Genomic DNA, 48,089 nt, shown 5'->3' on the forward strand with positions numbered 1-48,089 from the left:
AAAGGCCGGTCGGCACTCGATCGTGTTCTGAAAGGCCTGTGACAAACGGGGAGAATCGGCCCACATGACGCCCGAATGGTCCTTCGCCGACGAGTGACTCGGGCAGTTCGTCGGGCAGGAGTTGCGTGAGGTCGCTCTGCTCGAATGGCGTCCAGCGGCAGTCGAGACCGAGTCACATATCGATGCTGCCGACGATTGCGCGGTGTGGTTGCCGTAGCGACCGGACTGCACGAGACCGGGCGCGTCTCGTTCGCGCCGCAACCCGCACGAAGTGGTGTCCCCTCGTTTGCGATGTCGATCCGAGGTACAGTCAACTTGTTCGTAAATTCGTAATTCCGGAATAAGAAAGAATGCTGATGCGGATTCGGTTGGTGCTGGCCACGATGATGTTGATTCCACTGGCCACGGGATGTTCAGGAACAGAGCCAGCGGCGCAGGCATGCGGGCCGCCGCCGGAACCCGGCGTCACCTCGGCCGACGGCTGGTTGGGGCGTATCGCCGCGGAACCGGAAACTATCTCCGTGTACATGGACGACGGGCGAGGGCAGGTCGTGCAGGGGCGGGCCGGTGAGCCGCAGCCAACGGCGTCGGCGAACAAGGTGGTGCCGCTGGCGGCTTATGCGCGCGCGGTCGCGAACGGGGAACTCGACCCGCAGGAACGGGTGCCGGTCGCCGAATGGGAACGGTGGTACCTACCGGGAACCGACGGGGGAGCCCACGAGCGGGCAAGGGCCCGGCTCGGCGGGGAAACCGTGACATTGGACCAGCTGGTCAGTGCGATGATCCAGGAAAGTGATAACGCCGTACCCGACTACCTACGCGAACGTCTCGGTGACCAGGCGTTGATCGACGCAGCGGCCGCGGGCGGATGGGAGGGATATCGGCCCTCCAGCAAGCTCGGCGAGATCATCCGGCTGCTCGAGCCCGGCGGCGACGAGTGGGACACCGCCCGCCGCCACGCCGGCGACCCCGCATACCGCGCAGATATTCAATCACGGCCGCTACCTGCACCGGAAGCGCAAACCCGATGGGCCGAAACCACGGCCACCGCTTCCGCCCGCCAGCTCGCGTCCATTCACCGAGCCATCGCCGACGGCAGTTTCGGCGCCGGCGCCGACGTCGCCCGGGCACAACTGGAATGGCAGCAACCGCCACCCGGGTACGAGGCGATCGGTTTCAAGGGCGGAAGCTACCCCGGTGTACTGGCCGACGCGATCTACTTACGTGCGGCCGACGGGACGGTGGCCACCGCGGTGTTGCTCGACCATCGCATGTCCATCGACGTGTGGGCGGAAGCGCTATCAACAATGAGCCAGCAGCAAGTGCTGGTCGGCGCCATGACGGACCCGGAGATGGCGCGCCGGTTAGCATGCGCGGTATGACCGATACCTTCGCCGGCCCCGCCGAATCCGCGGCGTGCCCGAGGACGGCGCCGTGACGGATGTCGACGCCAAACTCGCCGAGCTGGAGGCGCGGATCGCAGCCCTCGAGGGGCCGGCGCCCGACGACCGCGGCGAGCGGGGCTTCGTGGAATACGGCGGCAGCGTCGATTTCGGCGGCCCGGTGGACTGGACGATCCGCTACAGCGCCACCGCGATACGCACGCTGCCTGCGCACGACCGTGTCGAAGTCCTGGCCGCCCTGGGCCATCCGGTCCGGCAGGCATTGGTCGAGGCTCTGCTGGACGGTCCATGTACCGGTTCGGAACTCGCGGAGGCGGCGGGCCTCACCTCGCAAGGACAGTTGTATCACCATGTCCGTGCGCTGATATCGGCGAAAGTGATCGAACAACATGGCCGCGGCTCCTACCGTATACCGGCCCCGAAACTCGTCCCGACTCTGATCATCATGACCGCCGCCGCAGATATCGCCGAAGTCCTGCGCTGAGCCGACCGACGATATCGGGATGAACTGTGCACGAGTGCATATCGACAACGGCCTGGACCCCGGGATTTCCGGCCTCGAATGAGGTATCGCCGACCCAACCACGGCCGGCGGCGACGGTTAGGAGATGAGCTGCCGGCGAAACCACCGCGTCAGGATGTCGTCGACCGCTTTCGCGTCGGGTCGCTGTGGCGCCGGTTCGAGACCCGGTTCGTCGGCCAGCGGATGCGCGAGGTTCGGCACGGAGACCAGTTCGGCGTTGTCCGGCTGCGCATAGCGGTGCTTCACGGTGTCGACCAGTGCAGCCGCGTCGGCGCGAAGGTCCGGGTGATCCTCTTCCCCGCTGACGACCAGCAGCGGCGGCGCAACGGTGAGTTCGGCGGCACGGGCCACGAAGTCCAGTCTGTCTGCGATACGCTCGGCTTCGGCCGTCCATTCGTACGGATGACCAGTGATTCCCTCGGTCAGGGGGACGACCGAGCGGATACGGACCGCCGGGTTCACGAGCGCAACGTGCCGGATCGGGATCGACTCTGTGCAGAGCACCTGGAGAGCGACGGTGCCGCCGAGCGAGGCGCCGAGAATGCTGACCGGCCCCTCCTCGACCGGAAGCTGCTCGCGAAGTGCCGCCAGGGCTGCCGGGAACTCGTCGGCAGCCTGCTGCGCGAACGGTGCGAGGTTCGCGAGTAAAGGGTCCTGGCGGGCGAGTTCGAGCACGGCGTCGACACGGCCGTCGACCATCCGGGCGCCACACATCGGCATCCCCAAGTGGACCCGCCAGGCCGGCACCGCGGTCATCGGCAGGGCAGCGGCGAACGCTGCATCGGAGCGCGGCGCGTCCAGCATGTGCCAGGACACGATCAGTGGCGCCGGAGCGTCGCCCCTGCCGTCGGGTGGCAGCGCGGTGTAGGGGACGCCGGCAGCGGTTCCAGTGATCGTCTCCATCACGCTCCTTGTTTCCCGCAGCGATCAAGATGCACCCTGATCGGCAGGTATGGCCGGATTCTTCAGCAATCTGAACGCCCGCCGCCGGTCGCAGTCTGCGATCTCCGGCAGTTCTTGCCGTGACCCTACGCGGACTGATCCGACTTACGGAGGCATACGACGCTGTGCTCCGGGTCGGCCGGGCCCCGGCATCTGTCGCCCGGCTTCAGGTGCGCGCTGCATGGACTCCGTATGCGGACAGGAGTCCGTCGATTTCATTTTCGCCGACGGGACGGGTCGTGACCACCCGGGGTGGGTGTCGCAGACCGAGCATGGTGAAGTCGCGACGGTCGAGGCTCTCTTCGCGTATGTTTCCGCGCTGGGTGGAAAACTGGAACTGCCGGCGGACATCGGTGGACATCTGTTGAAATGCCGACCGATCCCGCCGCGTGAGCTGAAGGAGCGGTATGAACGGCGGATGCCTCTGTGGAAATATCCGGTTCTCCGCGACCGGCGAACCGGACTTCCCGCATCTGTGTTCGTGCGAGCACTGCCAGAAGCTTTCCGGCGCTCCGGTGATGTCGTGGGTGTCCTTCTCGGAAGAAGGCTTCGCGTGGAACGGTCCGGGCGGGGAGCCCACCTGGTACGAGACTTTCCCGCAAATCTGCCGCGGGTTCTGTCCGGTGTGCGGTTCCTCGGTCGCATCCAAGGGCGATGACGAAGGCTGGGTAGGGGTCACGATCACTGCTTTGGACGATCATGTCGCCTTGGCGCCGGTCAAGCAGAGCTTCGCCCACAACGCTGTCGCGTGGATGCCCCCTCTGGGATGAAGCGGTCAACGCATGCCCTGCGGCGCATATGCGGCCGCAGGGCATAGCCGGTGGGTCAGCGGGTGCGCGGATCCTTCAGCGACGCCATCGCTTCCATGAGTGAGGAATGAACGGCGGTCAATTCCGGGGTGGCGAACGACTCCCAGGACTGCTCGCCCCCTCCGTCCTCGGCGGAATCCGCCTGCCCCCAGTCGCCTTCGCCGGTTCCGTCCGCCGAACCTTCATCCCAGGACGCGTTACCCGGATTGTGCTTGTACACCCACCACAGGTGGCCGAACGGGTCGGCGAAGCGGGAGAGTACGTCGCCCCAGAAATCCGTCGGCTCGGTCACGATCCGCGCACCACGCGCGGCGGCACGTTTCAGCGTGGCGGCCGGATCGTCGACATAGACGCGGACGAAGGACGGCATATACGGCCAGTCCGGTTTGCGATCGGCAATCGTCAGCGTCGAATCGCCTATCCGCAGTTCGGAATGCAGAATCAGGCCGTCGGTATCGGCGGTCCGCGCCTCGGCGACCTCGATCGCCCCGAACACATCGCCGAGGAAGTCGAGCAGACCTGCCGCGTCGTCGGTCCAGATGAAGGGGTCGACCGTTGCGGATCCGGCGGGCGCCGGGGGGACGGCGGGAGTGGTGGACATACTGTCTCCTTTTCGGTTGATGCCCCCAGATTCACCGCAGTTGCGGACAGGATATGGCCACAAGTGCACCTAGCCTCGGGATGTGTCCACCAGCACCCGCACCCTTGCGCTTCTCGGTCTGCTGCAAAGCCGTCGCCACTGGTCCGGTGCCGATCTCGCCCGCCGACTCGATGTCAGCGAGCGGACCGTCCGGCGCGATGTACTCGGTCTCCAGGAGATCGGCTATCCGATCGTCACGACGCGCGGAACCGGCGGCGGCTACCAGCTCAGCGCGGGTGCCTGCCTGCCGCCACTGGTGCTGGGCGAGGAGGAGGCCGCCGCAACGGTGCTGGGGCTGAAGGAGATCGCCACCGGCGTCCATCCCGCCTCCGCGGAAGCTGCCATGAGCGCCATGGCCAAGATCGTCCAGGTCCTTCCGGTCCGGATCCGCCGCCGGATCGATAGCCTGCGAACTGTCGCGACTCCCGCCGGTGATGGATACAACCGAGCCGTGATCGGCGATGTCACCGCATTGACCACCCTGGCGCTCGCCTGCCGGGACGCCGATACCGTCTCGTTCTCCTACCGCGGCAGCGACGCGGCCACTTCGCAGCGCACCGCCCAACCGCATCAGATCGTCAATGTCGAAAGCCGCCTCTACCTGGTGGCCTGGGATCTCGATCGCACCGACTGGCGGACCTTCCGCATCGACCGGGTCGTGCAACCACGACGCACCGGCGCACGATTCGCACCGCGCAGCCTGCCCGGCGACGATCCGGTGGAATACGTCCGCGACCGGATCGGGTCGATGCCTTCCAAGTACCGGGTGCACGCCACCGTCCAGGCTTCCGCCGAACGGGTCAGAGCCGAGATTGTCCATTACGGCACTGTCACCGCCATCGACCCCGGCTCGTGCGAGGTCCATATCGCCGCCGAATCCCTGGACTGGGCGGCCTTCTGCCTCGTCTCGATCGGAGCACCGTTCATCGTGCACGGGCCGGCTGAAGCGACCGACCTCATGAAGGACTGGGGATCCAGGCTCCTCGCCGCCACGCGAGGGACCGGAAACGGACTCGCCTGCCACAGTTCGATCGACGCCGAGTCATGGTAACGCGGGTTCTGTCCGGTGTGCGGTTCCTCGGTCGCGTCCAAGGGCGATGAAGAAGGCTGGGTAGGAGGCACGATCACTGCCCCGGACGTCGGCGCCGGTCAACCAGAGCTTTGCCCACGACGCGGTCGCGTGGCTGCCCTGCTGGGGGTGAAGCGGTCAAAGCTTTCAGGCCATCCCGCTATCCCGCAAGCGAGTTGGGCGCGCTCTCCGGAATCATCGATCCTGTGTTGACCGGTGGTGTCCGCGGCAACTATCTGGACTTCCTGCGTAGTGCGTCGGTGGCGAAATCGACCAAGGGTCGCTGTTCCAGCAGCCGTGCCACCGACGAACCGAGCCGTCCAGTGCTGGTATGGGCCGGTTGTGCTGCTGCGAACTCGTCGAGAATGTCGATGAAGTGGGTGTCGTCGTAGTCCAGGTCCGGAAACCTCACCCACTGTCGTCGCCCATCGCGGATCAGCGGGCCTCCTTGGGTTATCGCGGTCGCCGTACCGGCACGCACCTCCGCGAGGTGCAGGCTCGTGCAGTTGTTCGTTCCGATCAGCAGCACTCGTGCATGGCGGTCGTACAAGCGCGCCAGTGGCGATCCCTCGCCGAGTGACATGTTCAGCTCGTGGCCGTTGAGGATTGCCGCCGCGTCGGCACCCCATGCGGCAAACGAGACGTGCGGATGGTGACTCCGCCGCACATCCGGCCAGGTGCGAAATGTTTCGGCGACCGCCCCCATCCACTCGCTAGGGGTTCGTTCGGGATCGAAGGCCGGCCAACTGGCCCGCACGTCCGGTACCCATTCCGGGGGTACGGGAGGGTTCTGCCATCTCGCGGGATCGGTCAGGCCCGAGGTATGCGTCGGGACGACGAGTGTGCCCGAGGGGGTGAGAGCGTCCTGTAGTGCCTGGATGACTGCGACGGCTCCACCGGACACCCACCCCAGCGATTTCAGGCTCGCGTGTACCAGGACGAGGTCGCCGCTACGCAGCCCCAGTGTTCTCATGTCCTGTGCAAGGGAGTCCCGGGTGTGGGGACGGGCTTGGTCGGCTGATGCTTGTGGTGGCCGCGATGCTGACTTGGAGGAATCGCTGTGGGCCATGGCCGGGAACCTATCAGGGCAGGCAGATCGCCGCCCCGATCACCAACAGCATGCCTTTCTGTGGAGATTCGATCTCCTGGGGTCGGCCGACATGGGGAGGAAGGAAAATCTGGGTCTACCTGCGCAGGAGGGGCAGGACGGATCATCGGCGAGCACGGTTTTCCGGCTTGCTCCGACCGAGATACCCGAGCACTACACCGGCCGATACGACATCATGGTCGCAGACCTGACTACTCAGGTCGCACAATTGTTCTCGACTGATCAGGGATCTGCGCGCATATGTTGAAGATATCGACCCGCACCGTGCTCGGCGGCGTCATTGCCGGGACGCTCATTGTCGGATCAGGGGGCGTCGCGGCGGCCGAGCCCGCCCCGGCGCCCGCACCGGTCGCGCCGGTGCAAGCCCCCGATGCTCCGGGGTCCGGGGCGGCGGCGCCTATCGCGGCGTGCATGGCGCCCGGCGACTCCATCGAACTCCGGGCCGGCCTGGGCGCCCTGCTCGGGACCGGGAGCGGCGCGGTCGCGGGTCTGCCCGTCTTCTTTGTCGGGGCCGTCCCGTTCGGGATCATCGGCGGCGTGATCGGCGCCATGGTCGGCTCGACCACCTACGCGCAGGACGCCTGGCGGGCTCCGCAGAACTGCTGATGGGACGGGGACGCGGGGTCACCCCTTGATCGGGTAGGTGGCGTCGAGCCATTCGGTGAACGAAGGTCCGCCGATTCGGGCGTGCGGCCGGCCACCAACCCCGCGGTCCTCCAGCAGCGCCCGATACACACCGACTACGGTCGCGGCGCCGATGATCTCGCCGCGGTCGATCATCCGCATCGCTCGTCGAGCGGCACCCACAGCGATGCTGCGAGGAATGACGACGGTAACCTTTTACGCGGAGGATCTGGAGGCGGCGAAGGACTGGTACGCCGAGTTCCTGGCGACACCACCGTATTTCGCCGTGCCCGGCTATTACGAGTTCCGGGTGGGCGACGACGAGCACGAGTTCGGCCTGATCGACCACGCGTACCGACCCGAGCGCGCCGAGCCGGGTCCGGGCGGAGCGATCGTGTACTGGCACGTCGACGATCTGCGCACAACTTACGACCGGCTGCTCGAACTCGGTGCCACTCGGCCAGGCTGGGCAACCAGGAACCTGGCGCCGGTGGAGGGTTGACCCCCGAGGCCATGTTCATACAGTCGTTGCCCTGTGCTTACAGCGAGGCGATCAGGGCAGGCAGGTCGATGGCCACAGGCACATGGCGCTCGAATGGGAACGAAATGGGAAATGGGAATCGAAAACGGCACCCAAATGGGAGACACACCGGATGAGCGCGGTAGCCCTCCGCAGCCATCGCAGATCCGCGGGGATCAGGGTGCCGTCGATATCCCAATGACGAGTCCCGAGCGCGCCGCAGTCATGCAGGCGTTCTGACAGACTCGACCCGACGACCCCACGAGGTGCCGGCGGCCGATTCGAGAGCCGGTGCGCGGGCAACGTGCCGCCAACCTAGATAGTTGGCTCGAGAAAGCTGAGCCCGGAGGCGATGCGCCGCTTTACGCTCGCCCTATCGTCCGCGCGGCGATCAGCGCAAGGACACCCAACCCCGGAAGTATCGACGATAAGACAGACGTGAACCGCCGCGAATTCGGTAAAGCAGCAGCGCTTACCGCCGCGACATTGCCGACGTCGAGCCACTCCCGGATCGGGATGGCCGACGTCGAACGTCTGAACGTATTCATGGCGGAACTGGAGGCGGCCGACCAGGCTGTCGGTGGAGCGGGTCTACTGTCCTCCGCCGTTGATGCGTTGGAACGTAGCCAGAGTTTGCTGCACAGCAGCGTGTTCGACGCTGCGACCAGGGCGGCAGAAGCTGGCGTAGGTGAGTTGTGTTAACTGCTGGCGTAACATACGGAGATCCGCCGGGGAGGGGCTTCTGATCTCGGGATCCGTGGGGGACGTGATGGCGTAACACGCAAGGTAACGCGCCCCGGGCCGCGGGACGCCAGCATGGCTGTCATGTCGACCATTGCTCCGCCTCAGCCCGTCACTGCGCGCAAGGGAATGGTGTGGATTCCCGGGGGAACCTACTGGATGGGATCCGACGATCATTACGCGGAGGAGCGGCCGGCTCATCAGGTGTCGGTGGACGGATTCTGGATGGACAGCCACCCGGTGACCGTCGCCCAGTTCCGCCGGTTCGTCAAAGCCACCGGCTATCGCACGACCGCCGAACTCGAACCCGATCCCGCCGAATTCCCGGATGCGGATCCCGACCTGCTGGCCCCGGGGTCGATGGTGTTCACGCCGCCGCCCGGTCCGGTCCCGCTGAACGACTACCGGCGGTGGTGGAGATATGTACCGGGCGCGGACTGGCGTCACCCCGAAGGCCCCGGCAGCAACGTGGGAGAACGCAACCTGCACCCGGTGACCCAGGTGTCGTATCTCGACGCCTGCGCCTACGCGGCCTGGGCGGGTAAATCGCTGCCGACGGAGGCCGAATGGGAATTCGCGGCGCGGGGCGGTCTGCACCGCGCCACCTATGTCTGGGGTGAGGAACGGGAACCGGGCGGTCGCCCCGGCGGCAACGTCTGGCAGGGGAAATTTCCCTGGGAGAACCTGGAATTGGATGGTTACGCGGGCACCTCGCCGGTCGGTAAATTCCGTGCCAACGGGTTCGGGCTGCATGATATGGCGGGCAATGTTTGGGAGTGGACCTTTGATCATCTCACCCCAAGCCACGCCGACAGCGACAAGAACGTAGCACCCGCCCGCAGTTGCTGTATTCCGCGAAACCCGGTCCAGGAGGTCGCGGTCGCCGCGGGGGCCGAACCGTACCCGCGCCGCGTGGTCAAGGGCGGCTCGCATCTGTGCTCGCCGAACTACTGCGACCGGTATCGGCCGGCCGCCCGTCAGGGACATACCGAGGACGCCTCGACCGGCCACATCGGGTTCCGCTGCATCGTGCGGATCGGAGACGAGCGGTGACGACGACGGGAGTGCCGTCGACCTATAACGCGAAGTCCATCACCGTCCTCGAAGGTCTCGACGTCGTCCGAAAACGACCGGGCATGTACATCGGCTCCACGAGCTCCCGCGGCCTGCACCACATGCTGTGGGAGGTTGTGGACAACGGGGTGGACGAGGCGATGGCCGGGCACGCCACCCGGGTCGACGTGCGGTTGCTCGCCGACGGCGGCGCCGAGGTACGCGACAACGGCCGCGGCATCCCGGTGGCCATGCACGCGTCGGGGATACCGACGGTCGACGTGGTGATGACGCAGCTGCACGCGGGCGGCAAGTTCGGGGCCGAAGACGGTGCATACACGGTGTCGGGAGGTCTGCACGGTGTCGGGGTGTCAGTGGTCAATGCGCTGTCGACCCGGCTGGAGGTAGAGATCGGGCGCGACGGATATCTGTGGTCGCAACAGTATCTGGAGTCGATTCCGCAGACCCTCACCCGCGGCGAACGCATCGCGGGCACGGGTACCACGGTCCGATTCTGGGCGGATCCCGAAGTGTTCGAAACCACCGAATACGACTTCGATACGGTGGCTCGCCGGCTGCAGGAGATGGCCTTTCTCAACAGTGGCCTGGAGATCACACTGACCGACGACCGGCGTACCGGTGAAGACGCGCCCAGTACCTATCGTTTCCCGGGCGGCCTTCGTGATTTCGTCGGCCACCTCAATCGTGCGAAACAACCGCTGCATCAGCACGTCATCGGTTTCTCCGCCCGCGGCAGCGGGGTCGAGGCCGAGGTGGCCCTGCAGTGGAACGCCGGATTCAGTGAATCGGTACGCACCTTCGCCAACACAATCAACACCCCCGAGGGCGGTGTGCACGAGGAGGGTTTCCGGGCGGCGTTGACCACCGTGGTCAACCGGTATGCCCGTTCGCTGAAAGTGCTGAAGACCGCGGATCCGAATTTGACCGGCGACGATATCCGGGAAGGCCTGGCGGCCGTGATCTCGGTGAAGGTCGCCGATCCACAATTCGAGGGGCAGACCAAGACCCGGTTGGGTAACAGCGCGATCAGATCGTTCGTGCAGAAGATCTGCCACGAGAAGCTGTCGGACTGGTTCGATGCGAATCCGGCCGAGGGCAAGCTGATCGTGAGCAAAGCGGCCTCCTCCGCACAGGCTCGGCTGGCCGCCCGCAAGGCCCGGGAACTCGTCCGCCGCAAAACCGTGAGCAGCCTGGGCGGATTGCCGGGCAAGCTGGCGGACTGCCGCAGCGCCGATCCGCACCGCAGCGAAATCTTCATCGTTGAGGGCGATTCGGCGGGCGGTAGCGCGAAGTCGGGCCGCGATTCGATGTATCAGGCGATCCTGCCGCTCCGCGGCAAGATCATCAATGTCGAGAAGAACCGGATCGACCGGGTGCTGAAGAACGCCGAGGTCCAGTCGATCATCACTGCGTTCGGCACCGGTATCCACGAGGAATTCGATATCGCGCGGCTGCGCTATCACAAAATCGTGCTGATGGCCGATGCCGATGTCGACGGAAAACATATCTCGACACTGCTGCTGACCCTGCTGTTCCGGTATATGCGCCCCTTGATCGAAAACGGTCACGTTTATTTGGCGCAGCCGCCGCTCTACAAGCTGAAATGGCAGCGAGCGACTCCCGAATATGCCTATTCGGATGCCCAGCGGGACCGGGTGCTCGCGGCCGGCCGTGCGGCGGGAAAACGGATAGACACGTCCACCGGAATTCAGCGCTACAAAGGTCTTGGCGAAATGGATCCGAACGAATTATGGGAAACCACCATGGATCCAGCTGTCCGCGTGCTGCGGCAGCTCACGATCGGTGACGCGGAGCTCGCCGACGAATTGTTTGCGATTCTGATGGGTGAGCACGTCGATGTGCGCCGCAGCTTCATCACCCACAATGCCTCCGATGAACGATTCCTGGATATCTGACGGCTTCGAGCCGACCCGCAGGCGGCCCCGGCGCGCGACATTGCGCACCGGGGCCGCCGCCGTGACGGGGGCACGGAAAGGCCGGCGGCACGCGCCGCGGATCGAGTGGCGTTATCGAGCAGTTTCGCCGTAAGAAACCCCCTGGCCAGCGGTTCGAGGGTGCAGATGGTGGCGTAACAGACGGAAAACTCCGGGGTAAAGGGACGGGAATGGCCAGGTGGGAAGTTATAACCATGACAGCGAGGCGACAGCACACACCGGCGGGGTTTCCCCGGCCACCGGTGCGCAGATACGCCGGCACCCGCGAGGACGCCGCGCGCTGGGTGCGCGATGTACTCCGCACCCAGATCCTCGACGGTGCCTTCGGCGGCCTCGCGGCCCCCCGCCCGCTGTTGCCGCCGGAAAGCGCCCTGGCCGCGGAGTGGGGTGTGAGCCGCAACGCGATCCGCGAGGCGCTCGACCTGCTGCGCGCCGAGGGGCTGATCACGCGGGTGCAGGGGGCGGGCACGTTCGTCACCGGCGCCAAGTTGCGGCAGCGCATCGACCGCCTCGAGGGTCTGGCCGAATCGCTGGCCGGGCATCGGTTGGTGGTCGAGAACAAGGTGCTGTCGGCCCGGGAAGCCACCGCGACGCCTTCGGTCGCGTCGAAACTGGAGATCCCCGAGGGGAGTCGGATCCTGTTCATCGAACGCCTCCGGTCGGTGGGGAACGTGCCGCTGTCGCTGGATACCACCTCGTTACGCCCGGAGGCGATCGATGCCCTCGTCGGCGCCGACCTGGGTCATGAGGACGTGTTCCGGCTGCTCGAGGACAAGCTCGGCGTCCGGCTCGGGGCGGCGGAGAACACGGTCGAGGCCGTCGCGGCCGACCGGGGCACTGCCCGCCACCTCGACGTCAAACCGGGCACACCGGTGCTGCTGCTGCATCGGCTGAGCTACCTCGAGGACGGCACACCGTTCGATCTCGAATCCGTCCGCTACCGCGGCGACCGGCTGGCTTTGGTGTCGGTCAACGCGCGCAGCCGGCCCGACACCGAGGACTGATTCGGAACACCTTTCCGAGTACAGACCCGGCAGAAATTTCCGAGGGCCGATCACGGCGTTCGGCCCGAATGTTTCCCCTAGAGAGAAGTGAGGATCCATCATGTCCACATCCCGTCCCAACATTGTCTATTTTCACGTCGACAATCTGGGTCTCGGCGAACTCGGATGCTATGGCGGTGGCATCCTACGTGGCGCGGATACCGCGAATATCGACAATTTCGCCGCCGAGAGCCTCAAACTGTCGCATTTCGTCGTCGAACCGCAGTGCACCCCGACCCGGTCGGCGCTGATGACGGGCCGGTACCCCATTCGCTCGGGTAATCACACCATCGCACTGGGCGGTAACCCGGGTGGCATCGTCACCTGGGAACGCACCATGGGCGATATCCTGTCCGAGGCCGGCTACGCCACCGCCTGCTACGGCAAATGGCATATCGGCGCCGAGGACGGCCGCTGGCCCACCGATCACGGTTTCGACGAATGGTATGGCCCCGCCCGCACCTACGACGAATGCCTGTGGCCCGACGATCCTTGGTACAAGGGTGAACGCGATGGCTGGTCGTACATGTACGACGGCACCAAAGAAGGCGGTGTCCGCACCACCGACGAACAGCTCACCGTGGAACTCAAGGGCCGGATGGACGCCGAATACGACCGGCGCGCCAAGGCTTTCATGGAGAGCAGCGTCGCCGAGGACAAGCCGTTCTTCCTCTACCACAACCATTCGCTGCTGCACTTCCCGATCGAGGTCCGCGAGGAATTCCGCGGCAAGAGCAGCAATGGCGACTGGGGTGACGCCCTGCTGATGTTGGACGCCGATTTCCAGAGCATCCTCGACAAGCTCGACGAGCTCGGCGTCGCCGAGAACACGATCGTGGTGTTCGCCGGTGACAACGGCCCGGAGGACCACCTGGCCGGTCGCGGTACCGCCGGGTTCTTCGACGGTTCCTACTTCAGCTCCGCCGAGGGTGGTATCCGCACTCCCGCGCTGATCCGCTGGCCGGGCCATGTCAAGCCACGGGAAAGCAACGAGATGGTGCATGTCACCGATATGTTCACCACGCTGCTGCGCTTCGTCGGCTGCGATATCCCCGACGACCGCCTGATCGACGGTATCGACCAGCGCGAATTCTTCGCCGGTGCCGAGGAATCGGCCCGTGAGGGGTGCATGGTGTGGTTGAACGACGAACTGCATGCGGTCAAGTGGTCGCAGTTCAAGATCAGCTTCGTGCGGCAGCAGCACTTCCACGATCCGGAGATCCCGCTCGGTTTCGCCCGCATCATCAACCTGCTGGAAGACCCGAAGGAACGCGAACCGGTCAACCAGACCTTCGTGCGGTGGTGGGTCATGCAGCACGCCCAGCGTTTCATCCGCGAATACGAGGAGAGCGTGAAGGTCGAGGAATTGATTCCGCCGGGCGCCCCGCTCGATTTCGTGCCGGAGCGCACCGCCGAAGCCGCGGTCTGATCTTCCGGACACCGGGGAGAGCGCACCCCCGCGTGCGTTCTCTCCCCGGGTGGTTCGGCCGACGTCCCCATCGACGATGTCGTTCGAAGAGGTTCTCATGAACACTGTCTCCGCACCCCCGAAGACCCTCCGGGAACAGGTGCCCGCCGCCCTGTCCGTTCCGTTCGAGCGCCTCCGCCGATCGTCGACCGGGAACGCGCTGACCGACTTCCGAAAATTCCGCACCGAGTTCTTCGCCGGTCTGGTCACCGCGCTGGCGTTGATCCCGGAGACTATCTCGTTCTCCATCGTCGCCGGCGTCAGCCCGGCGGTCGGCCTTGCCACATCCTTCATCTTCGCGATGGTGATCGCCGTGGTCGGCGGGCGGCCGGCTATGGTGTCGGCGGCGGCGGGGTCGGTGGCGCTCGTGATCGCACCGCTGGTCCGCGAGCACGGTGTGGACTATTTGTTCGCGACGGTGATCCTCGCGGGCGTGCTCCAGATCGTGCTGGCGCGCTGCGGTGTCGCGACCTTGATGCGGTTCGTGCCGCACAGCGTGCTCACCGGCTTCGTCAACGCGCTGGCCATACTCATCTTCACCGCGCAGCTTCCGCATCTGTTCGATGTCCCGTGGCCGGTGTATGTGATGGTCGCGGCCGGATTGCTGCTGATGGTGTTCCTGCCCAGGCTCACCGATGCGGTGCCGGCCCCGCTGGTCGCCACCGCGCTCCTGACGATCATCACCGTGGTGTTCGCGATCGGTGTCCCGCGGGTGGGTGATGAGGGCGATCCGTCCTCGGGTCTGCCGACGTTCGGCCTGCCCGACGTTCCCTTCACCACGGACACTCTGCGGTTCATCGCCCCGTACGCGATCGCCGTCGCCCTGGTAGGGCTGCTCGAATCACTCATCACGGCACGACTGGTCGACGAACTGACCGACACCTCATCGGACCATCGGCGGGAAAGCTGGGGTCAAGGGGTCGCGAACGTGGTCACCGGTTTCGCCGGCGGTATGGGTGGCTGCGCGATGATCGGGCAGACCATGATGAACGTCAAGACCTGCGGTGGCCGGACCCGCCTGTCGACCTTCGTCGCCGGTGCCGCGCTGCTGTGCATGGTCACGATGTTCGGGGCGGCGCTCGCGGCGATCCCGATGGCGGCGCTCGTCGCGGTCATGGTGATGGTCTCCGTCGCGACCATGGACTGGCATTCGATCATGCCGGCTACGCTGCGCCGGATGCCGATCGGCGAATCGTTCATCATGCTGGGCACCGTGGTGGTCACGGTGGCCACGGACAATCTGGCCTACGGCGTGATCGCCGGAGTGGCCTGCGCGATGATCCTGTTCATCCGCCGCCTGTCCGGGGGAGCGACCGTCGATTCGCCCGCACCGCTCCCGGACACCGGAACGGGCGAGAGCGAGGGCGAACGCACGTATCGCGTCGCCGGATACCTGTTCTTCGCGTCCAGCAATACGCTGGCCGATCACTTCGATTACACGGGCGACCCGAAGCGAGTGACCATCGACCTGTCGGCATCGCGTATCTGGGATGCCACCACGGTCGCCGCGCTCGACGAAATCGGTGAGAAATACCGGAGACTCGGCAAGACCGTCACCCTGGTGGGTCTCGACGAGGCCTCGGCCGCACTGCATTCCCGGCTCAGCGGTGCGTTCCGTCCGGCGGCCGACTGATTCCACCACCGCGGCGATTCCGTTCGCCCACCGGCACGATGAACCCGGGGCCGGCCTTCTGTCGAAGGCCGGCCCCGGGCGTGTCTCGAGCTACCTGAACGATCCCCAGGCCGCCGTGGTCAACAGCGCCAGGCACCCGACGGTGATCAGGCAGCCGGTCAGCACGATCGTGGTCCGCGCCGGCACCCGGGGCGGCCGGCGCGCCAGGAGTCGGGTGCGACGTTTGCCCACCAGATACACCCCGAGGGCCGCGAGGAGCGCGGCCCCGCCGGCGATAGCGGTGACCGGATGCCACCGGACGGGGTCGGTGAGCAGATCGCGACCGACCACCAGCAGCCCGTTGGCCGCGATGGCGAGGGAGGTCCGGGTCCAGGACAGGGCGGTGCGTTCCGGCTGCAATCCGGGATCGAATGCAGGAGGCGCGGCGATCATGGCTCAGTTCGCCATGGTGAGTGACGCTGCCACCGAAACGATGACGACGACCACGCCGACGGCCGCCAGTCCGGCGGCCAACGCGGTGGTCAGCCGGCCGGTCGGCAGGGGTCGGTCGTGCCGGATGGCGCGGTCGTTGCTGCGCCACCGCAGCAGACCGCCCGCCGCGGAGAGGACGGCGGCCGAGCCGAGCAGTCCACCAAGTGCGAACGCGACCGCATCGGGTGCGGCGCCGGGCAGCAGATGCAGGGCCGCCACCGCGGCGGCGAGCAGGCCGAGCGAGGTGCGCTGCCATGCCAGGAAAGTGCGCTCGTTTGCCAGCGTGAATCGGTAATCGGGCTCGGGCAACAGCGGGGCCGCAGGCCCCTGAGCTGCAGTATCGGACATAGCTCCACTCTTGTCGAACTGTGGTGCAGGCGCCAGTGAATGCTGGTGGCGGAGCAGAGTTCCGCGCGTCACTCTCGGCCGGAAGGCCGGGGTCGGTGCGGTTACCGCGCGCATCGGCGAATTGCCTGCGTACCACGGATTTCCACCGAAACCTCAGGAGATTCGCGGGGCGCGTTCCGCCAGCGAGAATTACCGAGCCGAGTAGCTTAACTGTTCCGAAAACCGCAGTTCCCGGGGCGTAACAGGAAACCCCGATGCTTGGGGCATGTTCAACAAGGTCAGATCGCGTGGCGTAGCACGGCCGACCGCCGCACGTGGAAGGAATCGCGGCCGGATCACGGTCGCCGCTGTCACCGCAGCGGCTGCCCTCACCACGGTACTGACAGGATGCGGTGCCCTGGATTCGGGGACAGTGGTGGTGAACATCGGATATCAGTCGAAAACCATCAACACCATCAACGCGGGCACACTGCTGCGCGACCGCGGTGACTTCGAAGCGGCGCTCGCGCAGCTCGGTGAGCAGAACGGCAAGAACTACAAGGTGGTCTGGCAGGACTTCTCTTCCGGTGCGCCGCTGACCGCCGCCATGATCGCCTCGCATGTCGATATCGGCTCCATGGGCGATTACCCGCTGCTCACCAACGGTTCGAAGACGAAGAAGTTCGACGACGCGGCCACCGAGTTCATCGCCACCACCGGGTACAACCTGCGCGGCTCCCTCAACCAGGTGGTGGTCCCGACCGATTCACCGGCCACCGAGCTGACCGACCTCGTCGGCAAACAGGTGTCGACCAGTCTCGGCTCCGCCGGCGACGGCATGCTGTCCACCGCGTTGCTGCGCGCCGGGCTCGGCACCGGCGAGGTGAACATCGCGAATCAGGACCCCTCCATCGGCGCCGCCGCCATCGAGGGCAAACAGGTCGACGCGCTGGCGCAGTTCGTGCCGTGGCCGCAGATGGTGATCTACCGCAAGCAGGGCCGCCTGCTCTATGACGGCGGGGACAACAATGTGCCGACCTTCCACGGCATCGTCGCCCGCAAGCAGTTCACGGCCCAGCAGCCGGAGGTGATCGATGCCTTCCTGCAGGCGATGCAGCAAACCAACGACTACCTCACCGCGAACCCGCTGGCCGCGGCCCAGCGGATCAGCGATATCACCGGAATCGAACCCGAAGTCGCCTACCTCTACAACGGACCCAACGGACTGGTGTCGTTCGACCCGACCATCAAGAAGGAGTTCGGGGACTCGCTGGCCCAGGTGAAGAACTTCCTCGTCGAACGTGGTTCGGTGGCCGAAGATTTCGATATCGCCGGCTTCCGGAACGACAGCTACCTGCGCAAGCTGCTCGGTGCGGACTTCGACCGGATCACCGCCGACACCACCAACCCCAGCAAGCTGAACGGCGTCGACGAGATCTGCCGGATTCCGGTGGACGATCCCGCGACCGCCTCGGAGGTCTGGTTCGAAGGACAGGACACCACCGCGGTCTCGGCGACCCCGAGCTGCCTGCTGCGGCGCATCGCAGGCGCCGACAACCCGATCCGGGCCGGCTACGTCCCCGCTGCCGACACCGCCACCAAGTTGTTCGCCGACCACGCCGTCTGGGTGATCGACCCCGCGGCGCCGCCCACCCGGCGGTATTTGCCCTTCGCGACCCAGGCCGCGGCCGGGGAATTCACGGCAGCACATCCGGGCAGCCAGATCGTCACCTACCCCGCGGCACTCGAACAGGCCGGCCGCACCCACTGACCTCCCGCATCGCCGGCAACGGCGACGAACCCGAAAGGAGATCGCGATGGCGATCACAGCACCGAGTCAGGATGTCGTAACCCGAGGACAGTCGTTCACCGGTCCCGGCCAGGACGAACAGCGCTCGCCGCTGAGCCCGGTGATCGAGAAGCTGCGTGACCGCGGCGCGTCGACCGCCGCGATGCGCCGGACCGCGGCGACCATCGGACTGCCGCTCATCCCGATCGTGGCCTTCATCCTGGTCTGGCACCTGCTGACCGTGAACGAAGTGGTCGCCTGGCTGCGGTTCAACCGGATGCCGACACCGGCCGCGGTTCTGGAGAGCTTCGTCGAACGGCTCGGCTCCGGCGCCTACTACGACGACTTGTTCGCCAGCCTGCAGCGGATCCTCCTGGGCTTCATCCTCGCCGCGATCATCGGCATCGGCCTCGGGACGCTCATCGGCCGATCGGAACCGGCGCGGAAAACGCTGCGGCCGTTCCTCGAGATCGTGCGCCCTATCCCGGCCATCGCCCTCGTGCCGCTCACGATCCTGCTGTTTCCGTCCAGCGAACAGGGGATCGTGTTCATCACCTTCTTCGCCGCCTTCTTCCCCGTGGTAGTCAGCACTATTCATGCCATGGAATCGCTGCCGAAGGTCTGGGAGGAAGCCGCGCAGACCATGGGCGCCAACCGCTGGGCGATCCTGCGCCACGTCGTGTTGCCGGGGGCCATGCCCGGAATCTTCTCCGGCCTGTCGGTGTCGATGGGTGTCGCCTGGATCTGCGTGGTCAGCGCGGAGATGATCTCGGGCCAGTTCGGCATCGGCTACTACACGTGGCAGGCCTACGGTTTGCTCGACTACGCCGGCGTTGTGGTCGGCATGCTCTCGATCGGTGCGCTCGGCCTGCTCACTGCATTCGTCGTCGAACTGGCCGGCCGCCGGGTCAACCACTGGCTACCCAGGGCACAGCGCTGAGGTGAGACCTCGGTCCGCCCCGCCGTTTCGCGCCCCCCGACTGCACCCTTCGCCAGCACCACGAGTAGGAACGTAATGACTATCACCGCCCCCGAACCGGCCACCGCCGCCGCGCCCGCCTCGACGGGAGCCGGCGCCGCGGTCCAGCTCGACGACCTGCGTCTCGGTTTCCACGGCAAGCTCGCCGCACAGGTCACCCTCGATATCGAACCCGGCGAGGTCGTCGTCTTCCTGGGCCCCTCCGGGTGCGGCAAGTCGACCATCCTGCGCGCCCTGGCCGGGTTGCTCACCCCGATGGGCGGCACCGCAACCGTCGGTGGTACACCGATCATCGGTAACGACGCCCAGTGCGCCATGGTCTTCCAGGAGGATGCGCTGCTGCCGTGGCGGAGTGCGTTGAAGAACGTGCTGTTCCCGCTGCATCTGCGCGGTGTCAAGGGGCGGACGGCCAAGGAAGCCGCGGCCACCCATCTCGAACAGGTCGGGCTGAGCGACTATCTCAACCACCTGCCCAGCCATCTGTCCGGTGGGATGCGGCAGCGCGTGCAGCTGGCCCGGACCCTGGCCTGCAGTCCGAAGGTCATGCTGATGGACGAGCCGTTCGGTGCGCTCGATGCCCAAACTCGTCTGGATATGCAGCAATTGCTGATCTCGGTGTGGAAGCAGACCGAGATGACGATTCTGTTCGTCACCCACGATGTCGACGAGGCGCTGCTGCTGGCCGACCGCGTGGTGCTGTTGACCCATCGGCCGGCAACCGTGGCCGAGGTCATCACCATCGACCGGCCGCGGGACCCGCAGGCGCAGTTCGGCGAGAGCTACCAGCGCCGCCGCCAGTCGATCCTCGAGTTCCTCGGGCACGCTCCGGTGTCCGCGGACTGAATATCGCCGATGACCGTGTGGCCGGTCGGTCCTGTGCCCGGCCCGGCCACACGGCATTGTCAGGCTGCGACGAACACGCGTCGAGAACGGGGCAGGTTGCCACACGATGGCGCCAAGGTCGACAACGCGTCGGTCAAATGGGAACGAAACGAGAAATGGGAATCGAAGTGATACTTAAATGGGAAACAAGCCAGCCATCAGATCGCCGCCGGTAATTCGCCGGCGTCGGACCAGGCGGGCGGACGTCCGACCGGCTCGATACCTGCTTCGCGCAACTCTTTCCGAGCGTCTTCCAGCGTGATGCCACGCAGCGTGGCGATCGCCTGTGCGGACAGCACTTCTTCTTCGTATGCCTTGATAGCTCGGGCGAGTAGCCGTTGCGGCGCCCGGCGTTGATCGGAGTCGGCTTGTAGTGCGCGGTACTGGTCGGACCATCCGTAGCGGGCAGCCAATTGCGGCGCCGTCAACGCCATCCACTCGTGTTTGGTGGCCTCGTCGACGTATCCGGCCTGCTGCAGGGCAATCGCCGCGATCGGTGGTGACACCAGGAAACGCTGGACGACCTCGGAGAGGGTGGATCGGGTCCCCGAATCTCGGTCGCCGAGGAACTCACGGATACCGTCGACCGGTGCGAGCAGGTGCCGGGCGAAGGCGTCGGCGCGCACTTCCGCGGGTGTTCGATCGCTCCAGTTGCCGGTGTGCTCGTCTGCCCAGTCCTGGAACAGCACGTGACCGAGCTCGTGGGCGAGCGTGCTGCGTTGCCGCATCGGATTCCGGGTACGTGCCACGCCGATGAAGACGGCGTCGCGTACCGGGTCTCGCATCGTCAGACCGTGTTCGTCCGGGCCTGCGTCGAGTACGGCGACGTCGATCGCGGTCGCCTGTTCGATAATCGCGACCAGGTCGCCCAGGGGTTGTACGCCGAGTCGGTGTTCGCGGCGGAACCGGGCGGCGGCGTCGCGTCCTTCTGTCTCGTTGTTCACGTTTCCTACGCTGGGTCGGTGGTGCCGGGGATGGCTTGGTCGTCGAGGTAGTCGTTCAATTCCAGGAAACGCAGCAGCGCTTCCCGCATGCGATCCATCTCGCAATCGTTGGTCGCTCGCGCGGCGCATCGGACCCGCTCGGCCACCGGCGCGGTCCCGGTGAGCTGGGCGACTGTGTGCCCTGTCGCCCAGCCGATCGCCACGATCTCCGGCATCTTCGCGGGCCTGTCCCCAGAGATGATCCGGGACAGGGTCGACTGCGAGATCCCGGTCGCGTCCGCCAGAGCGCGCTGACTCAACCCCGCGGCAACGCGAGCGCGTTCGATCCGTGCACCGGCTTCGTTCGTCACCGCCATCACCTATGTCCGTCTTGAATCAAAATTGCCGACTATGATTCAGTCTAGCCCGCCGGAGCGGGTCCGACCAGGGTGGAGACGGTCCGTTTGCCGCCCCATGGCATCGGCCGGTGGTGTGGGGAGAGAGTTGTGGCCGACGTTGTCCGCGCGGACTTCAGGGCCACCAGATCGTCGCCGCGATCACCAGTAGCGGTAGTCCGATCGCGATGGCGAAACCGACCACTACCAGGGTGCTCATGGTGTGTCCTGCGTGGAGGTCCAGCGTGGGAAGCTGAGACGCGGTAGCACGGTTTCCACGTCGCAGATGTCCAGTACGGCGTCGAGTTCGTGCGGGCCGAGATGGTCGGGTGCCGGCAGGATCACCAGGTCGGCGCCGGCGTTGCGTGCCTGGTCGGCCACGCGTAGCACCGAGTGTTCGCCGGGCCATACGAGGTGGTAGCCGAGTCGGTCGGCGAGGCGGTGTACGCGGTCGCGGTCGGTCTCGGGTGCTCGGCTGATGTCGTGGTTGATCCAGCCGAACGCGATCGAGTGGCTCATGGTGCGATATCGGCGTCGGTGGCGGGTTCCGGGATATCGCGACTGGCGCGGAGCCCGGCCGCCACTCGTTCCAATATTGCTGTATCGATGCAGTATTGGTCGCGCAACAGCCGGACGGTCGCTTCCATTGCCCGGTTTCGTGCCGGTCGCTTGGGCAGACGTGGTCGTTCGCGCACAGTGCCTCCTGGGGGGTGTCATGGCGTGCACCCGGCGCCGGGGATTTCCGCGATCGGCGACCTCGTAATGTGCGGGCTGTCAACGCGGTTCGACGCGGCGTCGGGGCTGGATCAAGCGTCATCGACCGGCCTTCGCGGTCCCAGAGACAGCAGTAATAGGAAACCGCTACGCTTCCGCTCGGTATGCCGGTGCACAGCAGTGCGCCGACCAACAATTGAATGCCGCGTTGCTCCTGGCCGAGAGACAGGAACCAAGCCCGCCGAGTTGGCAGAGTCGCTGGTGCGGCATCTCGACGCTGCTCACGTCGACATCGTCGAGTCCTTGATGACTTCGGGGCAGGGATTCGTCACCGTCACCGATGCCGATCTGGTCGCACGACCCTGATCGGTAAGGAATTTCGAGGAAGGCCAGGCCGGCACCCACCGGCCGGCCGATTGTGTCGCAGCCCGCTCCTACTCGGACATCTGGAGCAGTGCGGGGTATCCGTCTGCGGTGATCCGGACACTGCTGGAGTATTCACCGGGCTGGAGTAGGTCGGGGGTGATGTAGGTTGCTCGCGAGATCTGACCGTCTTTCAGGAAGACGAGAATGTTCCCTCCTTGCATGAACGTCTCGTCCATGTCGATCTTCCCCCCGACTTCGCGCTCGAGGTAGTCGCGGGAGACCGGCTGGTGCGACACATAAACGGAGTCCCAGTCGCCGCCGGTCAGCTCATGCAGGCTGACCGATCCGCCGTTCTGGCGCAGTTCGGCCAGTTCGGCCGAAAGTGCCTGGTCTTCCTCCAAAGCAACCCCTCCATCGTCTGAACATGCGGTCAGCGCAACAGCGGCGCACACCAGCAACGCGAGCAGGACTTTCTCAGCTGTCATAGGCGCCGTAACTTTCGCCGTCGCTTCCCGGGTTGTATCCGCCCGAGGTGAACTCCGTATCGGTCGGTGGAGGTTTGGTGCCGCCCGTTGCCGGTGGCCCGTCAGCGCGTCCGGTCTCGCCGATGGCGACCTGGTCGCTCGGTGTCAGCATGCCGTCCGGCCCGACGACGACCATATCGCCCCGGAGAACCGCTTCCTTGACGTAGGTCGCCAGTTCTTCCGGGCTCGCATCGGGGTGCTCGGCGGCAATTCTTCGTCCGACCGCGTTATTGTGGAGATATCAACGAAATTGCGGCTTGATTCCCGTGTCCAACCAAACGGAGACACTCCGAGTTACTTACCGCGAAATCCTCACCCGAGGAGATCGCCCCTGTGCAGTCGATCGATCACCGCATTAGACTTGAGCTCTTTGCGGGCTCCTGAGTTTTTCCAGTAGAACCGTAGCAAATGATAAATCAGGACCGGGTCCACTCGGTAGAAGTGGACATCGATAATCATTTCTCGGAGATAGCGCCTATTGGCCTTCAGTTTGCGGACCAGCGCTGAGCTGCGCGAGGTGTGCAGGACGTCACCGCTTGTCGGAGTGACAACAACGGTGGGGTTATTGTTCGTCTGCGTAGCAAGAATTTCCTCGATCGACTCCCAAGCTATTGTTTGGTCGACTGCATTGCTGTGGATCTCGATACCTTGCTCACTGATGATCAGTTGGTGGTGTTTGACCAGCGCCGAGAAGAATGTGGTGGACAACCAGGCGCTGAACCCGGCCAGAGCCAGCATCGACGCGCAATACAGGTAATCGCGAATACTGTTCGTACCAGAATCGCGAGTGAAGAGCAGGACTCCATACGCCAGGGCGAAAACGGAACCTGCGGCCGAAAGGAGAGCAAACGGCAGATTGAATGGTCGATACATCGGGAGGACGAGAGCGGGCTCAGAGTGGGGACTGGAAGCGTTCACACTTGTCGGAAACCGTGAACGCTGGGCGTTCAATATTGCAAAAAATGCGGCTACGAAACTTGCCGAGACAGCGATACCCGCCGCCGAGAACAAGACCCTGGGGGCTGATCCCTCGCCGATCGACGATGCCAGCATTATTACAAAACCGACGCCAGATAGGACGAAGACCAGGATGCCGGCCGCAATTGCGCCCCCGCGGTCGGAGTCGCCGAATCCCTCGGGCCGCGGAAGTTCGGGGGTGCTCACTTTCGACATAGCGTGCGCTTCTTCCTATTCGAATAGCTCCCGGACGCCGGCGCCGGCTTGATCACCGACATAGCTTCCGAACGAACCGATGCCGTATCCGCCGGCCATCGCTCCGAGAACAGAGAAAACGGGGACAGCCACGGGTGCGGCCGGTCCGGTAAAGCCACCGGCCAAACCGCCAGCCCAGGCTCCCGCGGCGGCGCCGCCGATACCGCCGACCGTGCCGCCGGTTGCATTTCCGACTGCCTCATAGACTCCCTTCCCGTCCGTCAACACGTCATCCACATTTGTGTAGACAGCCAGCCCGGCCGTTGCAAAGGCTCCGCCGAACTTCCCTGTATTGGCCAGAATTTCCGCTTTCGAGGCAGCGTTTGCAGCAGTAGCCGCATTGTCCATCGACTCCACGACGAGCCGCCCGGCGCCCGGAGTTCCGGAGTCGAGAAGAGCGAAGGCGCGACCGGACGCCTCCGCGGAGCGACCGGCGGCCTGAGCCGCTTCGCCCGCCATGGTCGTGCCCGCCTGAAGAGCAGCTTCTGAGATCCCACTCGCGGCAACGCCCGCGCCGGTCGCCACAGGGTGTCCGGTTGCGGTGCCTGCTGTGGAGCCGACGAATTGGTCCCACTGCTGCGTAGTCCACGACTGGACTACCTCCCAACTGGACGCGCGTGGTGTCCCTTCCGGTGCGGTGTCGGGGTCGTAGGCCAGTACGGAATCATCGGAAAACTTGGTGAGTACCGTACCGTCCTCGAGCGTGACGGTCTTGGCCGACTGCCCATTGGGATACGTTGTATCGATCGATCCGTCAGTATTGAGCGTGGACTGCACACCGGCCGACGTCCCCGTTCCCACAAGTACAGGCTGTCCGTCGGGCCCGGCGATATAGTTCTCGACTTCGCGGTAACCGTCCGGCCGCTGCCATTCGCGCTGGAAACCTCCGTCCGGCGCATATGCGTCGGTGATCAACCCGCCATTCGGCGCTGGATACGATTCGGATACCGCCGCACCGAGAGATCCGTCATCGTTCACGACATAGGTAGTCGATCGACCGTCCTTCGGTACCGTTTGAAGGCGCTGAGCCTTGCCGTCCGGTCCTGTGACAGTCGTGTCGATAACTCCCGAGCCATCGGGGCGAAGCTGGGTGGTCGTGGTCGTCGCGGGCCCTCCGTTGGTGCTCGACGTGGTGGTCGTGACCCCATCCGCCGACGTCGCTGATTGGGTGAGCGTCTGAGTACCGTCCGGATTGGGAGTGATCGTGGTCGTTTTCCCGTTCGGATCTGTGTAGCTCACGGGCATACCTGCTTGTAAAGCTGCTAGAACGTCGGTCTGAGTGAGTGCTGGCGGAACGTCGGGTGTGGGCTGTGCCCCCGGCACAAGGCCGAAGGTCCGGGCCGCCTCCGAAGGGGCCTCGCGTAATACCAGGTCGGTCAGCTCGGAGCTCGCAGTCGAAATCGAGGTCTCGACTCTCATCGCGACACCTTCTGCATGCTGCAGCGCTTGTAGCAGTTCTGTTGTGTGACGCCCGGCTTCGGCCATGAGGGCGAAACCTGCGGCCATCACATCAGGGCGGCCCTGGCCCGCTTGCTGCAGTTGCCGGACCTTTTCTACAGCGCTGACGATTCCGCGGTCGTCGACCTCGAAACCCCAAGCTATGAAATTGTTCCGCTTGGTAAGGACGAAATTCTTCGCATCGTCGAGTTCCTTCTTTCCCGAGGTGAAATACCCTTTGATCTCACCGATCTTGGCCGATATATGGCTCCCCGCGATATGCTCACTCGCCACCCGGTCTGCTGCCGCAGCTGCCCCCCCGCGCCATTCCACGACTCGGCCAGATCGTCCTGTTCGATCAACATCGACTGCAGCAGACCATCGATAGTGGTGATCTGCCTGCCCAGAGAGTCACCGTCGAGTTCCAAGTATTCCGTCTTCCAACCCTCGATTTCCGATATGCGAAGTCCGCGTTCGGTCACGTCAGTCCGCCCATCCCGTCCAGCCGGGCGGAGAAATCGACATCGGTTATCTCGTAATTCTCGCTGTTACCGCGTGCGATATCTGCCATCTCGGTTGCGCGTGAGGAGAGACTGTTCAGTGCGCCCTTGATGGAATCACGCGTTTCGTTGAGAACCGCTTCCAGGCCTGTACCGGGAAACTTGGCGCCGTAGCCAACGGTGACGTCATCGGATATTTGCGTGAACTCTTCTGATACCCCGTCGAGCCAACTGGCCCACGCCCGTAGAGCATCCGGATCAACTTTGGTCGGCATAAATCCCCCATCGGTGCTGCCTACTCAACCGCATCTAGTTGATATGGTGCCGACTGATGATACAGCCTGCTGCTCAGGCTGCATCAGTCAGTCCGATTCGCTAGTCGACGCACCCGGATTGTAGTGGACTGCTGCCAATTTCGGAGCGGATGGATTGTGATTGCGGGATGGGGCGCGCTGCCATATTCTGCGGATCGAGAGCTGCAGGTGGCCGGTTCGAGCCGGGGTGGGGGTGGAACGACCCTACTCGGTTGCTACTCCGCAGGGTTGGGTATTCGTTCCATCCAGGAGTGGCCGTGAGTGACACCGGATCGGTCGGCCGGGCCGATGTCAAACCGAAGTGGCGTGAGCGCTTCGAGTTCTTCGATACGCACGGTTCGCCCGCAACGCGGGAGTATCAAGCGGCATTTCGTCAACTACCGTTCGGCAAACGGGTGCTGTGGGGTTTCAATATCCTGGCGTTCCTTTTCGGCCCCATCTATTACGTTGTGCTGGGTATGTGGCGAAAGGCCCTCGTGCTTCTCGCTGTGGGGTTCGGTGTCAGTGTAGTGCTGATACTGGTGGAAGTGGCTATGGGTAGCCCTCTGCCCGACTTCGTGTGGCGTGTTCTGCCTTTCTTCTGCGGCGCTCTGTACGCAACCTGCGCGAATTACTCGTATTACTTGCATGTCATGCACGGCAACCGGAGCTGGAACCCTGTCGAGGGGATCTTCCACGTGAAGTAATAAAGGCTGCGGTTATCTGCAATTCTCGCCATTACTGCTCGCTCGCGGAGCCGATTCGGTGTTCGCGCAAGCGGTGCTCGACGCCGGTGGCCGGCTCGAGGTGGTGTTGCCCTCCCGAAATTACCGCGAAGCCGAAGTGAAGCCTGATCACGCACCAGTGTTCGACGGGCCGTCATACGTGCCGTAACTTTCGCCGTCGTGGCTATGTCCATCGATTCGGGCGGGGTTTGTCCATGGCCTTCGTCCGCGCCCTGAAATCGGACAGGGATGGTGTCCACGAATTCTGACGGCACTACAGTTGAGGGTAGGGCGGAGCTGCGATCGTCGGAATCAAGTGCCATGTGATGTGGGTTACATTCGGTCGGTGGACGGCGGGTCCGGTGGGCGCTGGCGTGGGGACCAGTGCGGCAGGAGCTGATTCGGTTTTAGGAGGTGCCATAGAGTGATGCTCATGTGCGTCTCTGCCGCCAATGCAGCATTCACCGGCACGACCGTCTATGCCGGAAGAGTTGATCACCCTTATCACAAGGTGATTCATGTTCTCGGATACCAGAACACCGCCGTCAACCTGGCTGGCGGTGCTAACGCCATGCTCCTGCACGTGCCCGCTGACGAGACCATGACGCCGGACAACTTTGTTTCGGTCCAGCATCACGAGGACGTCCTGCAACGGATGGTGGACGCAGTACGTCCGATCGCCGCGACTGCGGAGGAACCGGGCAGGAGTATTGATTGGATGGGTTCCAGTCCGGAGGTATGTATTTTCGAGCACGACGTGTACACGGTGCTGCTCGCGGCCAACCCGCAACGGATTCCCGATGTACTCGATCGTGTACCCCGACGCAAGAGGCCTCAACTCAGCTCCGACCTGTTCACTTTCTATGCTGATCACTTCCCGAACCACACAATTGCGTTGTGCTGCTTCGACAATGCGGAGGCCGAACAGGCGAAGCCACTGATGTTGTGGTATAAGCCCGCCGACCCCGACCTGCTCGTCGCGCCCGCGCTGGACTCACACACCGGTAGTGCGCCCGATCTGGGCGATCCGGTACCCGTCGATCATTGGGTCCTGTTCGGCAGCGATGAAGCCCCACCGGGATGGGGTCAGCAGGTCGACTATCCGGCCGAGATGTCTCACGGTTTGCGCTCCTACCTGCCAGACACAGTGATCGGTCGGTATTACGGCCAAGGTCAGACGCTGCCCAACGGCGACTTCGCCATCGACCGCAGCGATTTGTTCCGCAACGATCCCGAAGACCGGATCCGCCGGATTCAGCCCGTCCAGTGACCAGTCAGCTAGCGCCGAAGCCACGCTCTTGTTGCAGAACGCTGAACAGCATTGCTTCACCTCTGCGAGGTGCAAGCGGTCACTGCCCTCTGGGGCCGGGGCGGGCCTCCCGGTCACCTGATCAGCAACCACGGCCATCCGGTATGCGGCGAAATTTACGGACACTCGATCTTGAAACAAGCCAACACTGCCGTCGAACTCAACGGACAGGCGTCGCCGATATCTGTGGACGCAGCCAGCCGTCGCTTCCCGGGCTGTATCCACCCGAGGTGAACTCCGTGTCGGTGGGGAGATTCGGAGCCGCCTGTCGCCGGGGCCCTTCGGCGCGGCCAGTCTCACCAAGGGCGACCTGGTCGCTCGGCGTCAGCATACGGTCCGGTCCGATGACAACCATGTCCCCACGGAGAACCGCTGTTGACCTATATCGACTCCGGCAGTGATGGGTAGCGGCGTGTGGATCGGCCGGGCTACTACGTATGCGTGCCGGTGCGCCTGGCGAAGGCCAGCAGGCCCGGCAGCGTCGCAGTCTGCGGGTGTTGCAGCAGGTCTGCGGTGATCTTCTGGATGGGTCTGCGGTAGCGGACTTCGTCGGGAGCGGCTTGTTCGGCAGCCCGCAGTGCCCGGTAGCACTGTTCGGGTTTGCCCCACTGGTGGAATGCGCGGGCTACGTCGGACCAGTAGCGGGCGCGGCTTTCGGCCAGCGGAATTGCTGCGGCATCGATCCGACGTGCTGCGTCGATGGCTGCGCCGGAGTCGCCGAGGACTCTCGCGATACTGACCTGGTACAGCCCGACAGTGCCGTATCCGAATCCGGCGACGGAACCTGGACGGTCGTGGTCGAGCCGTGCAGCGGTGTGTGATGCCTCTGTGATCAGAGTTCGGGCGGACTCGCGATCGCCGTCGACGGCGGCGGTGTATGCCGCGGTGGACAGTAGCGTCCCATACGCCGCAAGGTATTCCGCACCTCGGTGAAGTTCTGGCTGTAACGAGGTCGCGGCGTCGAGGACCAGCCGTGTTGCGGTGTCGGTGTGTCCGGTGCGGCGCAGCACGATCGCCCATGACCGATGGGCCGAGACTCGGGTCAGCGGGTCGTGGCTGCCGTCGGCGGCCTGCATCGCGCGGTCGGCGGTGGTCCAGGCGAGTTGATCGTAGCTGAGTTTGACACTCAGTCTGGAAGCCAGGACGTAGGCGCGGGCGACGAGCGCCCCGGCTTCGGCGACATCATCTGTGCTGGTGCCCGCGGTGCGGGTTGCTGTCGCGTTCGACAGCAGCCGGGGTAGTCCGGCGGCGAGTTCGGTGTAGTGCCCGCGGCCGAACAACGACTGTGCCGCGGCGATCTGGCGGCCGAGCTGCCGTAGATCGACAGGGATGCCCGGAGCGGGCGGGGCCAGCAGCGCACGTTCCAGCGCGCATAGCGGGTCGGATATCTGTGCCGCTGTCGACGGTGGCGGTGTGACGCCGAGAGCGGTGACGGTGCCGGCCAGGCCGGCCAGCAGCGTGCGACGACGCATGGGTTCGGTCTCCTCGTCCGGCGCTGGGGTGACGCCGACGATAGCGGCGGGGCCGGCGAATCCGCACTGTGCGCGGCGGTGGGTCGGCCGATCCGAGCAGTTCCGGTGGAGTGCGCAAGGCGAGAGTGAGGGCGCGCGAAGCACACACCATCGCCGCTTGCGCATCCGTCATACTGCTGTTTGTGCGCGCATTACCAGGTCCCGGTAAGGGAGGCGCACGATCGGGTTAGCGGAAATGCCGATCGTCTGTTCGATGTCCTCGAGATGTGCGGCTGCACCGTCGCTGTCGGACGCGAGAATCTCCGTTTCGACGAAGGCGCCGACACCGGCGACGAGATCAATGCTCACGGCCGTGCTGTCACAGTCTGGATGACGGTAGGTGCTGCGGGCCTTCTCGACTCGTACGAGTTCGACCATTCCGACCGCCGCGAGCAGTGCGTTCGCCGCGCCCGCTTGGCGGGTGTCGGCGAGCTGAACGTTGTTCTCCTGCTTCGCGATGACGCCGCTAACCGAATGGGTAACTGTGTTGGATGGTGGCTTGTAGGTGATCTCGGCCGAGTCGCCACGCTGACGTACCCGCAGGCATTCGACCGTTTCCATGTAGTCGACGTCGGGGCGGCTGTAGTAGGTGTCGACTTCGGTCAGCTGATTTCGCGGTAGCCGAGTTCGGCGAGGCGGTGGCGCAGGGTTTCGCTGTCGGTGAGTTCACATTTGCGTTCGACCTCGATCAGGTCCATGCGGGGGATCATCCTTTCCAGTGAATTGCCTTGTGTAGTCGAGCAAGTGTCGGTTTCGAGCAGATCGTTTGAAGGGTGCCGAGGGCGCGTTGCAGGGTTTCGGTGTCGCTCAGCGGGATGTTCTGGAAGAGCACCATCTGCTTCGCGTCGACGAGCGGGTTCGATAGGCGGTGGGTGAGGAAGCGGTTGTAGTAGCGCCGGTCGCGGGTGAACACATCATCGGCCGAGACCGGCATCAGGACCAGGTCTTGGGTGGGATGAGCGTTGATCGAGTGCACCGCGAACGCGGAAAGCAGCTCGTCGACGGTGAGGTAGGCGTAGGTCTCGCGGCCTTCCCGGGTCAACCACGAATCCCAGGTTCGGACACAGTCGTCGGTGCCCTGTTCGGCCGCGGACATGAACGCCATCAACATGGTCGCGGCAGGTGATGTAGTGCCGCTGCACCTCGCGGAACAGCCCGACCGGCGCTTCGATCACCGCGCACACCCGGGTATCCAATTCGGCTACGGGCACAATGCGCGAGTTCTGCCGGGCGACGACCTCGTCGTCGTGATGGTGATAGGGATGGGTGCCCTCCCGCAGATAGTGCGGGACGAACATGCGTCCCTTCTCGTCGCCGTGGTCGTTGGCGGCGACGTCGAGATAGGTCGCGGCCGACTTGTGCACATGCGCGAAGCGGTTCGGTGCTCCGATCATCACGGCCACCAGATCGTCGCCGCGATCACCAGCAGCGGTAGCCCGATCGCGATGGCGAAACCGATCGCCACCGTGGCGCTCATGGACTCACCTTCGCGAATGCCCAGCGGGCGAAGCCGAGTCGCGGTACCACGGTTTCCACATCGGCCACGTCCATGACCGCGTTGAGTTCGAGCGGGCTCAGGTGATCGGGCGCCGGCAGGATCACCAGGTCGGCCCGGGCGTTGCGTGCCTGGTCGGCCACCCGGAGTACCGATCGTTCGTCGGGCCACACGAGGCGGTACCCGAGATGGCGGGCGAGTCGGTGTATCTGGGCGCGATCCCATTCGGGTGCACGGCTGATGTCATAGTCGATCCAGCCGAACGCGATCGAGTAGCTCATGGCGCCGCCTGGTCGGGGAGCGCGTTGCTACGGAACGGGACGTCAGCCCGGGTGAGGGCTGTCGGGTAGGGGCCGTGTAATGCGCGTAGTCCAGCAGCGATCTGGTTCAGGAGGGCGGTCATTGAAACCCCTTGTATTGGTGTGGCTTACATGAGTCGAAGACCGATGAAACTTCCGACACGACAAGAGTCCCGCGACATATAGGGACGAAATAACCCAAGATTTGGGACACATAGGGACGCTTTTCGGCTAGAACCTAGACATGACGAACGAACGGCTGCGGGGTGCTATGGCCAGCGCGAACCTTACGAAACATGCTCTGGCGGAGCGGCTTGACGTCAGCACGAAAACCGTCGAGCGGTGGATTACCCAGGGTCGGTGTCCACACCCCGGTCTGCGGCTGAAGGCGGCCCGAGTCCTTGACCGGGACGAAACGTACCTGTGGCCAGAGTTGCTGGCCGGCAGCAGGTCCGCTGCTGCGTCACTGTCGGAGCTGGTGCAGATCTGGCCGACCCGGCACGAAGTGCCGCATGAGGTATGGCGCTCGCTCATGAAGCAAGCCGGCGACCACATGGATGTTTTGGTCTATGCGGGAGGCTTTCTGGTCGAGTCACTGGACTTCGTGAACGTCATCAGCGCCAAGGCGGGTGCCGGTGTTCAAGTTCGGATCCTCCTGGGCGAAAGTGACGCACCGGAGGTCGTAGCACGAGGACGTGAAGAAGGCTTGCCCGCGCTGGCGAAGCGGTGCGAGTCGACGCTGGAGTATCTCCGGGAAACAATGGAACTGCCGATGGTAGATATCCGGACACACCGCACCACGCTTTACAACAGCATCTACCGATTCGGCGACTCGGTGCTGGTCAACACTCACAGCTACGGTGCGTACGCGGCGAAATCTCCGGTTCAGCACCTCCAGAAAGTTCCCGGCGGACGACTCTTTGCCTACTACATGGACTCGTTCGAGGCTGTCTGGAAGACAGGCCGCACCGTAACCTGACCTCATGGGACGGCGAATCGACTACCACCAGGACCCACACGCACCGGCCGCGAACAGTGTCCGCCCGAGCGCAGCCGCATTTGTCCAGAAGGGCGGGGAGGTCCTTCTGATTTGCAGGTCCGACAACGGCAATTGGTCCATGCCGGGAGGCGCCCATGACCCAGGCGAATCTCTCAGTCGTACCGCTGTTCGCGAGACTCGGGAAGAGACGGGAGTGGATATCCATTTAACCGGCATTGTCGGCATCTTCACCGATCCGACCCACGTCATCCATTACGCGAGCAACGACGAGGTCCGTCAGGAATTCACCGTTGTATATCGCGGCGAGGCGATCGGTGGGCAACCCGTGACGAGCAGCGAGAGCACGCGCGTCGAGTGGGTGCCGGTCGAGCAGATCCCCGACTTGACGATGGACCGCAGCCAGCGGAAGCGCATCGACTGGGCGTTGAACGCGAGCGAGCCTTACATCGATCCCGATGCGCGCTGAGCCGCTGCACGCAGTCGCGGTTCCGCTCTCGTGATCGCGGTGTGAACGACACTGTCCGGTTCGTAGCGCCGAACGATTTCAGCCAGCCGCTCATCCACCGTGAAATCCTCCCCGTTCGGGCCCGTCGACAGGTCGGACCACCACAGGAAATCTTCGGCCTTCCCGAGGCCGGCCACACCCGAGAGTTGGAACTCATCGAATATGCCCGCGTCCAGGCCTCTCACTGCGGCCTCGACCTCCGCTGCCGTGTGAAACGCAACCATATGGCACACGATCGGCGAGTACCCGAGTGATTTCAGCAACCGGGCGCCGTCTATTGGGTGAAATCCGAGGTCAGGATGTCCGTAGCCGACGTCATGTAGGTACGCAGCCAGAACCGCATCCCCACAAAGGTCGGCTGGCAGTAGCTCTGCTACGGACTCCATCCGGCGCCCCACCGCGACCGAGTGAGCCCGCCGCGATTCAGTCAGCGGAGCCAACAGTTCAGTCACAGCCGGATTCACGGCCGTCATCGTACGCCCCGGCACCTTTCCGAAGCGTCGGTTGAACCACGCCAGTACGAACCGGGACGGAACCGCATACGCGTGCGTCGACGTCACTGCACGCACACCCTGCACCAACCACCGACGCTGCGCCTCGGACAACCACCAACTCCGGACCCGATCTTGGTCGCCCGTCCCTCACCACCGCCAGACCTTGCGATTAGCCGAGAAATTCGATCCCTAGTTCGCTCGCTATACAGGACCGTTGTCTCTGGCGTCCTCAGCTGTCGCTTCCTCAAGTTCCGAGAGATCGAAGGAGGCCCTATTCCTCTGGTACTCCTTGTGCTCATCGAATGGGACCAGGTACGGCGTAAGGGGACTATCTCGCTAAAGGTGTTTCCGGCGGTTTCTCTCAGTAGGTTCGGGCGTCGGGCCAGCGGTCAGCGAAGGTGATCGCGAACGCGTTGACCGCCGGCATTCCGCCGAAGACATCGTGCGGAAGCTGCGCCGTGCCGACGAACTCGCCGCCGGAGGGGCGACTGGTGAGGAGATCGCCAAGGACCTCGGAGTCTCGGCGGCGACGCTGTATAACTGGCGCCGCCAATACGGGGGCATGGATACCGACGCCGCGAAAGAGCTCAAGGAGCTGCGGGAACAGAACACCCGGCTCAAGCGCCTGCTGGCCGATGCCGAGCTGGAGAACGACGCGCTGCGGGAGATCGCCAAGGGAAAATGGTGAGCCCGACGGCCGGCCGCCGGGTCGTGGACATGCTCACACAAGTACTGGGCATGTCGGAACGGTTTGCGTGCAAAGTTGTCGGGCTGCACCGATCCACCTACCGGCGCCTGCCGGCCGCTGCGACCCCGGCCGATCCTGATGCGGGTTTACGGGCGTGGCTGCGCGCGTATGCGCTGCAACATCCTGGCCACGGGTTCCGCAGGGCCTGGGCTGCCCTGCGGTTCGACGAGGGCAGCGATGCGAATATCAAGCGGGTGCATCGGTTGTGGCGGGAAGAGGGCCTGCAGGTGCGGGCCCATCACCCGCGCAAACGTGCCGGGACCTCCTCGATCCCGGCGGTGGCCGCGGACGCTGCGAAGGTGGTGTGGGCGCTGGATTTCCAGTTCGACTCCACCACCGACGGGCGGGCGGTGAAGATCGCGTCGATGGTCGACGAGCACACCCGCGAGTCCCTGTTGCATCTGGTGGAACGCTCGATCACGGCCGAACGGCTGGTGGCCGAACTCGAGAAGGTATTCACCGCCAGAGGCGCGCCGATGGTGCTGCGGATGGACAACGGGCCGGAGATGATTTCCGCGGCCCTGCAACAGTTTTGCGGTGACCGGGTAGGCATGTCCTATATTCCGCCGGGCCGCCCTGGAACAACGGCTATGTCGAATCGTTCAACCGCCGGCTACGCACCGAATGCCTCAACCGCAACCACTGGACCAGCCTGCTCGAGGCCCGGGTCGTGATCGGGGATTTCAAGACCGACCATAACCTCCGGCACCGGCATTCAGCCCTGGGCTACCGGACCGCGGCCGAGTACGCTGCGTCCTGCACCTGCACCCACCACCCAGTGGCCTGCGGGATCGACTGAACACCAACCGAACGACCCGGACTCAATTACCGGGTGGACGCATTATCGGGGACCCGCCAAGGGCCCTCGCAGATTTGCTCGGCGAAGACGGTGCGGCACAACTCAGACGAGTCGCGGCAGCAGAACTCCGCACGGCACTCGGTCGCTACCCCGGCGACGAGTACCTCCGGTCACTGCGGACCGAACTCACGGCGACCAGTACGAGCGAGCTTCCGTGACCACTGGGAACGGGGTGAGGTCGGTACGCTGCGCTCAGCGGTGAAACACCTGCACCATCCCGCCCGCGGATGGTTGAGCTTCGACCTCGAGATGCTCCACGACCCCGAACGGGACCACTGGCTCATGCTCTACACCCCTCGCGAGGAGTCCTTGCCCCCCAAGCGCAGGCATTGCTCAGTGGGTGAGCGCGATCCTCACCACGACCACCGTGGTGGCGGCGAGGGTGACCAGTACGGCGGCGACGATCGAGGCGCGGCCCGGATGTTCGCCGCGCAGGCGGCGGATCACGAACACAATGCCCCCGATGCGGATCAGGACGACGATCTCGGCGAGAATTTGCGAGGTCCGGGGTTCGATCCACCCCAGCCATCCAGTCGCGAGGATCGCGCAGGGCAGTACCGCCGACGTGAGGATCGAACCGAGTCGCGTAGTCCGCGGATCCGGTCGCTCCGGGTCGCGGCGCGTTGCCGGCGCACGCTGTCGCCCACCGTTTCGGCGAAGCTGTGGGCGACGAAGGTCGAGGCGGCGGTGGCGAGGACCACCAGGATCCCGACGTGCTTGTGTGCCGTGACCACCGGCACCAGGGCGGTGAGGACGAGGATATTGCCGTAGATGTAGGCGCTGATCCGGGAGGCCGCGTTATCGGGCCGCAGTGGTGTGCGGCGGGAGAACAGCGGGCCGTGCAGCAGGGTGCGCCGGCCGGGGTCGCTCGGTGCCCGATCCGGCGTGGTCATCGAAGGCTCGGCGCCGGTGGGTGGGTGGGCGGCGAGCACAGCCCGGTATCGGCCCGCGAGTTCATGAAGCCCCTTTCCCGATCGAATCGGTCCCAGCAGTCACGGTGTGTCCTTCGCGCACGTCAATAGTGGCACCCGGACGACCGCGCACCGGCGACCGCCGATCGGGCCTGTGTTCCCCGCGTACGAGTCCAGGCGCGGCGCCCATGACGACAACAGTGCTGGTCGTTCGTGCCGGTACCGTTCGGGAGCGACGGGCCGGACGCGAACGCCGGTACCGGGCTGCGCTCTCGCATCTCGCCCGCACCACGTTGCGCGGTGAATTGGCCCGCGCCCACCTTCTCTACGGTGAATGGTTGCGCCGCGAACGCCGCGGACCGCAGGCCCGCGAACATCTGCACACCGCGCACGAACTCTTCACGGCCATGGGCATGGCGGGTTTCACCCACAGAGCCGCCAGTGAACTGGCCGCCACCGGAGTCATGCTGCGGTAGACGCCGGTGGTGCGTGTGGTCGGAGCCATAGCCGACGGGCCTGCCGAGCGTGCTCCGCGCGGAGATGGACTACACGGCTTCCTCGAGATGGACCGGCATCAGCAGTATCGGCCACTCTTGCCTGGTCGAGTGCGGCGTAGAATTGCGTGCGTCAGAGGGTGGCCCCTATGCAACAGCGATGGTGGGTGTGGATTGCCGCGTTCCTGACCACACTGGGAATGTGCGCTGTGCTCGCGTGCAGTACCGGCACCCGATCTCCTCGGGTGGGGGCGCCCGTGCTGGTCGCGAAGATAGACAACAGTCCGCTGGCACGGCCACCGGTAGGGCTCGGAGCCGCCGATTCGGTCTACGTCGAGCCGGTGGAGGGTGGTTCGAGCCGGTTGGCCGCCGTGTTCTCGACCGATATACCCCCGGTGATCGGACCTGTCCGCAGCGTGCGGGAAACGGATCTGACGCTGTTGGACCAGTTCGGCAACCCGACGTTGGCGTCCTCTGGTGCCGCACCTGAGCTGGTTGACGCCGTCGATCAGTCTTCGCTCCGGAATGCCTCGGCCGAGCGGCAACCCGCGGCGTACTTCCGCGACTACAGTCGCGACGCTCCGCACAACATGTTCGTCCGCTCGGATCAGTTGCCGGTAGGCGGCGGATGGCCGGCGGCGTCGCAATTGCACTTCGGTCCTACGCCTGCCGGCGGCCTGCCCACGCAGTATCAGAAAGCGCGGTATCAGGACACGGTGATCGGTTTCGACTGGTCACCTGGCGACCACGGGTGGCTGGTGTCCATGGACGGTGCGGCCTACACCGAGGCCGATACCGGACAGGTCCTGGCGAGTACGGTCGTGCTGCAGAGTGTGGAGGTGCACGACTCGGCCGTCAGCGATATCGCGGGCAGCGTCTCACCCTTGGCCCAGACGACCGGCAGCGGTGAGGCACTTGTCCTTCGCGACGGTGAAGCGTTCCCGGCCGTGTGGTCCCGGCCCTCCTCACAGGCCGGTACAACCTATACAACCCCCACCGGTACAGCCATCCCGTTCGCGCTGGGGCAGGTCTGGACAGTCCTGATTCCAGCGCAGCTGTGGTAACCGGGACCGCGCCGCTGATCGTAGATCAGTCGTTCGTTTCGCGGACGTAATTTCCCTGCTCGGCGAACGCCTTGAAGCTTCGGCAGGTGCGCCGGGTCGGCGATCAGCGGCGCCGGACTTCCCACCCATGCCGATACCGAAGGAGAAGGCGGCCGCCGTATGTACTTACTGTCGGCGCAAGTTTCGCGTGTTCTGTGATTCGCGTCGTTCGTTCGGATCGGAGTTGACCAATAGTGAATCAGCGCCTGGCCACAGGCTTGGGTGCGGTCGCCCTCAGCATTGTGGGGACCGGGCTTTTCGTTCCCCAGGCCACCGCTCAGCCGGCCCCGAATCTGGCGCCGGGTGTGAGCTGTGAAGGGTTCACATGTACGAACGACACCGATGACGTCTACCGCATCGAGTGGGACGCATTCTGTTCCAATCCCGGGACGGATGAGCCCAGGGCCGTGGTTTCGACCCGGAAATGGGTGTTCCCGCACGGGGAGGCGTTCATGGATGTGCAGTGCCCGTTCGGGCAAGTTCTGGGTCATGGCGGCCGTCACCATCGAGCCCGGCATGATGGCGAGGATCTGGTACAGGGTTTTGTTGTCGACGCGCATTACAAGGCAGCGCTGGTCGACAACCCGGCGCCGGGGCCGACCGGCTCGGCCGGTTGAGCCCATCAGCTGGGAAGGTGCGCCCGCCGCGACGGGGGAGTCCGGTATCGGCACGCTCTCAGCGTGTTTCGCGTGTACCCGCTGCCCGCGCGTAGCGTTCCGCCATCACGGTTCGGTCGGGAGATGTGGTCATGGGTGGGCTCCTCACTCAACCAGCGGAAACCTGATGTGCGGGTGCGGGGTTGACCGGTGGGCTCGGGGGAAACGTGACCGGCAGAGAAGCCAGCGCGCGATGGAACGGGCCCGGCCTCCAAGTCAGCTGGTCGTGAGGTACGCCCAGTTCCATGTCCGGCAGGGCGTCCAGCAGCTGGTCCAGCGCTACCTGGGCGATGATCTCGGCCGCTGCGCGGGCCGGGCAGGCATGCGGGCCCGAGCCGAACGCCAGGTGTGACCGGTTTGCTGTGATGGCGGCGCCACGTACCGCGGGGTCGGTGTTGCAGGCTGCGAGGCTGATCAGTACCGGCTGATGCGCCGGCAGCCAGGTTTCCTCGATCATGATCGGCTGGCGTGGATAGCTCATGCAGAAATTGGCAACCGGTGTGTCATCGAACAGCACCTCATGCACTGCGTCGCGGGTCGAGAGGCTGCCACCCAGGATCCCGGCGGCGAACCGCTCGTCGGTGAGCATCAGCAGCAGCGCGTTCGCGATCAGGTTCTGCTCCGGCTCGATCCCCGCCCCGTACAGAGGGATCAGCTGCTGCACCATTTCCAAGTCATCCAGCGCGGCCGCATGCTGAATCAGCCGGGTTGTGACGTCCTCACCCGGAGTGGCGCGTTTCTGGGCAGTCAGCTCGGCCAGGGCACTGGCCAACACGGAGGCGCCCGCGGCGGCGTCCACGGTGTCGAACAGGGCCGCCATCCCGGCGGCCACACGCTGCCCGAGGTCGGGTGAGCAGCCCAGCAGCTCGTTGACCGTCGCGAACGTGACCGGCAGCGCGTACTGCTTGATCACGTCACAGCGCCCGTCGGCGCAGAATGTGTTGATCAGCGGTATCGCGATCTGTTCGACGGTATCGTGCAACCGGTACAAATCGACGCGGCCGAGGGCGGATGCGATCGGGGACCGATACCGGGCGTGTTCGGCGCCGGCCGTGCGAAGCACGTTGGGCCGGTATTCCAACATCGGCTTGACTGGGCATTCGGCAGGGATGTTTGTCTCCCAGACGCGTGGGTCGGCGGGAAACCGGTCCGGGTCGTTGAGGATCCGCAACGCGGTGTGATATCCGATCACGAGGGTGGCCGGCACTCCCGGCGAGAGGTCCACCGGAACCAGGGAGCCGTAGCGGCTCCTCATCTGCGCATACACCCGGTAGGGTTCGGCAGCGAATTCCGGTGAATACAGCTGGACCCGGTCCTCGTCGAAGTCGTGGGGAATCGGAGCGGTGCCGGTCGTACGTGGAGTCGGGCTCAATTTTCTCCCTGTGCTTCCCGCTTACTGCGGGGTGGTCGAACGGCGGCCGTCCCGATCCCTCTGATCAAAATTTTCTGGTCTGCATATAGTTCCGGCTCCGAACGGCGCGCCGAGGAAGCTTAACAACGACGGCCGCCGCGCGTGTGGCAAGAACCGAACCTCACCATCGATCCGGGGGCCAGACGCTGTTGTGCGCCGAATTCCGCTCAGCGCGATCCGAAGTACCGGTCTCGGTGAACCGGTCGTCGCCGTGCTCGTCGCGCGGGGCTCACCGGCCCTCGAAAAACGCCCGCGGCACCTCCACGAGCATCATGTTGAGTTGCCGTTGCTCGATACCCTGGTCTAGCACATAGGGGAAAACGTCGTCGAACAGGTGGGTGTAGTGCCACTGTGGCAGGACTGCCTCCCGCATGGCGGGTTCCATCCAGTCGATGTAGCAGCTGGCGTCCTGCGAGAGTACCATCCGTTCGGCGTACCCGCGGCGCACCATCTCGATCAACGTATCGGCCCGCGCCTCGAAGGTGGTATCGAGATTGATTCCGAACCGGTCCATGCCCAGGACGAAACCAGCGTCCGCGAGTGCGGTCAGGTAGTCGCGGTCGGTGGTATCACCGCTGTGCCCGAGGACGATCCGTCCCGGATCGACCCCTTCCTCTTTACACATCACTCGCTCGACGTCCATGCCGGACCCGGAATCGGGATGTGTGTGCACGGTGATCGGTACGCCCGTTTCGTGGTGGGCCCGGGCGACTGCGCGCATCACCCGCTCCACGCCCGGTGTGAGCCCCTGCGCATCGATGGCGCATTTCAGCATGCCTGCCTTGACTCCGGTATCGCCGATACCGTCGCGGATATCGCCGACGAACATATCGACGAGCGGGTCGGGAACCTGCGTGCCCACCAGCGGATCCAGTGCCGGGCCCCGGTACCGGAAGTAGAACGGTACGTCGTCGTAGGTGTAGAGCCCGGTTGCGACCACCAGGCGCAGCGGAATCCGTGCGGCGATCTGCGCGATCCGGGGTATGTAGCGGCCGAGGCCCGTCACCGTCGGATCCACGATGGTGCGTACCCCCGCCTCATAGGCGGCGGTCAACCGGCGCACGGCGTCGTCCACCCGCGTGTCTTCCGAACCCCATTCGGCCGAATAGTTCTGTTGAACATCAGAACTGAGAACGAAGACGTGTTCGTGCATGAGGGTGACACCGAGGTCGGCGGTATCGACCGTACCGCGGACGGTTTGGATCGAGGACACGGAGTACTCCTGAGGTGGGCGGGATGCGCGGACCTTCCCGCGACAGGTTTTGCGCCGCGGCGGCACCGGTGCCGAGTTGGGCGGCGGTTCCGGGCGACCCCGTGGCGGGTGCGCCGGACAACGGAACCCTACGGCGCATCCGATCGGGCAGACCATATTCCGGCAGCATGAAAGGTTGCTCTGCCTTTGTGCGCGATGCACGAGTGCGGACCCGTGGCCGCCCCTTATGGAAGGAAGGCCGGCTTCGTCGAGATTTCGGCCGGGTTCAGGACCGCGGGGCCGAGCAGGTGTGTGGCCTGTAGCGCCAGTCTCAGGTGCAGGTCCGCGTCGTGCCCGTCATCCGGTGAACCGATCAGGTTCAGGGCCTGCCGGACGCGGTACTGCACGGTGTTGCGATGGATCGTGAGCTCCTGCGCGGTCGTTGCGTAGCTGTTGTTGCGGGCGAGGAAAACGCGCAGAGTCTCGCGCAGCCACTGATTGCGCTCGTTGTCCGTTGCGAGGGCGCCGAGCTGGTCGGTGACGAATTCGCGTAGCGTCCCGAGATCGCCGGCCAGCAATGCTGTGGCGGCCACATCGGTGTACGAGATCACCCGGTCGCGGCCGGGATCGCCGAGCAGGGCGATCTGCCGGGCCCTCCCGGCTTGACCGGCCGTCAGCCGGAATCCGGTGACCCCGGTGGCGCAGCGACCGAACGCCACCCGTACCGGCAGTCCGCGCGCAGCCAGCGCGCGGTCGATCGCGCGGGCATCGACGATGGTGTCGCGGGGGACCGAGAACCACAATCGGGCCTCGTGCTCGTCCACCGGGATCAGGAGGGTGGGACTGACCTGCCCGAACAGACCTGTCAGTGCCGTGCGGAGTTGATCGAGCAGTTCCGCCGCCGTGGTGGAGCCGATGTGCGGGTCGGTCCACGCGGTGGCCGCGAGATGGTGGCCCGTGAGGGGATACTGCAGGGCCTTTTCCGCGTCTCCGATATCGATGGCGGAGCCGTCGAGGAGCCGGGTCACCCAGCGCTGCCGCAATCCGCCCCGGCTGCCGACCCAGCGCTCGTGTTCCTGTTCATGGGCAATTCCGACCTGCTCGCTGACCTGGTCGATATAGGTCGAAGTGCGGTGGACGATGCGCATGATCACTGCGGGAGTGTCCGTGCTGCCCAGTTCGACTGCGTACCGCATGGCGACGTCGAGAAATCCGGCTTGTCCGATCCGGTACGCGCGGATCAGGGCGGAGGCAGGGATATCGTTGCGGGCCAGCGCGCGGGCGTAGGTGAGCGCCTGTTCCGGGGCGCGGACCTCCTGCTCGTCTCCTCCGCTCCGCAGAAATTCCAGGGCCGCGGTGAGGTTTTCGTTGGTCCCGGCCTCCATGAGTTCGCGTAGCCGGGCATCTGTGCCCAGCGTCGGAACTCGGGTCCGGATTTCCGCCGACAGGTGCCGGATGAACTCCTCGCGTTGCCCGAGTATCGCCTGTGCGACCTGCTCTATGACGCTGTCGACATCGCGTCCGCCACACTCTTTCACGGATTCATGATCCCGCTCGAGGGCCGGATGAGCATTGTTACGACAAATTCGGGGTTGTCGTGGGGCAGAGGTTGTCAAGCGCCCGAGCCGAGGCTTCTGCTGCCGTTCCTGCCGCCGAACAATGCCATACAGCAGCGACAAGTTCGATTTGCCGGGGCGGGTGCGCAATCATATGGGTGTGACCTCGACGACTCCATCCGGGCCAGGCACTCATGAGGGTAATCGGATCAAAGTCTAACCTCAATTTTTCGTGACCTGGGCCGGTGGGCCCGGGTGGCGGTTGGGGTGGTTGTTTCGCTGTTCGGGCAGCGGTAGCTGCCCGAACAGCGGGGTGGGCTGCCGGGTTCCACGGGCCTGGATGGTGTGTCTTTCTGATTCGCGGGGACGGTTCCGGGGTCGGTCAGGGGGCTGCGAGGCGGGTGAAAGCCGTGAGTGCGAGACTGGTCCACGGGTGGTGAGCTGATAGGCGAAGGCGGATCCGTCGGGCGTGGCGTGCGATCCGGGCAGCGATCGAGAACAGGCGTAGCCGTAGGGTTTTCGGTTCCCAGCGGGGTGACCGGTGGCCGTGCAGGGCCAGTGTTTGCATCCAGGCGGTCAGGTCGAGTGCGAGCGCGACGATCGCTATCCAGATGCGGTTGGCGGCGAAGCTGTGGAACGGGAGGTTGCGGGCGCCGGTGTCTTTCGCGGTGCGGATGCGGTCTTCGCAGCGTGCGCGGCGGCGGTGCCGCAACTCCAGCTCCGGGAGGTGCCCGCCACCGGTGTTGGTGACGAAGGCGGTCAACCGGAGCCCGTCGTGGTCGGTGAACCGTAACTGGGCACCGGGATGCGGTCGTTCCTTACGCACGACCAGCCGCATCCCTGGTGGCCAGCCCGCCAGATCGACCCGGTCGGTGATCTCGGTGACCCACGCACCGGGCCGGGTCTGCCCGTCGGCGTCCAGAGCGGGGAGCCAGTCGCTGTCGCCGAGGCTGTCGAGGGCGGCGACGATCGGTTCGGTGAGACCGAAACCCGTCGAGTACTGCAGGCCGCCGCGGTGGCAGTAGTCGAGGAATTCGTGGGTGCCGCCACCGGAATCGGTGCGGACCAGCACTTTCCGGCCCACCCGCCAAGTCCGGGCGCCCGGCAGTTGCGCCAGGGCATCGGCCAGGAGCTGCTTGTGGTCGTGGGCGGTGTTCGCCCCGGCATTCCCGGGACGCAACAAGACCGCGGCGGGTTCTCCGGTGCCGGTCTCTCCGTGGTCGATGAACGCCCACAGTGGGTGGAACCCGTATCCTCGTTTGAACGTCGGCGCTGCTCGTTGTTTCTCCGAATGCGCATCGATCAGGGTGGCATCGAGATCGATGATCAACGGTGAACCCGCGTCGATGCCGTGGTCAGGGGCCGCTGCGCCCGCGGATTTCCACGCCCGGGCTCGCGCCCGCGCGCGAGCAGTCCCGATCGCTGCCAATGCTTTCCGCTCCTGGGCGGCCAGTGCTGTGATCAGCCGTGACACCGTCGGGTCCGAGGCCACCGCGCCGAACACATCCGGTTCGGCGCGCAGCACCGCCAGATCCGAGGCACAGTCCCCGCCCAGGGCGAGCATCACCGCCAGATCGGCCACCACCTTGCCCGGATCATGCACCGCTCCCGGCCGGCGCCATCGCGCCAGCCCCTCCGACAAACCTCTGGCCAGACCGGTTTTCTCCACCGTCCGCAACAACAACCCCGCCCCGGCCTGCGACACGACCGGCGACCCACCGGCCTCGATTTTCACCGACGGATACCACGACATACACTGCCTCACCGAAAGGGTGCTCCCACAACCTCGAACTTCGATCCTCAACACATCGAATTATCGCAGGTCAGAGCACCCTTTCGCCAATTCCGGCACTACGTGCCGGAATTGGCACGGGGGATTGAGGCTAAAGCCGGCCAGTGCTTCCGGGACCTGGGTGAGAACGATCGTGCCGCCGTGCTGGCACGGCGATCTCTCGATATGAGTGACGGGTACCAGCGGGGAAAGGTGTTCAACCTGTGCCTGCTCCCGTCGAGCCTCATACCCGAGGATCCGCACGAAGCTGTTCGGATTGGTACCCAGGCGCTCGAACTGTCCGGAACTGTGGAGTCCCGCCGAACCCGCGCCTACCTCCGAGACGTGTGGGCACGACTCGCTTCCTACCGCGATATTCCGGTGGTCGAGGAGTTCCGTGATCGAGGGGCGAATGTCAGATCAGTGTGAGTGCCCGATACACGCCGACTACGGTCGCTGCGCCGACGATTTCTCCGCGAGAGATCATCTCTACCGCCTCGTCGAGTGGTATCCATCCGATCGTCTCGGCCTCGTTGATGTCCGGCAGGGTCTCGGTGAGCTCCGCCCCGCGGGCCAAGTAGATCTCCTGGGGATGGTCCAAGGTTCCGACCGCAGGCTGATAGGTCACGAGGTGTTCCATGGTGAGCGGACGCCAGCCGGTCTCCTCTTCGACCTCACGGGCCGCCGCGGCGGCAACGTCTTCGGCGTGATCGACATACCCTCCCGGCAGCTCCCATCCCCACTGGTCGATGATCCACCGGTGCCGGTACATCAGCAGAACCTCGCGGTTGGCGTTGAGCACCAGTGCCATTGCACACCGAGGCATACGGGCGACGTATTGGGTGAACTCCACTCCGTCCGGGAGACGGATGTCTGCTGTCGACAGCCGAATGTGCCGGTTTTCGTCGACCAGCCGTTCACCGAGGATCGTCCACTGGGTATCGCTCACCTTCTCGACGGTAGCGGAACCGGTCCGGAAGCGTATGTGCACCGATACCGTCACAATAATCGCAGGTCGCGCCTGGTTCGTCAGGCCAATTGCCGGGTTGAGAGTCAGGTCTGCCAGGTTGGGCATGATGCGTTGGACTTCGTTGCAATGACCCGGTGGGAGCGGGTTCGGGTCAAGGTCGGCAAGCTTTACAAACGAATAGTTCGGGCGAAAGTAAATGTCGCGGTTGCTGAGCTGCGCGACTGGATACGCCCGCTGGTGAATGCACAGGAGCGAAAATGCGGGTCGCAGTGACCGGGCACATGAACATCACCGAGGAAACCGCGGTGCTGGTGCGTGAAGAGATCGCTCGTCGCCTTGCCGAGGTTCCCGATTTGGTGGGCGTGAGCTGTATCGCGCGGGGAACCGATTCGGTGTTCGCGCAAGCGGTGCTCGAGGCCGGTGGTCGGCTCGAGGTGGTCGTGCCCTCTCGGAATTACCGCGAAGCCAAGGTGAAGCCTGATCACGCACCGGTGTTCGATGAGCTGGTGGCGCGTGCGGCCGAGGTTCGGGTGATGGATTTCGAGGAGGCCGGTCGGGACGCGTATGAGGCGGCGAACAAGGTGCTGCTCGGATCGGCTGATCGGCTGGTTGCGGTGTGGGATGGGGAGGGTGGTGAGGCCGGCGGCACTGGCAGCGTGGTGAAGTGGGCGCGGGAGCGGGGGATCGCTGTGGACGTGGTGTGGCCTGCAGGTGCCGCCCGCGCTTGACGCGGTACCAGACCCCCGGTTGCCGCGTTTCGGCCCACGGCTTGAGCTCCAGTGAAGTCATGCTTGCCCGGGGCCCTGAGATACTCGGTGCCTACCGTCGTTCAGGAAAGGAATTCCAGGTGAGTCCTGCCGGTGTTGTGCCGTTGCTCGGATCTGTCGCTGCCGCTGTGTCGGAGGCGATCGGCCGAGTCCGACCCGATCTGGCAGGAGCCGACCCCATCGTGCGACGATCCGATCGCGCCGACTTCCAATCGAACGCCGCCCTGCCCCTGGCCAAGAAATCCGGAGCGAAACCCGCTGAACTGGCAGAGTCGCTGGTGTGGGATCTCGATGCCGCGGGCCTCGAGGTCGTCGAGTCTGTGACTCTGTCGGGTCCGGGATTCCTCAACATCGTCGTCACCGATGCCGCGATCTGGTCGCAGGTCTCTGCCCGGCTGGCCGATGACCGTCTGGGTGTCGCCGCCGACGCGGCCGGGCAGCGGGTGGTGATCGACTATTCGGGCCCGAACGTGGCCAAGGAGATGCATGTCGGGCATCTGCGCACCACGATCATCGGTGACAGCCTCGCCCGCGTCCTCGACTTCCTCGGTGCGGATGTGATCCGCGCGAACCATCTGGGCGACTGGGGAACCCAGTTCGGCATGCTCATCCAATACATAGACGAGCACCCTGAAACCCCTTGGCATCAGGATGAACTCACCGACCGACAGGCCAGCGCAGTATCGGCCTTGGACATGCTCTACAAGGCCGCGCGAACTCGATTCGACGCCGATCAGGAGTTCGCCGACCGGGCCCGGCGACGCGTAGTCGCTCTGCAAACCGGCGACGAGTCCACAGTGGCCCGGTGGAAGGAGATCGTCGCCGAATCGGAGAAGGCGTTCGCCGCGATCTACGACCGCCTGGGGGTGCTGCTCACCTCCGGCGACTATGTCGGGGAGTCCTTCTACAACCCGATGCTGGCCGACACAGTCACCGAGCTTCTCGACAAGACCGTCGCTATAGACAGTGACGGTGCGATCGTGGTGGCCTCGCAGGACGTCACCGGCCCCGACGACACCCCCGCGGTGCTGATGGTCCGCAAGAGCGACGGCGGTTACGGCTACGACAGCACCGATCTGGCCACCATCCGCTACCGCATCACCAGCTTGCACGCAGACCGGCTGCTGTATGTCACGGATTCCCGTCAGGCCTTGCACTTTCAGCTCGTTTTCGAAGCCGCCCGCCGCGCCGGCTGGCTCACCGACGCGGTCACCGTCGACCATGTCGCCTACGGCACCGTCCTCGGTCCCGACGGCAAACCCTTCAAAACCCGCGCAGGTGGCACCGTCCGCCTGATGGACCTGCTCGACGACGCCGTCACCGCCGCCCGCACCGTGGTCACCGAGAAGAACCCCGACCTGCCCGCCGCCGAACTCGACGCCATCGCCGAACAGGCCGGGATCGGCGCGGTGAAATACGCCGACCTGTCCACCAGCCGGATCAAGGACTACACCTTCGATCCCGCCCGCATGACCGCGTTCACCGGCAACACCGGCGTCTACCTGCAATACGCCCACGCGCGAATCTGCTCGATTCTGCGCAAAGCCGAAGACCTCGACGGTATTTCGGTGGACCCGAGCATCACCCTCGGGCCCGCTGAACGGGAACTCGGTCTCACCCTGGATGGGTACGGAACGGTCATCGACGAGGTAGCCACCACGCTCGAACCCCATCGTCTGGCCGGCTACCTCTACGAACTCGCCCGCGCATTCACCGCCTTCTACGACACCTGCCCGGTCCTCACCGCCCCCGAACCCGTCCGCGGCAACCGTCTCGCCCTGTCCCAGCTGACCGCCCGAACTCTCGGCCACGGCCTCGGACTACTGGGAATCGCCGCGCCGGAGCGGCTCTGACCAGGAGCAAGCGGGAAAGGCATGTCGGCCGACGGTTGTGAAGCTGCGTTGACCATCTTGTCGAGGTCCCCTTATCAGGCTGTGCTTGCGCGCGAG

50 protein-coding genes and 3 pseudogenes are annotated in these 48,089 nt (G+C 65.0%); 26 read left to right on the forward strand and 27 right to left on the reverse strand.

Annotated elements, in window-relative coordinates:
• Window positions 1-356 precede the first annotated feature (356 nt).
• Together ON22_RS28535 and ON22_RS28540 are read left to right on the forward strand one after the other, a co-directional pair.
• Window positions 357-1,382, forward strand: a complete 1,026-nt coding sequence (locus ON22_RS28535; RefSeq protein WP_033247706.1) for a serine hydrolase — start codon at window positions 357-359, stop codon at window positions 1,380-1,382.
• A gap of 52 nt (window positions 1,383-1,434) precedes the next feature.
• The gene (locus ON22_RS28540; RefSeq protein WP_033247705.1) at window positions 1,435-1,887 is read left to right on the forward strand and encodes an ArsR/SmtB family transcription factor; all 453 of its coding nucleotides are present in this window, start codon (window positions 1,435-1,437) and stop codon (window positions 1,885-1,887) included.
• A 117-nt stretch (window positions 1,888-2,004) separates the two neighbouring features.
• Here the strand turns inward: ON22_RS28540 and ON22_RS28545 are convergent, their stop codons facing one another.
• Entirely contained in the window at window positions 2,005-2,829 is an 825-nt protein-coding gene (locus ON22_RS28545) for an alpha/beta hydrolase family protein (RefSeq protein WP_033247698.1), read from the reverse strand.
• A gap of 446 nt (window positions 2,830-3,275) precedes the next feature.
• Between ON22_RS28545 and ON22_RS28555 the strand changes: the two genes are divergently transcribed.
• Complete coding sequence (locus ON22_RS28555) at window positions 3,276-3,638, forward strand: GFA family protein (RefSeq protein ID WP_033247696.1); 363 nt, start codon at window positions 3,276-3,278, stop codon at window positions 3,636-3,638.
• Between the two features lie 55 nt (window positions 3,639-3,693).
• Here the strand turns inward: ON22_RS28555 and ON22_RS28560 are convergent, their stop codons facing one another.
• Window positions 3,694-4,278 (reverse strand): VOC family protein, encoded by a 585-nt coding sequence (locus tag ON22_RS28560; RefSeq protein WP_033247695.1) that lies wholly within the window; start codon window positions 4,276-4,278, stop codon window positions 3,694-3,696.
• A gap of 82 nt (window positions 4,279-4,360) precedes the next feature.
• On the opposite strand from ON22_RS28560, the gene ON22_RS28565 reads away from it, so the two are divergent.
• Entirely contained in the window at window positions 4,361-5,368 is a 1,008-nt protein-coding gene (locus ON22_RS28565; RefSeq protein WP_051158217.1) for a helix-turn-helix transcriptional regulator, read from the forward strand.
• A gap of 250 nt (window positions 5,369-5,618) precedes the next feature.
• Here the strand turns inward: ON22_RS28565 and ON22_RS28570 are convergent, their stop codons facing one another.
• Complete coding sequence (locus ON22_RS28570) at window positions 5,619-6,359, reverse strand: AAC(3) family N-acetyltransferase (protein ID WP_197039755.1); 741 nt, start codon at window positions 6,357-6,359, stop codon at window positions 5,619-5,621.
• A gap of 375 nt (window positions 6,360-6,734) precedes the next feature.
• On the opposite strand from ON22_RS28570, the gene ON22_RS28580 reads away from it, so the two are divergent.
• Window positions 6,735-7,100 carry a hypothetical protein gene (locus ON22_RS28580; RefSeq protein WP_033247692.1) on the forward strand — a complete coding sequence of 122 codons (366 nt, stop codon included), beginning with the start codon at window positions 6,735-6,737 and terminating at the stop codon, window positions 7,098-7,100.
• Window positions 7,101-7,118: 18 nt separating this feature from the next.
• Here the strand turns inward: ON22_RS28580 and ON22_RS36980 are convergent, their stop codons facing one another.
• Entirely contained in the window at window positions 7,119-7,274 is a 156-nt protein-coding gene (locus ON22_RS36980) for a hypothetical protein (protein WP_156052497.1), read from the reverse strand.
• Window positions 7,275-7,317: 43 nt separating this feature from the next.
• Between ON22_RS36980 and ON22_RS28585 the strand changes: the two genes are divergently transcribed.
• The 7 genes from ON22_RS28585 to ON22_RS28615 all read left to right on the forward strand — a co-directional run bounded on the left by ON22_RS28585 (window position 7,318) and on the right by ON22_RS28615 (window position 15,552).
• A complete protein-coding gene (locus ON22_RS28585) occupies window positions 7,318-7,620 on the forward strand; it encodes a VOC family protein (RefSeq protein ID WP_197039753.1) in 303 nt (100 codons plus the stop codon).
• Window positions 7,621-8,076: 456 nt separating this feature from the next.
• Window positions 8,077-8,340, forward strand: a complete 264-nt coding sequence (locus ON22_RS28590) for a hypothetical protein (RefSeq protein WP_043740850.1) — start codon at window positions 8,077-8,079, stop codon at window positions 8,338-8,340.
• A gap of 123 nt (window positions 8,341-8,463) precedes the next feature.
• The gene (locus ON22_RS28595) at window positions 8,464-9,432 is read left to right on the forward strand and encodes a formylglycine-generating enzyme family protein (RefSeq protein WP_506329733.1); all 969 of its coding nucleotides are present in this window, start codon (window positions 8,464-8,466) and stop codon (window positions 9,430-9,432) included.
• Entirely contained in the window at window positions 9,429-11,369 is a 1,941-nt protein-coding gene (gene gyrB / locus ON22_RS28600; RefSeq protein ID WP_033247689.1) for a DNA topoisomerase (ATP-hydrolyzing) subunit B, read from the forward strand. The genes ON22_RS28595 and gyrB overlap by 4 nt, the downstream gene beginning before the upstream one ends.
• 233 nt (window positions 11,370-11,602) lie before the next feature.
• Window positions 11,603-12,412 carry a GntR family transcriptional regulator gene (locus ON22_RS28605; RefSeq protein ID WP_081595913.1) on the forward strand — a complete coding sequence of 270 codons (810 nt, stop codon included), beginning with the start codon at window positions 11,603-11,605 and terminating at the stop codon, window positions 12,410-12,412.
• 100 nt (window positions 12,413-12,512) lie between these two features.
• Window positions 12,513-13,880 (forward strand): arylsulfatase, encoded by a 1,368-nt coding sequence (locus ON22_RS28610; protein WP_033247688.1) that lies wholly within the window; start codon window positions 12,513-12,515, stop codon window positions 13,878-13,880.
• Window positions 13,881-13,977: 97 nt separating this feature from the next.
• Entirely contained in the window at window positions 13,978-15,552 is a 1,575-nt protein-coding gene (locus ON22_RS28615; RefSeq protein WP_081595920.1) for a SulP family inorganic anion transporter, read from the forward strand.
• A gap of 90 nt (window positions 15,553-15,642) precedes the next feature.
• On the opposite strand, the gene ON22_RS28620 is transcribed toward ON22_RS28615, so the two are convergent.
• Both ON22_RS28620 and ON22_RS28625 read right to left on the reverse strand, forming a co-directional pair.
• The gene (locus ON22_RS28620) at window positions 15,643-15,984 is read right to left on the reverse strand and encodes a DUF202 domain-containing protein (RefSeq protein ID WP_033247687.1); all 342 of its coding nucleotides are present in this window, start codon (window positions 15,982-15,984) and stop codon (window positions 15,643-15,645) included.
• Between the two features lie 3 nt (window positions 15,985-15,987).
• Complete coding sequence (locus ON22_RS28625; protein WP_033247686.1) at window positions 15,988-16,371, reverse strand: YidH family protein; 384 nt, start codon at window positions 16,369-16,371, stop codon at window positions 15,988-15,990.
• A gap of 265 nt (window positions 16,372-16,636) precedes the next feature.
• Here ON22_RS28625 and ON22_RS28630 point away from each other — a divergent pair, with 265 nt between their 5' ends.
• The 3 genes from ON22_RS28630 (at window position 16,637) to ON22_RS28640 (ending at window position 19,961) form a co-directional block, all read left to right on the forward strand.
• Window positions 16,637-18,121: an ABC transporter substrate-binding protein gene (locus ON22_RS28630; RefSeq protein WP_033247685.1), complete on the forward strand. Its 1,485-nt coding sequence runs from the start codon at window positions 16,637-16,639 to the stop codon at window positions 18,119-18,121.
• A gap of 46 nt (window positions 18,122-18,167) precedes the next feature.
• The gene (locus ON22_RS28635; RefSeq protein WP_231508799.1) at window positions 18,168-19,079 is read left to right on the forward strand and encodes an ABC transporter permease; all 912 of its coding nucleotides are present in this window, start codon (window positions 18,168-18,170) and stop codon (window positions 19,077-19,079) included.
• A gap of 75 nt (window positions 19,080-19,154) precedes the next feature.
• The gene (locus ON22_RS28640) at window positions 19,155-19,961 is read left to right on the forward strand and encodes an ABC transporter ATP-binding protein (protein WP_033247684.1); all 807 of its coding nucleotides are present in this window, start codon (window positions 19,155-19,157) and stop codon (window positions 19,959-19,961) included.
• 197 nt (window positions 19,962-20,158) lie between these two features.
• On the opposite strand, the gene ON22_RS28645 is transcribed toward ON22_RS28640, so the two are convergent.
• The 9 genes from ON22_RS28645 to ON22_RS28680 form a co-directional block, all read right to left on the reverse strand.
• Complete coding sequence (locus ON22_RS28645; protein WP_051158219.1) at window positions 20,159-20,944, reverse strand: ImmA/IrrE family metallo-endopeptidase; 786 nt, start codon at window positions 20,942-20,944, stop codon at window positions 20,159-20,161.
• A 5-nt stretch (window positions 20,945-20,949) separates the two neighbouring features.
• The gene (locus ON22_RS28650; RefSeq protein WP_231508798.1) at window positions 20,950-21,294 is read right to left on the reverse strand and encodes a helix-turn-helix domain-containing protein; all 345 of its coding nucleotides are present in this window, start codon (window positions 21,292-21,294) and stop codon (window positions 20,950-20,952) included.
• A gap of 240 nt (window positions 21,295-21,534) precedes the next feature.
• Complete coding sequence (locus ON22_RS28655; RefSeq protein WP_043740853.1) at window positions 21,535-21,837, reverse strand: hypothetical protein; 303 nt, start codon at window positions 21,835-21,837, stop codon at window positions 21,535-21,537.
• Window positions 21,834-21,965, reverse strand: a complete 132-nt coding sequence (locus tag ON22_RS38215) for a hypothetical protein (RefSeq protein ID WP_255218566.1) — start codon at window positions 21,963-21,965, stop codon at window positions 21,834-21,836. The genes ON22_RS28655 and ON22_RS38215 overlap by 4 nt, the downstream gene beginning before the upstream one ends.
• Before the next feature lie 501 nt (window positions 21,966-22,466).
• Window positions 22,467-22,883 carry a hypothetical protein gene (locus ON22_RS28660; protein WP_156052494.1) on the reverse strand — a complete coding sequence of 139 codons (417 nt, stop codon included), beginning with the start codon at window positions 22,881-22,883 and terminating at the stop codon, window positions 22,467-22,469.
• Entirely contained in the window at window positions 22,873-23,058 is a 186-nt protein-coding gene (locus ON22_RS35020; RefSeq protein ID WP_051158221.1) for a hypothetical protein, read from the reverse strand. Before ON22_RS35020 ends, ON22_RS28660 begins: the two co-directional genes overlap by 11 nt.
• 176 nt (window positions 23,059-23,234) lie before the next feature.
• Entirely contained in the window at window positions 23,235-24,086 is an 852-nt protein-coding gene (locus tag ON22_RS28670; protein WP_156052495.1) for an NADH-quinone oxidoreductase subunit J, read from the reverse strand.
• Window positions 24,087-24,110: 24 nt separating this feature from the next.
• Window positions 24,111-25,865 carry a hypothetical protein gene (locus ON22_RS28675; protein ID WP_156052496.1) on the reverse strand — a complete coding sequence of 585 codons (1,755 nt, stop codon included), beginning with the start codon at window positions 25,863-25,865 and terminating at the stop codon, window positions 24,111-24,113.
• A gap of 184 nt (window positions 25,866-26,049) precedes the next feature.
• The gene (locus ON22_RS28680; protein ID WP_033247658.1) at window positions 26,050-26,346 is read right to left on the reverse strand and encodes a WXG100 family type VII secretion target; all 297 of its coding nucleotides are present in this window, start codon (window positions 26,344-26,346) and stop codon (window positions 26,050-26,052) included.
• Between the two features lie 296 nt (window positions 26,347-26,642).
• On the opposite strand from ON22_RS28680, the gene ON22_RS28685 reads away from it, so the two are divergent.
• Both ON22_RS28685 and ON22_RS28690 read left to right on the forward strand, forming a co-directional pair.
• On the forward strand, window positions 26,643-27,071 hold the full coding sequence (locus ON22_RS28685) for a DUF2628 domain-containing protein (RefSeq protein ID WP_033247675.1): 429 nt from the start codon (window positions 26,643-26,645) through the stop codon (window positions 27,069-27,071).
• Window positions 27,072-27,522: 451 nt separating this feature from the next.
• Window positions 27,523-28,359: a hypothetical protein gene (locus ON22_RS28690; RefSeq protein WP_033247676.1), complete on the forward strand. Its 837-nt coding sequence runs from the start codon at window positions 27,523-27,525 to the stop codon at window positions 28,357-28,359.
• A gap of 470 nt (window positions 28,360-28,829) precedes the next feature.
• Here ON22_RS28690 and ON22_RS28695 read toward each other — a convergent pair whose 3' ends face one another.
• The 5 genes from ON22_RS28695 to ON22_RS38220 form a co-directional block, all read right to left on the reverse strand.
• On the reverse strand, window positions 28,830-29,870 hold the full coding sequence (locus ON22_RS28695) for a hypothetical protein (protein ID WP_033247659.1): 1,041 nt from the start codon (window positions 29,868-29,870) through the stop codon (window positions 28,830-28,832).
• Between the two features lie 168 nt (window positions 29,871-30,038).
• On the reverse strand, window positions 30,039-30,470 hold the full coding sequence (locus tag ON22_RS28700) for a CYTH domain-containing protein (protein ID WP_197039751.1): 432 nt from the start codon (window positions 30,468-30,470) through the stop codon (window positions 30,039-30,041).
• A gap of 145 nt (window positions 30,471-30,615) precedes the next feature.
• A complete protein-coding gene (locus ON22_RS28705; protein WP_197039752.1) occupies window positions 30,616-31,014 on the reverse strand; it encodes a hypothetical protein in 399 nt (132 codons plus the stop codon).
• A 368-nt stretch (window positions 31,015-31,382) separates the two neighbouring features.
• Window positions 31,383-31,685 (reverse strand): hypothetical protein, encoded by a 303-nt coding sequence (locus ON22_RS28710; protein ID WP_033247661.1) that lies wholly within the window; start codon window positions 31,683-31,685, stop codon window positions 31,383-31,385.
• Window positions 31,682-31,807: a hypothetical protein gene (locus tag ON22_RS38220; protein WP_255218567.1), complete on the reverse strand. Its 126-nt coding sequence runs from the start codon at window positions 31,805-31,807 to the stop codon at window positions 31,682-31,684. The genes ON22_RS28710 and ON22_RS38220 overlap by 4 nt, the downstream gene beginning before the upstream one ends.
• A gap of 140 nt (window positions 31,808-31,947) precedes the next feature.
• Between ON22_RS38220 and ON22_RS28715 the strand changes: the two genes are divergently transcribed.
• Together ON22_RS28715 and ON22_RS28720 are read left to right on the forward strand one after the other, a co-directional pair.
• A complete protein-coding gene (locus tag ON22_RS28715; protein WP_033247662.1) occupies window positions 31,948-32,682 on the forward strand; it encodes a helix-turn-helix domain-containing protein in 735 nt (244 codons plus the stop codon).
• Between the two features lie 4 nt (window positions 32,683-32,686).
• The gene (locus ON22_RS28720; RefSeq protein ID WP_033247663.1) at window positions 32,687-33,169 is read left to right on the forward strand and encodes an NUDIX hydrolase; all 483 of its coding nucleotides are present in this window, start codon (window positions 32,687-32,689) and stop codon (window positions 33,167-33,169) included.
• Here ON22_RS28720 and ON22_RS28725 read toward each other — a convergent pair.
• Window positions 33,145-33,672, reverse strand: a complete 528-nt coding sequence (locus tag ON22_RS28725) for an HD domain-containing protein (protein WP_157170450.1) — start codon at window positions 33,670-33,672, stop codon at window positions 33,145-33,147. The genes ON22_RS28720 and ON22_RS28725 overlap by 25 nt on opposite strands.
• A 469-nt stretch (window positions 33,673-34,141) precedes the next feature.
• Here ON22_RS28725 and ON22_RS28735 point away from each other — a divergent pair.
• Both ON22_RS28735 and ON22_RS38645 read left to right on the forward strand, forming a co-directional pair.
• Window positions 34,142-35,249 (forward strand): annotated as a pseudogene (locus ON22_RS28735) (IS3 family transposase).
• Window positions 35,250-35,339: 90 nt separating this feature from the next.
• Window positions 35,340-35,606: pseudogene (locus ON22_RS38645) on the forward strand (MmyB family transcriptional regulator); the annotation flags it as partial.
• A gap of 36 nt (window positions 35,607-35,642) precedes the next feature.
• Here the strand turns inward: ON22_RS38645 and ON22_RS28740 are convergent.
• A pseudogene (locus ON22_RS28740) lies at window positions 35,643-36,202 on the reverse strand (hypothetical protein).
• A 206-nt stretch (window positions 36,203-36,408) separates the two neighbouring features.
• Here ON22_RS28740 and ON22_RS28745 point away from each other — a divergent pair.
• From ON22_RS28745 to ON22_RS28755, 3 genes are all read left to right on the forward strand, one after another.
• Window positions 36,409-36,696 (forward strand): hypothetical protein, encoded by a 288-nt coding sequence (locus ON22_RS28745; protein WP_033247665.1) that lies wholly within the window; start codon window positions 36,409-36,411, stop codon window positions 36,694-36,696.
• Between the two features lie 167 nt (window positions 36,697-36,863).
• The gene (locus ON22_RS28750) at window positions 36,864-37,778 is read left to right on the forward strand and encodes a DUF3048 domain-containing protein (RefSeq protein ID WP_081595916.1); all 915 of its coding nucleotides are present in this window, start codon (window positions 36,864-36,866) and stop codon (window positions 37,776-37,778) included.
• A gap of 233 nt (window positions 37,779-38,011) precedes the next feature.
• Window positions 38,012-38,434 carry a hypothetical protein gene (locus ON22_RS28755; RefSeq protein WP_033247666.1) on the forward strand — a complete coding sequence of 141 codons (423 nt, stop codon included), beginning with the start codon at window positions 38,012-38,014 and terminating at the stop codon, window positions 38,432-38,434.
• Window positions 38,435-38,582: 148 nt separating this feature from the next.
• Here the strand turns inward: ON22_RS28755 and ON22_RS28760 are convergent, their stop codons facing one another.
• The 5 genes from ON22_RS28760 to ON22_RS28785 all read right to left on the reverse strand — a co-directional run bounded on the left by ON22_RS28760 (window position 38,583) and on the right by ON22_RS28785 (window position 45,352).
• Entirely contained in the window at window positions 38,583-39,845 is a 1,263-nt protein-coding gene (locus ON22_RS28760) for a cytochrome P450 family protein (protein WP_033247667.1), read from the reverse strand.
• A 268-nt stretch (window positions 39,846-40,113) separates the two neighbouring features.
• Complete coding sequence (locus ON22_RS28765; RefSeq protein ID WP_033247668.1) at window positions 40,114-41,097, reverse strand: phosphotriesterase family protein; 984 nt, start codon at window positions 41,095-41,097, stop codon at window positions 40,114-40,116.
• A 224-nt stretch (window positions 41,098-41,321) separates the two neighbouring features.
• Entirely contained in the window at window positions 41,322-42,614 is a 1,293-nt protein-coding gene (locus tag ON22_RS28770) for a PucR family transcriptional regulator (RefSeq protein ID WP_051158225.1), read from the reverse strand.
• 400 nt (window positions 42,615-43,014) lie between these two features.
• Complete coding sequence (locus ON22_RS28775; protein WP_033247669.1) at window positions 43,015-44,397, reverse strand: IS1380 family transposase; 1,383 nt, start codon at window positions 44,395-44,397, stop codon at window positions 43,015-43,017.
• A gap of 421 nt (window positions 44,398-44,818) precedes the next feature.
• Window positions 44,819-45,352 carry an NUDIX domain-containing protein gene (locus ON22_RS28785; RefSeq protein ID WP_033247681.1) on the reverse strand — a complete coding sequence of 178 codons (534 nt, stop codon included), beginning with the start codon at window positions 45,350-45,352 and terminating at the stop codon, window positions 44,819-44,821.
• A 278-nt stretch (window positions 45,353-45,630) separates the two neighbouring features.
• Here ON22_RS28785 and ON22_RS28790 point away from each other — a divergent pair, with 278 nt between their 5' ends.
• Together ON22_RS28790 and argS are read left to right on the forward strand one after the other, a co-directional pair.
• Entirely contained in the window at window positions 45,631-46,101 is a 471-nt protein-coding gene (locus ON22_RS28790; protein WP_033247671.1) for a hypothetical protein, read from the forward strand.
• A 59-nt stretch (window positions 46,102-46,160) separates the two neighbouring features.
• Window positions 46,161-47,993: an arginine--tRNA ligase gene (gene argS / locus ON22_RS28795; protein WP_081595919.1), complete on the forward strand. Its 1,833-nt coding sequence runs from the start codon at window positions 46,161-46,163 to the stop codon at window positions 47,991-47,993.
• The last annotated feature ends 96 nt before the right edge of the window (window positions 47,994-48,089 follow it).

The organism is Nocardia carnea NBRC 14403, assembly GCF_000308515.1.
In the GTDB taxonomy this organism is placed as follows: domain Bacteria; phylum Actinomycetota; class Actinomycetes; order Mycobacteriales; family Mycobacteriaceae; genus Nocardia; species Nocardia carnea.

Coding starts and splice junctions, on each gene's coding strand:
- ON22_RS28625 (WP_033247686.1), bottom strand. CDS start 16,371: ATGTCCGATACTGCAGCTCAGGGGCCTGCGGCCCCGCTGTTGCCCGAG.
- ON22_RS28615 (WP_081595920.1), top strand. CDS start 13,978: ATGAACACTGTCTCCGCACCCCCGAAGACCCTCCGGGAACAGGTGCCC.
- ON22_RS28605 (WP_081595913.1), top strand. CDS start 11,603: ATGACAGCGAGGCGACAGCACACACCGGCGGGGTTTCCCCGGCCACCG.
- ON22_RS28710 (WP_033247661.1), bottom strand. CDS start 31,685: ATGAGCTACTCGATCGCGTTCGGCTGGATCGACTATGACATCAGCCGT.
- ON22_RS28705 (WP_197039752.1), bottom strand. CDS start 31,014: ATGGCGTTCATGTCCGCGGCCGAACAGGGCACCGACGACTGTGTCCGA.
- ON22_RS36980 (WP_156052497.1), bottom strand. CDS start 7,274: ATGATCGACCGCGGCGAGATCATCGGCGCCGCGACCGTAGTCGGTGTG.
- ON22_RS28545 (WP_033247698.1), bottom strand. CDS start 2,829: ATGGAGACGATCACTGGAACCGCTGCCGGCGTCCCCTACACCGCGCTG.
- ON22_RS28610 (WP_033247688.1), top strand. CDS start 12,513: ATGTCCACATCCCGTCCCAACATTGTCTATTTTCACGTCGACAATCTG.
- ON22_RS28750 (WP_081595916.1), top strand. CDS start 36,864: ATGCAACAGCGATGGTGGGTGTGGATTGCCGCGTTCCTGACCACACTG.
- ON22_RS38220 (WP_255218567.1), bottom strand. CDS start 31,807: ATGACCGCCCTCCTGAACCAGATCGCTGCTGGACTACGCGCATTACAC.
- ON22_RS35020 (WP_051158221.1), bottom strand. CDS start 23,058: ATGGTCGTCGTCGGGCCGGACGGCATGCTGACACCGAGCGACCAGGTC.
- ON22_RS28585 (WP_197039753.1), top strand. CDS start 7,318: ATGACGACGGTAACCTTTTACGCGGAGGATCTGGAGGCGGCGAAGGAC.
- ON22_RS28620 (WP_033247687.1), bottom strand. CDS start 15,984: ATGATCGCCGCGCCTCCTGCATTCGATCCCGGATTGCAGCCGGAACGC.
- ON22_RS28595 (WP_506329733.1), top strand. CDS start 8,464: ATGTCGACCATTGCTCCGCCTCAGCCCGTCACTGCGCGCAAGGGAATG.
- ON22_RS28700 (WP_197039751.1), bottom strand. CDS start 30,470: ATGGAAACGGTCGAATGCCTGCGGGTACGTCAGCGTGGCGACTCGGCC.
- ON22_RS28715 (WP_033247662.1), top strand. CDS start 31,948: ATGACGAACGAACGGCTGCGGGGTGCTATGGCCAGCGCGAACCTTACG.
- ON22_RS28655 (WP_043740853.1), bottom strand. CDS start 21,837: ATGAGCCACTCGATCGCGTTCGGCTGGATCAACCACGACATCAGCCGA.
- ON22_RS28635 (WP_231508799.1), top strand. CDS start 18,168: ATGGCGATCACAGCACCGAGTCAGGATGTCGTAACCCGAGGACAGTCG.
- ON22_RS28695 (WP_033247659.1), bottom strand. CDS start 29,870: ATGCGTCGTCGCACGCTGCTGGCCGGCCTGGCCGGCACCGTCACCGCT.
- ON22_RS28660 (WP_156052494.1), bottom strand. CDS start 22,883: ATGACAGCTGAGAAAGTCCTGCTCGCGTTGCTGGTGTGCGCCGCTGTT.
- ON22_RS28720 (WP_033247663.1), top strand. CDS start 32,687: ATGGGACGGCGAATCGACTACCACCAGGACCCACACGCACCGGCCGCG.
- argS (WP_081595919.1), top strand. CDS start 46,161: ATGCTTGCCCGGGGCCCTGAGATACTCGGTGCCTACCGTCGTTCAGGA.
- ON22_RS28535 (WP_033247706.1), top strand. CDS start 357: ATGCGGATTCGGTTGGTGCTGGCCACGATGATGTTGATTCCACTGGCC.
- ON22_RS28790 (WP_033247671.1), top strand. CDS start 45,631: ATGCGGGTCGCAGTGACCGGGCACATGAACATCACCGAGGAAACCGCG.
- ON22_RS28690 (WP_033247676.1), top strand. CDS start 27,523: ATGTGCGTCTCTGCCGCCAATGCAGCATTCACCGGCACGACCGTCTAT.
- ON22_RS28555 (WP_033247696.1), top strand. CDS start 3,276: ATGAACGGCGGATGCCTCTGTGGAAATATCCGGTTCTCCGCGACCGGC.
- ON22_RS28680 (WP_033247658.1), bottom strand. CDS start 26,346: ATGCCGACCAAAGTTGATCCGGATGCTCTACGGGCGTGGGCCAGTTGG.
- ON22_RS28570 (WP_197039755.1), bottom strand. CDS start 6,359: ATGAGAACACTGGGGCTGCGTAGCGGCGACCTCGTCCTGGTACACGCG.
- ON22_RS28560 (WP_033247695.1), bottom strand. CDS start 4,278: ATGTCCACCACTCCCGCCGTCCCCCCGGCGCCCGCCGGATCCGCAACG.
- ON22_RS38215 (WP_255218566.1), bottom strand. CDS start 21,965: ATGGAAGCGACCGTCCGGCTGTTGCGCGACCAATACTGCATCGATACA.
- ON22_RS28745 (WP_033247665.1), top strand. CDS start 36,409: ATGACGACAACAGTGCTGGTCGTTCGTGCCGGTACCGTTCGGGAGCGA.
- ON22_RS28630 (WP_033247685.1), top strand. CDS start 16,637: ATGTTCAACAAGGTCAGATCGCGTGGCGTAGCACGGCCGACCGCCGCA.
- ON22_RS28640 (WP_033247684.1), top strand. CDS start 19,155: ATGACTATCACCGCCCCCGAACCGGCCACCGCCGCCGCGCCCGCCTCG.
- ON22_RS28580 (WP_033247692.1), top strand. CDS start 6,735: ATGTTGAAGATATCGACCCGCACCGTGCTCGGCGGCGTCATTGCCGGG.